The organism is Alteromonas sp. AWJ4_197 (assembly GCF_056160285.1).
The window spans coordinates 346,027-403,697 of the sequence record NZ_JBSWWW010000005.1 but is presented as its reverse complement, the minus strand read 5'-3'; the positions used below and the strand labels follow the sequence as shown (position 1 = coordinate 403,697).

Below are 57,671 nucleotides of genomic sequence, written 5' to 3'. Positions count from 1 at the left end.
GACTGCGCCGTCGGGGATGACTGTATTGTCTTTTATTACGGTGCCCGGCAGAATTGTTACGCCATTTCCGATAGTTACATTACTCCCTATCACCACAGGACGTGCCCGTTGCCATCCGGCAAGTCGTTTTTGGGGATCTTTATGATGCTCAACGGTGGCAATGACAACATTATCTCCGGCCATTATATTATCGCCGGTTTCCACAGAAGCGCCATCGAGAATGGTTAAATAACAACCAGCGGTAAACACACCCCTGCAAACAATTTGAAATCCGTAATCACAACTAAAGTGACGGCTTGTCTGTAAACCCGTGGCACCGGGAATAAGTTGACTGAGTACTTGTGACTTTTCCGTTCCTGAGAGAACGTCAGCCTGATGACACAGCTTTTTTGCCTGCGCCCTGGCTTGCCTGAGGCCGGCATCATTAGTGAGATACCATTCCCCTGCCAGCATGTTCAGAAATTCAGGATTGTGCTGTAAAAGTGAAGTGCCGTTTTCCATTCAGAAATGCCTGTAAAGATGGGGAAGAGAAAGCCTATCACAGACACAAAAATGCCCGCTACTCAGGCGGGCATTTTGTTACATTGTCAGCAGGAATTAATAATCCCAGCTAACCGTCAGACTGTAGTTTGTCGGTGATCCGTAGAATGCCTGCTCGGTTCTTACTGAGCTGAGGTATTTCTCGTCAGTAATGTTATCCAGATTCAGGCTGAAAGACAGATTATCACTGAAGCTGTAGGTCACATAACCGCCCAGCACAGCGTATGCATCCTGAGTAATACGGCCATAACCTGATGTGAAATAAGTTTCACTCTGATACCGGGCAGACAGACCCATATTAAGCTTTTCATTCCACACAGGTGCATAGTCCGCCAGCATCTTAAAAGTTCGACGGGGAATAAAGGTACGGGCTTCATCGCCGTTCTCTTCATCCATGCTCAGCACAGTTAAGCCACCCTGAACGGATAACTCATCAGTGATTGCACCGGACAGTTCAACTTCAAAACCGTTTGAGTCTACGGTTACACCACGGTACAGCGCATAATTAAAGTCATCTGAGTAATCGTCATCATCAACACCGTCACCATCGCCGTATTCGATGAATTCATACAGGTTTTCCTGTTCCGTTCTGAACAGTGCAACAGTCAGCAGGAAGTTGTTTGCGAACTCTTTCTTAACGCCCATTTCATAGCTGCGGCCTTCTGCTGACCCCAGAGGCTGAAGATCTTCATTCAGGTAATACTGTGGCTGATAAATATCGCTGTAGCTGCCGTATACATTCAGGCCTTCCAGAACTTCCCAGGTAAAGCCGATATACGGGCTGCTGCCATTTTCAGTCGTAGAGGTTGACGCGCCCCAGGACTCACCCTCGTTTTCATAGTCAACAAAGCTGACACCAAGCACCAAATCAAGCGCATCGGTAACCGCAAGCTGTACTGAGCCGTAAAAACGGTTTAATGAAATGTCGGTATAACCCGCTTGATAAGGTGCCGCCCATTCAGGGAGTGCCACTTCAGTTCCCGTCCAGCCCGGCAGAGCAGGCATGTCATCAAAGCCGCTCAGTGCACCGTAATCCATGTCACTGGTTTCTGCATCAGCCAGGCTGACACCAACATTAAATGTATGTTCCCAGCCCCACGCCTCAAACGTACCTTGCAGGTTGTTATCCCAGATTAAGGTTTTATCTTCGGCATCAAATCTACCCGGATAACCCAGCATGCCTAAGCCCGTTTCAGCGTCTAAGCCGGTGTTGGAATAGGTGTAAAATAGCGCAGAGTGATCTTCATAGCGGATGTGATTCAGCTTAGACGTGTATTGCAGATTGTCGTTAATAAACCAGTTCAGTTCGGCAAAGGCGGTTTTATTCAGGGTATCCCAGTATGTCCAGTCCATTGCTGTCGTGGTAGAGCGGTCAAAGTCGACTTGAGTACCGTCTGAATAAATCAGAGGCACTGCGCCCCAGGTTACACCGTCACTGTTGTTGTCCTGATGCGAATAGCCGAACATCACAGTCACGCTGTCACTCAGCTGTCCGTCAACGATACCGTAGAACACATTACGTTCATTTTCGTACAGGTTCAGCCAGCTCTCTTTATTTTGATGGGCCACCACCACACGGGCTGCCCAACTGCCGGAATCAGTCAGTGGCGTGGATACATCAGCCACAGTTCGCATGGATGCCCAGCGGCCCAGTGTAAAGTCAACACTGGCTTCGGTTTCGTTACCGGGGCGTTTGCGCACGTAGTTTACCGTACCGGACGGATTACCCAGGCCGGTGATCAGACCGTTTGAACCACGGATAAACTCGACCTTTTCATAAATCGCCGTATCCAGATCGCCGACAAAAATATCGCCGAAAGGAATGCCCGAGCCGTCAATGTGCATACTGGTGATGTCAAAACCACGGGCGTTGAAGTATGTCCGGTCGGTTTCAGACTGGTCGACGTTAATACCTGTCACCTGCTTAAACAGGCTGTTGATATCACTTAAGCGGTAGTCTTCAATCAGATCAGATTCCAGAATCGACAGCGACTGTGGCGTATCAAAGCTGTCCAGACCCAGGCCAGTCGCGCCTGAACTGATACGCTGAACGCGACTTTCAACAATTCGGATTACTTCGATATTGTCTTCATCCGCTTGCGCACCGTTGTTGTCTGCATCAGCATTCTGCGCCTGTACAGCCATTGCCAGCATGATAGGTGAAAGCGCAAAAATGTGCTTTTTAGTCATTGTGAAACCTGCTCTTAACCAAAGTGAAAATTCGGACGACATTATAAAGAGGACATAGCGAATTTCAAATAATAATTATTATCATTAACATTAGATAATCATTATTTATCATGACATTTGTCATCTGACACTGATGATGTTTGTGACTTACAACAGGCAACCGCTCAAGCCATACTGAACATGCTTCAACATTGAGTACATTTAACCGGCACTTAACCCGCTGCAAGCCCGGCTTGCACAATAAGGAGAACACCATGATTTATGTATTACTTGCTTGCGCCATTTTCACAGAAGTTGCTGCCACACTTTGTTTAAAAATGTCGGACGGCTGGGAAAAATGGCATTATGGCTCTGCGTCAATTGCTCTTTATGCAATCTCAGGAATGATATTTGCGGCCGTATTAAAAAATATGGGTATTGGTGTCGCCTATGCAATATGGTCGGGGATGGGCATTGCGCTTATTGTCACTGCGTCAGTTGTATTTTGGAACCAAAAATTCGACACTTACGCTGTTGCGGGAATAGTGCTCATACTTTCGGGTACACTATTAATTACCAGCAAATCTGCCGTCGTATTCCAATAAGGAAGGAATTCATCAGTTATGCATGCTTCTCAGCTACCGTTACTGTCGGAAGGATCCAAGAAAAAATGGTCTTACAGTTCATTAATTTTCTCGTTATCTTATTTTGTCCCTCTTTTTTATGCTGAATCAGTTGCTCCCCGGGAGTTAGTGATCTTTGGCTGCGGATACATCCTGTTTGTGGCTCTGTATCTGCTTGCCATTCACTGCAAGCTCTCTACCCTGCCCCTGCCTTTGTCGGCTTTGACGGCCCTGTCATTTACCATCAGCTTTTACAATCCGGGAGCGTCTGTACTATTTGGCTTTATTGCATATATTGCCGGCTACTACTACCCGGTTTCCGCCGGTATCGCATTTGTACTGTTTACCGGTTTGTCCTTAACAGGCTTACAATTATTCTGGTTTGATGATCACCTGCTATTTTTTCTCGCTTCATTAATTAACCTGCTTGTACTTTTTTGCTTTGGCGTAATGGAACGTAAGGAAACCTGGAGCCAGCTCAAAGATGCCAGACACGCAGAGTCACTGAGTGCGCTCAGTGCTATTGCAGAAAGGGAACGCATTGGCCGTGACCTCCATGACATTGCCGGCCACGCACTAAGCAGCATGTCACTGAAAGCACAGTTAGCGGGGAAACTCATCGAAAAAGGCCGCACGCAGGAAGCACACCGGGAAGTAAAAGCGCTTGCACATCTTTCTCAGTCTCTTTTAAGCGAGATCCGTCATGCAGTCAGCGACCTGAAAAAACTCAGCGTTTCGGAAGAAATTACCAAAAACACCCGCGCACTCTCTGAACTGGGCTTTGCAGTCAACGCCTCTGTTCACGACGATGCATTTAGCGGTCTCAGCGCCTTGCAAGAATCTCATCTCGCGCTGGTCGTAAAAGAAGTATTTACCAATATTTTGCGGCACAGCAAGGGGAATCTTGTGAGTCTTTCAGCCCTGCGGGAAAACGGAATGTTAGCGATAACGATTGAAGATAATGGTAAGCATGCGGTTATTGATGCGGGAAATGGACTGACTGGCATCAGAGAACGCGCCGGCTTAATAGGTGCAGAGATGTCGATAACGAGTGGCGACGCAACAAGGGTCAGACTGACCTTACACACCGGAGAATAACTATGCAGGCTATTTCGTTACTCATTGTCGAGGACCAGTCACTGGTGCGGGATGCTATCGCCAGTTTACTGGATCTGGAAGATGACATCACAGTCACCGGAAAGTGTGTGGACGGGGAAGCTGCCATCTCATGGCTTAGTAACAATCCTCATCCGGATATGATTTTGTCTGACATCGAAATGCCAAATCTGAGTGGCCTGGACATGGCCCGTAAGTTACAGGACTCAGGTTTTGCCGGCACTGTGGTATTTATGACGACATTTTCTAAACCCGGTTATATTAAACGGGCTATGCAGCTTGGTGCAAAAGGCTTTATTTTAAAAGAATCTGACAGTGATTATCTTATCTCAGCGTTAAGGAAAATCAATCGTGGAGAACGTGTCATTGATCCTGAGCTGGCTTTACTGGCATTAGATGACAATAACCCCCTGTCTGAAAAGGAGCGTAAGGCGCTGAAACTCGCCAGCGACGGATTAAAAACCAAAGAAATTGCATCTCAGTTATTTCTGTCAGAAGGCACGATTCGAAATTATCTCTCAGAGTCCATTGCCAAACTCGGGGCAACAAACCGTGTTGATGCAGCCAGAATCGCAGAACAGAAAGGCTGGCTGTAAAGGTTTTTCAGAAGGTACAAAAAAGCCCGCTTAAAGCGGGCTTTTTCATAGTTAACAGTAACGCAAGGATTAGTAATCTTAGTTAAGCTTCTCTTTGATACGTGCAGATTTACCTGAACGCTCACGCAGATAGTAAAGCTTAGCACGACGAACTGCACCACGACGTTTAACTTCAATAGAAGAAACCGCCGGGCTGTGTGTTTGGAACACACGCTCTACGCCTTCGCCGCTTGAAATTTTACGTACGGTAAAAGACGAGTGAAGACCACGGTTACGCTTAGCGATAACAACACCTTCGTACGCCTGAAGACGCTCTTTGTCACCTTCAGTAACGCGAACTTTTACTACTACTGTGTCACCTGGACCAAATGCAGGAACATCAGCTTTGAGCTGTGCTTGCTCAATTTTCTTGATGATATCTTGACTGACTTTGCTCATCATATCCTCTCGTCCTAGTTAACTGTCATCTTGCTGCAACTGCGACTTGAATACTTCAAGAAGACGCTGCTGCTCCTCAGTCAGAGCTAGGTGGTTTAATAACTCGGGGCGACGCTGCCAGGTTCTGCCCAGCGATTGCATCTGTCGCCACTGTCTGATTTTTTCGTGATCACCGCTCAACAACACAGGAGGAACCGCTTTACCGTCAAGTACTTCAGGCCGCGTGTAATGCGGACAATCCAGTAACCCGTCGGTGAAAGAATCTTCAATGGCAGAAGCCTGATGACCGAGTACACCCGGAACCATTCTGGCTACCGCATCCATGAGCACAAGCGCTGGCAGTTCGCCGCCGCTTAGCACGTAATCCCCTACTGACCATTCTTCGTCAACATGGGCCTCAATGACGCGCTCATCGATTCCTTCATAACGCCCGCAGATAAAAATCATGCGGTCGTTAGTGGCAAGGCGTTTAACCCCTGCCTGATCCAGCTTTTTACCCTGTGGTGATAAGTAAATCACCTTTGCATGTTCACCGCCGGCTTGTTTCGCCGCGGCGATGGCGTCAGTTAAAGGCTTCACCATCATCAACATACCCGGACCACCGCCATAAGGGCGATCATCGACGGTACGATGACGATCGTGTGTGTAATCACGTGGGTTAAACATCTCGACATCCAGAATGCCTGATTTCACAGCCCGTCCCACAACGCCTTGTTGCATGAAGGGTGCGAACATATCAGGAAACAAACTGATAACGCCGAACCATTTCTCCGCAGTCACTAGAACCCCGGGTCCCAGTCTACCGTAATTACACTTGCAGCCTTATCTACCGATTTAATGACGGAGTCCATCACATACGGCAATAATCTTTCTTTTTGACCAAATGCGTCATTCACTTTGGCGCGGACCTGCAAAACGTCATTTGCGCCAGTGTTAAACACATCTTTCACCACACCCAAATCGTAACCTTGCGTAGTTACGACCTGCATGCCGGTGAGCTCCCGCCAGTAAAATTCACCTTCACCAAGTTTAGGTAACTGGTTTTCGTTAATTGCGATGTCCAGATTCTTGATGCGCTCTGCGTCATCACGACTCTCTACACCGACAACTTTCGCCACCAGACTTTTACCGTGGGGTCGCCACTGATCAATCCGGTATTCTTTACCATCACTGAGTTGCCACGGTGAATAGTCAAAAATACCTTCTGGTACATCAGTAAAGCTGTTGATCTTGACCCAACCTTTCACACCATACGATGCCCCGATCTTGCCAATAATCACTTTGTCAGACGCTTGACTCATCTTTACCTACCAGATTAAGGACAGCTTACGCTGCCGCTTTTTTAGCTTCTTTTACCAAGCTGTTAACGCGCTCAGATAAGCTCGCGCCAACACCAACCCAGTATTCAACACGCTCAAGATCTAAACGCAGACGTTCTGCCTGACCTTGTGCAGTTGGGTTGAAGAAACCGACGTTTTCGATGAAACGACCGTTTCTTGCGCGGCTGCTGTCAGCCACAACTACTTGATAAAATGGACGCTTTTTCGCGCCACCACGCTGTAAACGAATAGTAACCATAGTTGCCTCAAACTCGTTGTAGCGTTACCGTTAACTTACCTCGTTGAAAGCACTGAAAAATCAGCGCCAACAAGAAGGCCGCGGCATTATACGGATCTACGCTTTAATTGCAAGTTTAGTGATGAAAAAAGCGCCTCAGGACACCTTTTCCGATACGGTGTGGATGATGGGGTAAGGTAAGTTCCACATATGCAGCATAAATAACAATGCCTGTCGGGGTGAAACTTTTGCCGGGATGGTCACACCGGCCAGCAAATCCTGTTTCAACGCCATGATCATCAGAACCAGTGCATTAAGGGGGGTAGCATGGTCTTTGCACCGGGAAAGTGCCTGTTCCAGCCTGGCGCCCACTGCAGGTTCGTCTAATAACCCCGGCAGCCGCATCATTAACTCAGCGGTGAACAACAACGCATAAAATTGACTCTCCCCCAGTGTCAGTTTCAATGATGCATCCTTGAAATCACTATAATCTCCCTGCCCGAAAAAACGTTCGCCACAAAGAGACACGGCCTTTTTCATATTATCATTGATATCAGGCCGCGCAGATGCACTGAGCTCGCACAAATTGGAATTGACGCACTGCATGAACTGTTTTAGCAAGGTAAAAGAATTAAACAAAGGTGAACTGACTGCCATCGACTGACAAGCAGCACTATCCGGAAAAGTCTGATTTACTTCCTCAACAGCACGCAAATGCTGGGTCAGCAAACCATGTGAGCAGGGTTTTGTAAACCAGCAATGAGACACCTGACTTCCCTGCAGTACTAAACTCTCATTCGCCTGGCCTGATAACACGAAACGACTGATCACCGGATTGCCTTCACTCACTTTATCCAGAAATTCAACACCGTTCATCACCGGCATCATAATGTCGGTAATAACTACATCAGGCGTATCTGACGCGATAGCCTCCAGCCCTTTTTGCGGCGAGTCAGCAATACTGATTTTCCAGCCGGTCTGATACAACGCCCGTTTAAGGCCGTTGAGCACCATTTTTTCATCATCAACAAAGAGTATTTTCATCACTGAGCTCACTTTCAACGGTCTGCGGGTGTTCCACCGGTAAAACAATTTTAAAGGTAGTACCTAGTCCAATTTCACTGTTCACTAATATCTGGCCTTTGTGCTTTTCTATAATCACTGCATAGGCCAGTGAAAGCCCCTGCCCAGTTCCTTTACCGGGCGGTTTGGTCGTAAAAAACGGTTCAAAAATGCGTTTGCATACCTCTTTACTCATGCCTGTTCCATTATCGGTAATCTCAATGATCACCGTGTCATCCTCAGGATACACACGCACCTGAATCAAACCTTTTTCCATCCGTTCGCGGCCAAACTTTTCTTCTACGGCATGGGCGGCATTAACAATAAAGTTTAGTACCACCTGATTCACTTCGTCTCTGCTGCAGGTCACCAGCGGCACGTCTTCAGAAAACTCCGCTTCGAGGTCGGCCACATAACGCCATTCCCCCCGCGCAACGGTAATAGTTGAGGAGATCGCTTCTTTCAGGTCGACCTTATGCATTTTTTCGTCACCGGAATGGGAAAAAGACTTCATCGCCCCGACGATTTTTGCAATACGCTGCAAACCTTCAACCGACTGATCAAACGCCACTGGCATCTCGTCAATAAGGAACTCAATATCTTCACCCTTCATCAGAGCTTCAAGTTCTGCTCTTATTTCAGCCTGTTCGCCTTCATCCTTACTGTTGAGAAGCGCATGAACGGTTTTCATCACAGAAATGCCAGTTTCAGATGCGCCCTTTAAGAAGAAGATATTGTCTGACACATACTGCGTCGGGGTATTTATTTCATGAGCAATACCGGCAGCAAGCTGGCCGATGGATTCCATTTTCTGTGCCTGCCGCAACTGGTCTTCCAGCATAAGTCGTTGGGTGATATCACGGATAACCACGTTGAACAGATGCATGTTCTGTATAACCACGGTCATAGGAGAAAAATTCATTTCGCAATGGAAGGTAGTGCCGTCCGACCGTTTACCGTCCAGTTGCATGACGTGTTGTTGCTTCCCTTCTTCACCGGCTCCTGTGAGCAGCCGGATGTCGAATCCGGGCAGGATTTTTGTAATATCCTCGTTGCGCAACTGGTCTGCATCTTTATATCCGAACAAACTGAGACCGACGGTATTAACGCCGGTAATCCGGCCATTTTCATTGACCACCAGCAAGCCGTCAGCCAGGTTTTCCACGATGTCTTTCTCTCTGGCAGCGCTGACTTTGGCTGTAAGCTCAGCAGCCTGTAAACGCTTGTCAAAAATTGACCCCAGCAGCGTTGTTGCAAAAATGACGAACACCAGTGTTGTAATAGCCAGTGCGAGAATGGCTGGTTCAGCGTGGCCCCCGGTCTCTGAGGGAATAAATGTTACTGGCAAATAATAATGCACCGCATACATTGCCACATAGTGCATGCCCGCGATGGCCATGCCCATCACCATGGCACAGCCCACCAGTCCTAATTGCCCGCGAATGTTTTTACGCTGTATGTAAATCACCATATAAATGGCAACCATCGCAAACAGCCAGGCGCAAACGATGGAGAGTAAGAAGAAGCCAAAATCGTAGGTCATGGCAGCTTCAGTCTCCATAGCTTCCATGCCTGTGTAATGCATTGCCCCGATCCCGATCGCCAGACTCAATGAACTCAGTTGAATATTGGTAAAGGTGAATACTTGTGTCGCTATGAGTTTCGCAGCGATATAAGCGCCAACAATGGGTGGCAATATAGACACCATGGTCAATGCCACATCAAATGACATGCCGATAGGTAACATAAAGGCGAGCATGCCGGTGAAGTGCATCGCCCATACCCCTAACCCAAATGTCACACTGCCAAACCGCTTCCATTGCCGTCTTGTTGACAATAATTCGGTTTGCCACATCCGTTTTAACACGACAATTAGCGAGTAGGCCGCCAGTGTTGAAACGAGCAGAGAAAGGAAAAGAATAAAGTGATTATAATGACCGTTTACTTCCGTATATAACGCCGGCTCCGGCGTAATAAACCTCCAGAAAGTCATACTGCAATATCCTCCGCATTTCCGGCGTCACCGTTGTCTTCCAGATACACTCCGATCATCAGTGCAGGACTTAACGCACCACTTTGTATGCATACAGTGAGGATCTGTTTGAGTGTAGTGGTTACTACCTGCCCTTCTCTGGCCAGTTGCTTTCCGGCGTTGGTCGCGATTTTTTCTGATATCACCATACCGGGTTCAATGGACGATACCGGCACAGACATCAAATCGGATTTGCGCAGCAACATTCGGGTAAAGACCGACAAAATTTTGCCGTCGTACCAGCGGGCATCTGTTTCCAGCCGGCGTAATGCATCCACCGTGGACATGCCTGTCTCCCGTGCCCTGATAAAATCATTAACCACTTTAAGCATTCTCGCTCCGAAAGGAATGTCTGCACCTTGTACATCGTCAGCGGGGACACCTTCCCCGTTAAAGCACTTGTCCTGATAGCGGATGTTCCTGGCTACCGCTTCAAAGCGGGGAATTTTTTCCAGTAAATCGCTGGCCAGACTGGCGTGTTGTTCAATCAGTTCATTTTCAGCCGCCGTCAGCTTGCTGGTTTCATACTGGTCGGCCAGTACGCCCGGCAATAGAATCGTTCCCAACTGTGATAACTCAGCAACGGGTTCCAACATCCAGCTTTGTTTTAGCTTCAGTTCCCTTGCGAGCTGAAGCATGTACATTTTCAACTGTACATTGTGTGCTGCAGCCTTCGGATTCACCAACTCCAGGACTTCAGCCAGAACACTGACAATGCCTCTTACTGTCTGATTCAACAGGCCCTTTTCTGCCATAATCAGACTATGTTGATGAAATCCGGCTTCTATAACCCGCTTCAGTTCAACAACAGAACAGGGTTTGGTGAGAAACCTGAAAACATCCCCCTCGTTTACTGCATCTATGGCTGTTTGCTGATCGCCGTTACCGGTAAGCATAATTCTCACAGTGTCCGGATAGAGACGCTTTACTTCTCTTAGCAGCGATAAGCCATTCATATCCGGCATAGTCATGTCAGTGACAAGCACGGCATAATGATTTTCTGCCATCAGTGCCAGCGCCGCTTTACCGCTGTTTGCCACATCAAAAGCAAGTTGCCCCCGAAGATTGCGCCGGAAAGAATCGAGCACATTGGCCACATCATCCACCAGTAGTGCTTTGTTTTGCATGGAGGCTCCCGGAGACGGTTCACTTGTTTAACAAACACAGAACCTGACTGACTACTAAAAATACCTTTTGCTGTTGTTTAACTATGGTCAATCTCCGGTGAAATTCAAATTATGGGTCAGAAATTTATTGTGTTTTTGGTCTTGCTGAATGACGAAGTGGTCTTATCCGGCAATCCTGATAGTTAACTGTGGCGTAAAATACAAAGTTCAGTGTTTTTTGAGATACCGGCATGACTTCAGATCAAGGAAAGAATAAGGCAACAACCTGGCAGGTTGTTAAATGGATCCGGACCCTGCTCACGGGCTACCGGATACAGGTGACAGGCGCAATCATCGCCTTGCTGGTGGCCTCCGGCGCGTGGCTGCTTCTGGGTCAGGGAATTAAGCTGGCCGTCGATCAGGGTTTTATGAACGACAACGCAGACATGCTGAACCGGGCAATTATTGGTGTTCTTGTGATTACTGCGGTGGCAAGCCTGGCAACCTATGTGCGTTTTTACCTGATGACCTGGCTGGGTGAACGCATCAGTGCCGATATACGCATCAGCGTATTTTCTCATTTGCTCACCCTGCCACCATCTTTCTTTGCAAAATTACGCACCGGAGAAGTCATTTCCCGCTTCACCAGCGACACCACCATTATTCAAACTGTGGTGGGTATGAGTCTGTCGATGGCGATCCGCTCCTTTATCACTTTCACCGGCGCGCTGGTGCTGATGACCATCACCAGCCCGGTGCTGACCTTGTGCGTATTACTGGCGGTGCCTGCGGTGTTAGTCCCCATCCGTTTGCTTGCCCCTCAGGTACGCCATTACGCCCGTCTGAGTCAGGACAGGGTGGCAGATTTGGGGGCGCATATTGATCAAAGTTTACATGAAATAATGACTGTACAGGCTTTCAACGCAGCAGATTTGGAACGTTCCCAGTTCAAGGCCGGCGTGGATGCCGTTATGGAAACCGCCGGACGCCGTATCCATTACCGTTCTATGCTGATTGGATTAATTATGCTGCTGAGTCTCAGCGCTATCGTCCTGATTGCCTGGTTCGGTGCCAGACAAGTGTTTGCCGGTGATATGACCGCAGGTGAACTGTCAGCCTTTTTATTCTATGCGGTGATGGCCGGCGGCAGCGTGGCAACCATCAGCGAGGTTATCGGCGAAGTTCAGCGTGGAGCCGGCGCCAGCGAACGGTTACTGGAACTTTTACATACGGTGCCGGACATCTCCCCGGGCATAACACAGTTCAGTAATGACACGGCCAGACCACCAGCCATCATTTTTGACAATATTACTTTTTGTTACCCCGGCAGCGGCGTCCTGTTTAATCAACTGTCTTTAACTGTCAATCCCGGCGAGAAGGTTGCCCTGGTAGGGGCCAGCGGAGCAGGAAAAACGACGCTGTTTCAATTGTTGCTTCGCTTTTATGATGTGCGCAAAGGCACCATTCTGCTGGACGAAGCCCCTATAACGTCATTATCGCTGGAATCATTAAGAAGTCAGATCGCGATTGTTACTCAGGAGCCCGTGGTTTTTGCCACCAGCGTACTTGAAAATATCCGCTACGGTTGCCCGTCAGCCAGCGATGAGCAGGTCAGGAAAGCAGCTAAATCCGCATTTGCCCACGAATTCATTGAAGAGCTGGAGAAAGGCTATCACACTCAGTTGGGAGAACGGGGAGTAAGGTTGTCCGGCGGTCAGAAGCAGCGCATTGCCATTGCCCGTGCCCTGCTGGCCAACAGGCCAGTACTGTTACTTGATGAAGCAACCAGCGCACTGGATGCCCGCAGTGAAAAAATGGTGCAGGAGGCGCTGAATAAGCTGATGCAGGGTCGTACTACCATTATCATTGCTCACAGGCTGGCCACCGTGAAACATGTTGACCGGATCATCGTCATGGATAAAGGACACGTTGTAAGTACAGGAAAACACGATGAACTGATAGAAAACGATACGCTGTACAGGGAGTACGCTGAACTGCAATTGCTTAGCTGACAAGGCTGTGGTGCTATACACAGCTTATAAAAACAAAAATTTAACAACAATCACTTTACTGACTCCGGCGCGTCTCCGTTCAGCGTGCAGGAGAGTGACAAGCGTTGATGAAACACGGAAATACAATGAAAACCCAACTACGAACCTCTGTTTTTTTTAGTCTCACTGTTTTATTTTCCATAGTGAGCAGCAGTGCCAATGCCCAGTTTTTTGGCGATAATCAGGCCAAACTCGTTGTCCTTGAAGAAATTAAATTTCAATATGCCAAACGGGATGTGGAAGCTGTGGGAACTGCAGAAGCCGTCCGCTCGGTTGTATTGTATCCCGCTGTTGCAGACGAAGTGACTGAAGTGAATTTTGTACCGGGCCAGTATGTAGAACAGGGCCGGGTACTGGTAAAACTGGACGACCGCCGTCAGCAGGTTGCCGTTCGCCGCGCTGAGCTCCAGTTACTTGACGCAGAACGTTCCTATAAACGTTTACAGGAAAGCCGGGCAAAGGGCGCCATTCCCCAGAGTGAACTCGATCTGGCGCAAACCACCCGTGACCTTGCCAAAGTTACCCTTGATGAAGCCAAAGCAGATTTAGAAGACCGCACCGTTGAAGCACCGTTCAGCGGGATTGTCGGCCTGACAGATGTTGAAGTGGGCGATCGTATTACAGCCACCACCGCCATCACGACTCTGGATGACAGAAGCAAACTCTTTGTTGATTTCCGCGCCCCTGAAGCAGCGCTTACTGTATTGCTCAACCAGCCGGAAGTCACGTTACAACCCTGGACAAACCGCGATAAAACACTGCCGGCAGAAATTGCTGAAGTTGACTCGCGTATCAGCGAAACTGACCGTACCTTACGTGCACGGGCTATCCTGGACAACAATCTAGACAACTACCGCCCGGGCATGAGCTTCCGTGTAAACCTTGAGATTAATGGCAATGAATATGCGGCTGTACCTGAAGCTTCTTTGTTATGGGGTGCAACCGGTGCCTACGTGTGGATTGCTGAAAATGGTAAAGCCCGCCGCGTTGATGTGATTGTGCATCAGCGTCTGCGAGGCACAATTCTCGTATCCGGTAACCTGTCTCCGGGTGATATGCTGATTTCTGAAGGTGTTCAGCGTCTTCGTGAAGGGCAGCAAATCACAACCGAACTGGCACGCCGGAGCGACAACAATGACTAAGCACTCTCAACAGACCGGCGATTTGCCGTCGGTTTCTATTCGCCGCCCCGTATTAATTGTTGTACTTAATCTGCTTATTGTCATTGCCGGCTTTGCTGCCGTTAACGGTCTGGAAGTACGGGAACTGCCTGACGTTGATACACCACAAATCACTGTAACGGCGGAGTACCCCGGCGGTTCTCCGGAAACCGTGGACGCTGAAGTGACCAGCCGGCTGGAAGGCGCAGTGGCCCGGGTCAGCGGTGTGAAAAATATCTACGCTCAGAGCGAAGAAGGCTCCGCCCGCGTGCGGGTTGAGTTCAGACCCGGCATTGATTTGGAAGATGCTGCCAATGAAACCCGCGAATCAGTAAGCCGTGTACAGCGCCAGTTACCCGAGGATGTGGAACAGGTATCCATTATCCGTGCAGACAGTGACGCTCAGGCGGTAGTCAGTCTGGCAGTATCCAGTGACACTCTGGATATGGAAACGCTGACCGAGCGTGTTGATAGCGATCTGGCGCCGCTATTTTTGAGTATTCCCGGAGTTGCTGACGTACAGTTAAGTGGCGACCGCGAGCGCGTACTTCGCGTGTCTGTCGATCCTCTGCGGCTGACCAGTTTCAACCTGTCGATGACAGATGTGGCAAATGCACTCGAATTAGCGCCCTTTGATGTTCCTGCAGGGAGCATCCAGTCTCAGGACCAGTCTCTCATCGTCCGCGCAGATGCGACGTCTGTTTCAGCACAGGATGTTTCAGATATCGTGATCAGCGGAGATATCCGGGTTGGCGATGTCGCCAGCGTATTTTTTGGCCCCGCAGACAGCAGCAGTATGGTGCGCCTTGACGGTCGTCCGGTGATTGGTTTAGGCGTGATCAGACAAGCCAGCTCTAATACCATCGAAATTTCAGATGAAGTTATGGCCATGGTGGAAGATCTGAACAAACGCTTTGTTGATATGGACATTGTCGTAACCAGTGATGACGCTGAATTCATCCGTGATTCTGTGGGCGAAGTGATTGGCTCTTTAAGCATCACCATTATTCTGGTTGTGTTTACATTATTAGTCTTCATTGGTTCATGGCGTGCAACCATCGTCCCCGCCCTGTCCATTCCGGTATCCCTGGCTGGGGCGCTTGGCATTATCTGGATGCTTGGCTTCTCAATCAATATTCTTACCCTGCTCGCACTGGTGCTGGCAACCGGGATGATTGTTGATGATGCTATTGTGGTGTCAGAAAATATTCAGCGTCGCCGGGGCATGGGCCTCGGAGCCAGAGCCGCGGCAGTTATCGGTACCCGTGAAGTGTTTTTTGCGGTTGTAGCAACCACGGCGGTACTCGCTTCGGTGTTCATCCCCATCGCATTTTTACCGTCTACGGCGGGACGTCTGTTCAGAGAATTCGGCGGTGTACTGGCCGGTGCGGTAATCATTTCATCCTTCGTCGCACTTTCTCTGGTACCTGCTCTGACCGCACGTTTGCCGGTGAAGAAAGCCAAAGAGAAAGGCATATTTTCAGCCACGCTGGGACGTTTCGGAAATGCATGCCTGCGTGGTTATCAGCGCTCACTTTTATGGTCGCTTAAATACGCCTGGCTTATTGTCCTGTTAAGTATTCTGGCTGCTGTTGGCGCCTGGTTTACAGCTCAGAATATCAACAATGAGCTGCTACCCAGCGAAGACCGTGGCACAATCCGTATTTTCGCCCGTGGCCCTGACGGCGCAGGCATGAATTTTATGGATCGTCAGGCTCATAAGATGGAAGAGGTGCTGCTGCCTTACGTCGAAAACGGTACTGTGGATTCTATCTATACGGTAGTCGGCTCCTGGGATCCAAACATTGTATTTATCACAGTACCTCTTAAACACTGGGATGACCGCGATAAATCATTACAGGATATCGTGTCGGAAATCCGTCCTCAGTTGCAGGCAATTCCGGGAGCGCCGGGAAATGCATTCGGGGGCAACAGCCTGAATTTACGTGGACAGGGTGGCGGACTTGAACTCGCCCTGACCGGTAGCAGCTACGAACGTATTTATGAAGCCGCGATGGACTTTGCAGCCGCTATTGAAACCAACATTCCGGAATTGGGTTCACCCCGTGTGAGTTATGAACCCACCCAGCCTCAAATGCGTGTGAATATCGACCGTCGCCGGGCAGAAGAGCTGGGCGTACCGCTTAGTGACATTGCTGCGACACTCAGGGCTGCCGTGAATGGCGACGATATTGCTGATTTGAATGTGGGTGACCAGGCGATTCCAATCATGCTGGAATCCAGCAGACGAAATACCAGCAACCCGTCGGATTTAACTAATCTCTATGTGAAGTCTGATAATGGCTCACTCATCCCGCTGAGCAGCGTAGCGTACATCACGGAAGAAGGTGTTGCCGCGGAGCTGGAGCGTCAGTCCCAGCGCAGAGCTATTAAACTGGAAATGGAATTACCTGACGGCTTCCCCATCAATGAAGCTGTAGAGAAAATCCGCGCCCTCGGCAACGACACACTTCCTGATGGCATTGGCACTGTGTTCCTGGGCGAGGCACAAACATTTGAAGAAACCTCTCAGCAAGTTGCACTGACTTATGTTCTGGCTTTCATCATCGTGCTGCTGGTTCTGGCAGCGCAGTTTGAGAGTGTTAACAGTGCCATTGTGGTTATGCTCACTGTACCCTTTGGTATCGCCGCAGCGATTTATGCGCTGTACCTGACCAATACCACAATTAATGTGTATTCGCAGATTGGTCTGGTGATGCTGATAGGCCTGCTGGCGAAGAACGCCATCCTGCTCATCGAATTCGCTGACCAGCTCCGCGACCACGGCCATTCAGTTTACGACGCCATAGTAGAGGCCGGTAAGGTACGTCTGCGTCCGATTATGATGACACTGGTATCCACCATCCTGGGTGGTCTGCCGCTTATCCTGTCCTCCGGTGCCGGCGCGGAATCCCGTAACGCTATCGGTTGGGTGGTGTTTGGTGGATTAGGTATCGCGGTAGTGTTTACTCTTTACCTCACACCGGTGCTGTATCTCGCCCTCGCCCGTTTCACCAAGCCACGGGCTGATGAAACCCAGCGGCTGGAGAAAGAACTCACCGATGCTGATGAACAGCAAATAGCGTAAACAACACAGCAAAAACAAAGGCCGCTTCAAATTGAAGCGGCCTTTTTCATGTCGTCAGTACTTATTTTATCTGTTCAGAATTCAGATACCGGTCATCTCTGCAAGACGCCGTATTTTATCGTTCTAGTTCAATTCCGAGGGTGATACCGGTTTTGCACGGTTTACCAGCGCTTTCGCAAGCACCTTGTGCGTCAGCAGTGACAGAAGCTCTGTTTCTTCATCACTACGTTCGCCGTCAATGCCGGTGATGGCCATGGCCACTTCCAGCGCCTTATCAGCATCAAAGAGTAAGTCAGTTTGCAACGTACGCAGATAACGTTGCTCTTCGCCTGCATCCAGTACCTGCCGTGTCTGGTAGATAGCGTCGGTAAAAAATGCCTCGCGGCAAATGGGGCTTTGCCAGTCTAAATGGTTTATAACATCTTCCAGATAATCCTGTTCTGAAAGTGTGACCTTACCGTCAACCTGGTATAACAAAACCGATAAACGGATCAGAGCTTGATTAAAAGCCTGCTCATGGGACAACTGCATGATAATCTCCATTCGTGTGCCATATGCCTTAACAGTCTGATAACAACGACGGTTAGCCGGTATTATCAAATTCGCGCGCCACTTTAGTTCCTCTATGTGACACGCCTATTACGCATAGCTGCTACAGAAAGTTCATTATGTTACACAAATGTTAATTATATGGAAATTTAAAAAATTTTCACCCTTTGTTCAGACTAAATTGTTCTAAACCGGGGTGAATGACACAGAGTTGACGATTTACGCCGGGACTATCTGAGCCCCAGCGTAACGTCGTTTATGTAGAAATTGCCGGTGTAAACAGCGTCCGGCTGGCCGGAAGCATCCAGCGCGAAGAATTGTTTATCGTTTTCATCCAGCGACTGATAACCGCCGATAACCTGATAAATCCATACCTCTTTATCGAACTCAAGTTCCCGTTCTTCAAAGTACTCAAGGGCAGATTTAGGCTGACCGGAGTCAATAACATCACAGAAGTAATCATCCACAGCAACATGGATAGGATCCTTCTCCAGTGACACACTGGACTGCGCCGTGACTTCAATTTCCTGTGCGGCCTTGTGGGCATTTTCATCCGGCTTACGGCGATGAATGTCAGTCAGGGTGCTGACAATCATCTGATAGTCACCTTCGTGAGCTACCTGGTTCACGTCGGCTGCCGCCGCTTCAAGTACACTCTCTGCCTGATTGAACAACACGGGCACCTGACTTAATGCCGGATAATTCCCCGGCGTAAAATCCGGTTGTTGCTCCATGTGCAGTAAAAAGCCCTTAAGCAGACGGGTACGTCCCTGAAACTCACGGAAGCGCCCCAGCAGGTCGAGTAAGCGGGCCTGCACCACAGACAGTTCCTGCGCAGCTTTAGAGAAACTCTGCTGTAACGCAACAACAAGCAAATGCCGCAACTCACGGTTACTGCCGGCGAGCTCACTGAGTTCATCGAAATGGAAACTCTCCAGTTGCTGCAGTAAATCACTCACCTGTCCCTGCGCCAGTTCGTTCTCACGAATTTTTGCTTCTACCGAAGAGACATAGCCAAACTCATTGTTAATGCGACTGAACAGCACCCTTACGCTGTTGGTCAGTGACTCTGTTAACTGATACACATGCTCAGTTAAATCGGTCATATGAGCATGGGCTTCGTTAAAACGGTTGTAGTGCAGCGACTCTTTGTAGTGCTCAGCTAACGTGCGCAAGCTTGCCAGCGACGCAGTGATGTTAGTGTTGATGGTACGGTTTCTTTCATCCTGCAAACTGCCTTCCAGCAATGCACGAACCGCGTTTTTCAAGCGCAGCGGACTTTGAGGATCGGGACGCCACAACACACCTAGCTGAACCAGTTGTTCCAGCACTTTGCGGCTAAAATCCGCCTCTTTTACCGACCCGTTGACGTAAGCATGCATGATGAGGTCGCTGTGGCGGCCCAGCGCATTGAGCAACCGCGTGCCGGCCTGAACCAACACCTGACTCATATCAGGCTCCCCTGCTGCACGGCAGCCTCAGCTTGCTCAGACAACGACAGACTTTCGGTTTCGTCGATAAATTTAATCATCTCAAAAAGATGCTCAACTTTACCGGTGACCAGATAAATCTGCTTTTCGGTATTCGGTTTAATCAGGTATCCCATATCGGTCAGACGCTTAAACACCTGCTTAAGCTGACCGTCCAGATTCATACTGGTAGAGTTAAACACCCGGTAACGTGAGATTTTTTCAAGCTGTTCTGCATAAGCCGGCGTATCTTCTATGACGCTTTGCAGTTCATTTAAACGCAGTGCGTTACCCATCGTGACGGGCATATCTGACTCACTGGCTTGCTGTACCAGTAACAACCATTCTACCAGCGGCACCAGACTGGATGCAGTTTCCTGAAACTGCTGGGTCAGCACTTTGCGCTCATCGTCACCCAGCGTTAAATAAGCAGCAAAAAACACGTCGCCTTCACCGGTTGACGCCAGAGTGCGGTTGAGCACATTCAGATGAGGCTCAAGCTTCTGTGCATTGTCGCGGCTTTTCAGGTAGCGCCAGCCTTCTTCATCACTCACCTGACAAATAAACTGCCCTTTCAGCAATAAACTTAAAATACGACCCTGTTCTGACATCATGCTGACTCCTCCTGTTCGCGGCGGGCTTTAATGCGTTCTGCAATAGCGCTGACTTTTGGCTCAACCACCTGTAACTGTCTGCTGACTTTATCGATAAGGTAGCGATTCTCAAACAGCGTTAATACATCAGACTCAGGATTCGGGAAGGCCCCTACCACGCTAATATTATTGTTCTGACAGGCATCGAAGATCTTCTTCACGTTGCTCTGGTGAAGTGTGCCTAATTCATCGATAGGCCAGTGAATAGTGGTATCGGCTTCACCACGAAGCAGACGGGTAAAGGCAAGCAGGAACTTACACAAAATAAGGTAAGCCATACCGTGACTGGAAGACTCGTTCAGCTGTCTGTCGGTACGGATCACAAGATCGCTGTTGCCTTCACGTAAATGCAGTTCGATATCCAGCAGTTTACTGATGCCGCCGGTCAGCGCGGCACGGCCGAGAATATCCAGCACACGGCGCATACTCTGCCCGTATTCTTCATCCGGCAATTCATTTGCGCCCAGCCCCATCCACTCGTCGTAGAGAGCCCGGAACTGTTCCAGTTCAGGCCAGAATTCCAGTTCACTGATCCGTGAGCGGATTTTTACCGCGGAGTCAGACACGCCATCAAGGAACAATTCACCGTCAACCTCTTTGGTAATGCGGCGGCTCTGACTGACGATGCGTTTATCGATATCTGCCAGTACGTAATAGTACTGACTCAGATCCGCACCAAAGATACGTCCCTGCTCTTTCAGGCCCTGTAATTTCTGCGGCACAATAACATTCAGCAGCTGCGCCAGATGGCCGACCATGCGGCGGTGGTCAACGCTCTTCACGCCCTGGGCGTTCATCACGGCACATTCTTCACGGGCCCGTTCCCAGGTATCTGACAAACCGGTTCCCGCCTGCGCGGCGATAAGCTGATCAAAGCGTTCAACATAAGCTTTCACATCAGACATTAAGCCTTCACGCTCCTGCAGGGCACTCTGCACCTGAGATAAGCGTTGATTAACGGATAACTCATCATGGCGTACAGCCTCTTCGGCCTGTACCGCCGGCAGAGCAATTTTTGCCAGCGATTTAGCAAAGTTAACCACCTGCTCATATTGGTCGGATGAGGTTTTCAGTGCCGTTTCTAACTGACCATGCTGATCTTTAAGCTGCTCCCGCGTTTCCCGGTACACGGTTTGTTTTGCAGCCAGCTCGCGCTCAGATTCGGCCAGTGACTTACGGGCTTTCGCCAGGCTGTTTTGCCAGGCAACTTTGTGGCCGGTGAACACCGTCTGATACCAGCGTTCGTAGTCAGCAACTTTATGACGATGGGTTTCTGTGCGGTAGATATCTTCTTTAAGCACTTTAATGCGCTTTTTCATCTCACCGATTTCATCCACGTCCACGCCGCGGTTATTCAGCTCATTTTCCAGCCACTGCTCAGTGTCACGACGGTCTTTTGCCGCATTATCTCTGGCTTTACGCATATCTGAATCAAGCTGACTGATACGGGCATCAGTGTCAGCAATAAGCTGCTGCCAGTGGAAGCTGTGCTCCGTTTCGGCTTCCCGTTGCTGATCTTTAATCTCATCGCGGTCAAGTTCAAACTGTGCCACCAGCTGTTTTCTGGCCTGAACGTTATCATCCAGTTTGCTGCGTGCTTTTTGTTTGCGGGCCGACAACGCCTGCTGATATTCACTCAGTACTGCATCACGGTCCTGCTGGGCACGCTTACGGGTGGCTTCTGCACTGCGTACAGCGTTATCTTTCTGGGTCATCGCCAGCTCAGCGTTACGCACGTCTTCGTTGGCTTTCGACAATACCGCTTCACACTCGTTTTGAGCCGCTAACGCCAGCGCCAGAGATTCTTCTGCAGCACTTAAACGGGCTTTAAGCTCCTGTTCAGTATGGGCATATTCCGGCGTATCCAGTGCTTCCAGTGCCAGCTTGATACCAAACAGGCTTTCACCTTCAGCCAGTTGAGGAACGAGATCTTTGCGCTCCAGCAATTCGGGACGCAAGACCTTACCCAGCGTATGTTCCCAGTTATCCAGGTTGCCACGCAGAAACTCCAGCAGGGAGCCTTCTCCGGGGTACAGGAGCTGATTGATACCGTCGACATGCTTTTCCTGTGCCCGATGCTGGTTGCGGGCTTTATCCAGTGCCGATGAGGCTGACTGACGATGCAGTACCGCCTGACTGTGGGCCTGCTGTGCCTGACGATACTCGCTGCGCGCAGCATCTTCATTGATGCTGGCTTCTTTGATTGCGGCATCCAGTAAATCAAGCTGAGACTGCTCAAACTCGTTATAACCGGCGTTATTCAGTCCGGCTTTCAGTTCGGCTTCTCCAACTTTCAGGTCGCTGAGGGCGTTTTGATGTGCGTGATTTAACGATTGAATTTGCTGTGCATAATCGTCGCGGATGTTTTGCAATGCATCACGCTCTTTCTGCTGCAGGTCACTGCGCTTATCAGCCGCTTCCTGACGGCTGGCTGAAAGCTGCTCCAGGTTCATACTGAGCTTTTCACCCAGTTCAGCGATACGGCGGTTAAACGTGGACTCAATATCCTGATGTTTTTCGGTCAATAAGGTATACCGGCCGGATACCAGTTCCAGCTCGTTCTGCCACTGACCAAGATTCGCCACATCTTCTTTTAACTGTTCAATATCCTGTTCCTGCCAGCTCTGGAATTCTTCTTCCACAGCATCCAGTTCCGAGGTGTATTTTTCTACATCCGCACGGGCAGATGACACCGTCTGATTGAGCGTGTCACGGGTCTCAGACCACTGGTTATCATTCTGCTTGCGCTGGAACTGATTCTCTTCCAGTTGATTCTTAGCCGTTTCGACAGCCGCCGATAAATGACTCTTATCCGCCTCAAACACCTGCTTTAAACCGCCAAGCTGCTTCTCTGTCGTTCCCAGTGCCATATCGGCCTGTTCAAGTTTGCCGAACTCGGGCCGGATACGATCAAACTGCTTAATGAGCTGACATTCGCGCAGCCAGTCATCCACACGGTTACGGCTTAAATTTGAGGTGGGCGGCTGCACACCGTCTTCTTCGAGAATAGCGGCAATCATGGCCTTGATGGTTTCCATCTTGCCTTCTTTAGAATGCACGGCTTTGGCCAGCTTCTCGATGTGACGTACATGCAAATTAGGCTGACACAAACTGAAAATACGGGCGTAACCCAACAATTCCCGTGAATTGCTGCTCTGGTTCAGTACACCGTGATCGTTTTGCAAAATGGCACGGAAGTCTTTTGTGGTCAGTAAACTGGTCACCAGCACGTTGTTGCGTTTCATCGCTCTGGCAAGCTCGGCGCTGCTGATACTCACCCGTTTACCGTTTTTTTGCGGCAACAGGTAATCGTCGATATCAAAAGGCTTACCGATAAAGCGGTAATTAACCCCCGTTCCGTTAGAACTCAATACCGCCTGACATAAATCCCCTTCAGCGCGGGTGAACTCATAAATAATAAAGCTGGAGGTGCGGGGTAAATACCAGCGCTCAAAACTATCACGGGTGGCCGGTACAACGCGGCTGGGATACTCGCCGTAAAAAACGGGTATCAGCCGCTGCAGCGTGGTTTTACCGGAAGCGTTGGTACCGCAGATATTGGTATGTCCATCCAGTTTGAGTTCAACGACACCCGGCAGGTGGGTATCAATAAGAATGATGCGTTTTAAACCGGCCATAATAATCCTGTCTTCGTACCGGCATGTCTTTTTTGTTATCGTCGTGACTGCCGGTATACGTCTTGCTGAAATTGTTATACCGCTGTCGGGAGGGGAAATATGTCAGGCGTTGCAAACCAGCATTCCGGCCTGCAAGAGTCTGGCCCGAGTCTTTTCTTCAAGTCATCCCTGTCGCCAGCGATATCCATCGTTTAAGCGGGGTAGCAGTGTATTATGAATTGGCAAAATTGCCCAGTGTGGATGTGATTTTGTCGGTATTCCGGTGCACTGTTTGAGTGAATATCAAACAGTGCACCACAAACGATCGTCAGGCCTTAAAGATCTTCACCTGACAGCGTTTCCTGCAGGAAGGTGATACGCTGGATAGCCACATAGCAAAGTGTTTTCACAATAAGTGCATAGAACACTGTCAGCATGGACACGGCGAACGCCGGACCGAAGACACTAAGATCTTCCATAAATGCGCCCATGGAAATCCACCCCAGCACAGTCATCAGTATACCCAGCCACATGATACTGTTACCTAGCAAGGTAAATACTCGTAGGCTAGAAATGGCCTGCGTATTGGTTTCCATGTCTCCCAACATCACCGTTTTAATGGCCAGTTTGCAAGTTTTCCATGATGTTGCGCCTATTGTAAACAGTGCCGCGGGTAGCAATGTGAGTAGCATTGACGGTACATCAATGAACATGCTGATTTCTCCCCCCAACGCCATAGCGAAAAGGGTTAACGCTAAAAATAAACCGACGCTGATAATAAACATAATTACTACCTTTTGTGTGTCATTAATAAAGTGAATGGAGGTTAATAAACTTTGTCGCCAATACCAGAATGCGTTTGCCAGTACATTATGCTGTGCTTGCCTGGCATAAAACGTTTCATCCAGATCGCCCAGCATCGGCTCCTGCAGGTGTTGGGGTACTATTCTTGCTAACAGACTTTGGGCCAGTCGTGGTGGCTTCTGCAATATACTCAGCATTGTGCGGCCTTATCGCTTAGTGCGATGTTTTGCCACATAGTCTGCAACGCCTGACGAGAGCGTTTCACTGCCGCCTGCCCTTCAGCGGTCACCTGAAAGTATTTTTTTGCCCGTCCGCCCCGTTCTGCTGTCGCTTCTCCCATTGCACTGGTGAGCAGCCCTTTATCTTCCATTCTGGTCAACGTGGTATACAGTGCGCCGATGCTCACATCCCGCTGAATGCTGTCGTGTAGCAATTGACGAATGGTGGTGCCATAGGCTTGATCACCAAGTTTCAAAATTGCCAGCAACACATACTGCTCAAATTCGCCGAGGTATTTTTCCTTACTCATAGCGCCTCCTGTGTTTGGTTTGATCTACAATGTATAACAAATAGTTTTCACGTCAATATCCTATACATTGTAGAAGTTATATCAGGCTATACAACACAATAGTCTGGCATACCCGACACGCCCTCAACGCCATTACATTCTGACGACCCAAATTACAATTAATAACATAATTGGCTGTGACGCTGATGAATACTTAACGTATTTCTTGTGCGAGGATAAAGACATAGATAACAAACTATTGGCTCTGCTGATTGGAGCAAGTGTGGCCCTCACGGGATGTAATGGCGAATCAGACTCTGACATTAGACAATGTCGGTGTGGGCGCAGATTTGTGTCATGTTATAACACGGGAAATGACCATCGGCCCAATAAAAAAAGAGACGGCATGCCGTCTCTTTTTCGTTTTATCTCTGTGGCTTACCGTGGCGGGAACATTCCGCCGCCACCGCCCATGCCACCCATTCCGCCGGGAGGCATCATGCCCTTCATCTGGCGCATCATTTTCTTCATGCCGCCGCCGGACATTTTCTTCATCATCTTCTGCATTTGGGTGAATTGCTTCAGCAGACGGTTAACATCCTGAATTTGCGTACCGGAACCGGCAGCAATACGACGTTTGCGGGAGCCTTTGATCATGTCAGGACGCTCGCGTTCAGCCGGCGTCATGGAATTGATAATGGCTTCCATCTGATTGAACTGCTTTTCATTGGCCTGATCTTTAATTTTGTCAGCCATGCCGCCCATACCCGGCAACTTGTCCATCAGCCCCATCATGCCGCCCATATTGCGCATCTGTTCAAGCTGCTCTTTAAAGTCCTGAAGGTCAAAACCTTTGCCTTTCTGAACTTTCTTCGCTAGTTTCTGCGCTTTGTCTTTATCAACTTTACGCTCAACTTCTTCAATCAGGCTGAGTACATCACCCATCCCCAGAATGCGCGAGGCAATACGCTCAGGATGGAACGGCTCAAGGGCATCAACCTTTTCACCCATACCAATGAACTTGATGGGTTTGCCGGTGATTTTACGCACCGACAACGCGGCACCACCACGGGCATCACCGTCGGCTTTAGTCAGGATCACACCGGTAAGTGGTAATGCATCATTGAAGGCTTTCGCTGTATTTGCCGCATCCTGACCGGTCATGGCATCTACCACGAACAAGGTTTCAACAGGTTTAACCGCAGCGTGAAGCGCTTTGATTTCATCCATCATGTCTGCATCAACGTGCAAACGACCGGCTGTATCCACTAAAAGTACATCGTAAAATTGTTTTTTCGCCGCATCGATGGCGCCGTTAACAATATCAATGGGCTTTTGTTCAATAGAGGAAGGATGGAAACCCACACCCACATCTGTAGCCAGTGTTTCCAGCTGCTTGATTGCCGCAGGACGATAAATATCCGCACTGACCACCAGCACTTTTTTCTTTTCGCGCTCAGTCAGATACTTAGCCAGTTTACCCACACTGGTGGTTTTACCGGCACCCTGCAAACCTGCCATCAAAACGACCGCCGGTGGCTGAGCAGAGAGGTTCAGCTTTTCATTGGCCTCCCCCATGACAGACTCAAGTTCAGACTGTACAATTTTTATGAAGACCTGACCGGGCTTCAGGGCTTTGGTCACCTCAGTGCCTACAGCACGGGCCTTGACCTGGGCGACAAACTCTTTGACTACCGGTAAGGCAACGTCCGCCTCAAGCAGTGCCATCCGCACTTCCCTGAGCGTGTCTTTAATGTTGTCTTCGGTCAGTCTGCCACGGCCACTAACGTTGCGTAACGTCTGACCAAGGCGTTCAGATAAATTCTCAAACATAAGGCAGCTTCTTCAAATCGGTTAACTCATTATTCCCGCCATTATAGCGAAAAAGGCGTTCACAACGAACCTTGATATGTGTTTCTCTGTTTATATTGTCTTAATCTGTGTAAAAACAATGGTTCTGGTTGAATTTCCTTTGCACTTGCAGTATCAATACAGCCAGTAAAACGGGTGCAGGAAAAAGTCACACAGCACCCCTTCGTACAGGAATTGGGATGACCACCGTATTTGCCGTAGCCGGCATAATTTTTTATCTTGCTGCCGCTTTTCTTTTGATGGGCAAGATTGTCAATCAGCAAACACCAAACAAGAAACTGGCAATGATCCTGTCTCTGGCAGGTGCGGCTGCCCATATATGCTACCTGTCACAGGCCATTGTTATTGCCCCTGGCCAGAACATGAGTATTACCAATGTATTGTCACTGGTATCCTGGCTCATCACTGTATCTATGCTTATTAGCGCATCGGTCATGCCTAATATCATTCTGCTGCCCGTGGTGTTTGGATTTTCTGCGATGACAATTGCGGCCGCTCAGGTACTGCCGGTCAGTCATATCATGCACATAGAAATGCAGCCTGGTCTGGTTATCCACATTACCCTTTCGTTATTTGCCTACGGCACGCTGGTGATCGCTTTTCTTTACGCGCTACAAATGTCGTTTATTACGTTTAAGCTGAAACAGAAAGGCGCATCTCTGCTGAATTCGCCGCTACCTCCGTTAATGCTGGTAGAGGGCATGTTGTTTAAGCTACTGCTTGTCGGCACATTCCTGCTGATTTTATCGCTGGTAAGCGGGTTCGTCTTCCTCGACAATATGTTCAGTACCATGTATGCCCATAAAACTGTCCTGTCGATAATTGCCCTGGCAGTTTATATTGTCCTGCTTACCGGTCAGCATATTTGGGGCTGGCGCGGCAAACAGGTTATCGTACTCACCGTTATTGGTTTGATGCTGCTCACACTCGCTTATTTTGGAAGCCGCTTTGTCAGAGAAATACTGCTTTAAAGGCTTCTTAATGTCTTAAAATGCAGATAAAATGCCCGAAAAGGCCAGTTATAATAAAGATTCATTAACTTACACTTGAAACCCGCTGTCTGAATAACTAAATTGGATAGTCCACACAGGTAAAGGAACCCGGATTTTTGGACGACATATCAACGAGTACGCTATTTATTGCACTTGGCGTGCTGATTTTTTTATCTGCCTATTTCTCCAGCTCTGAAACAGGCATGATGTCGATAAACCGTTATCGGCTCAAACACTTGCAAAACGAAGGTAACCGTGCAGCTTTACGGGTGCAAAAGTTACTTGAACGTCCTGACCGTCTCATCGGCCTGATCCTGATTGGTAACAACCTGGTTAATATTGCGGCGTCTTCTATCGCAACAATTATCTGCACCCGCCTGTTTGGCGATTACTGGGGATTTTTTGCAACCACATTTGGCCTTACTCTGGTCCTGCTGATATTTGCTGAGGTCACCCCGAAAACACTGGCGGCGTTGTACCCTGAAAAAGTCGCGTTCCCGAGCTCAGTCATACTGCTGCCTCTGCTATTTGTACTTTATCCGTTTGTTGCACTCATCAATTCCATCACTAACAGTATTTTGTTCCTGCTGCGTATTAACCCGACAAATGGTAACGATGACTCCCTAAGCAGGGAGGAATTACGGACGGTGGTATACGAGGCCGGCACGATGATACCGAAAAAGCACCAGGATATGCTGGTGGGTATTCTTGATTTAGAGAATGTCACCGCCGAAGATATCATGGTTCCCAGAGCAGACATTGTCGCTATCGATATCAACGATGACTGGAAGAAAATCCAGAAGCAACTTACCCATGCCCAGCACACCCGTGTACTTCTGTATCGTGACAGCATTGATGATGCCGTGGGCTTCGTGCATTGTCGTGACGCCCTTCGTCTGTTATCAAAAGATCAATTCACTAAGTCGAGTTTGCTACGCGCAGTGCGTGAAATTTACTTCACACCGGAGTCCACTCCACTACATACTCTGATGTACAAATTCCAGGCAGAAAAAGAACGTATTGCTCTGGTGGTCGATGAATACGGCGATATTATGGGCCTGGTCACGCTGGAAGATATTCTTGAAGAGATCATCGGTGACTTCACCACGTCCATGGTGCCGGATCACAGTAAAGAAGCGAACATTCAACAGGATGGCAGTGTGCTGGTAGATGGCAGTGCTAACGTGCGTGATTTAAACAAGGAAATGGACTGGAAGTTGCCTGTTGACGGCCCGAAAACCCTTAACGGTCTTATTCTGGAGTACCTGGAAGAAATTCCGGAAAATCAGGTCAGTGTGCGTCTCGCCGGTTATCCTATGGAGATCGTGGATATAAAAGACAATATGGTGAAAACCGTGCGTATCCTACCCGAATACTTCACTGAGCCGCGGGATAACGCTTCAGATATTTAATTTACTCTGATTTCTCTTTGGCCTGCGCTCTGCGGGCCAGTACCTGCGCTTTCGCCGCAGCAACTTTACCCGACAACACATTCAGTTTGCCTAGGATATCTTTTAGCTCCTCATCATCTCTGAGATCGGCTTCCGCCATATGACTCTCCAGAGATCGACGGAGCAAATCCGGAATAGATTTGGTCGTCATTAGGAATACTGCCCTGCGCAGCTGGTTACACTCTCACTAACCTGTTTATCGGTTAATAAACCAACTTCTGAAGCATTTTTTTGATTTTATTGAGAAAGCCTTAAGAATCTTTGGCTTAGGGTTATCCCTGGAAATGTGCTAGCAGTTCGCCATGCTGTTTCTGCACATTATAGCGGACGACAGCAACTGAAGCGGTGGCAAACAGGCTGTTACTGGGTATGACACACACCTCATCAAGAAAATAGCTGACAAAGGGCATGTGGCTGACCAGCAGCATACGTTCAACAGGCTGACTTTTACTCTGTGTAGCGGTGAACAGGGTGTCTACATAGTCGTGTGCGAGCTTTGGATTGCCTTCCGGAATAATGTCTTCACACAACTCCGTTTTATTAGCACTGATATCCAGACTGACCATGTCAAATGTTTGACGAGCACGACGGTAAGGACTGATCAGAGCCAGATCTATTTGCCGGTCCTGGCAGTAGTTATCAATAAGCCAGTTAGCACTGACTGATGCCTGAGCCCTTCCATAATCGGTAAGTTGCCGGCTTTTGTCATCAACCCGTAATGATTCCGCCTCACCGTGGCGCATGATAAACAATAAAATGTCGGCGTTGGAATTTTGACGTGGCATAGTTTAATGAATATGATGAAAGACTACACTGTAACCATAGCAGACCGGAAAAGACTAGCCTAGTATAAATATGTAAGACTTTAGGTGATACGGACGTGTAATCAATTCAGGAAGCGCAAGCGCCGGAAAGTTACCTTTTAAGAAATGCAGTAAAAAACATAAATAAAGAGAGCATTTTGACAACACCACTGAATCTGGAAAAAGCCACTTTCCATACGCTTCCAAATGGCCTGCGGGTCATGATTTACCAGCATGAACTGACACCCTCCACCTATGTTTCCATGTCTGTCCGTGCCGGCCATTTTTATGATCCCGAACAGTGTGAAGGTTTATCTCACCTCCTCGAGCACATGATGTTTCTTGGCAGTCGCCACTTGCCTAAGCCCAACAGCATTAATGATATGGTGGACAGTGCAGGCGGCAGTATTAACGCCTGGACCGGCACTGAGTTTGCTAATTACCATTTTCATTGCAGAAGCGCGGAACTCAAACGCATTCTTCCCGCTTTTGCAGATATGCTCAGACTCCCTTTGTTAGATAAAGACACTCTGGATAAAGAAATCAACGCTATCGAGGCGGAATTTCAATTTAAACGTAAAGATGATTTGCGCCGTCTTTATCAAATCCATAAAGAAACTGCGAATCCGGCCCATCCCTTCAGTAAATTTTCTGTAGGCAATGCCAATATTTTCCGCTCTTTACCGGAAGATGAACTGCATAAAGCGTTACATGATTATCATTGTCAGTACTACACTGCCAGCAATATGTGCCTGGCCATTTTTACCAGTGAAGATCCGGAAGATGTGCTGGAACTGACACAGCAGAGCTTCAGTGCATTCCGTCAGGGTGAAGAAGCGCCAAAAGAATGGCCGCCACTTTATAACGAAGAACAACTTGCGGTAGATATTAATATCATTCCGTTGCAAACCGCGCGGCGGATGATTGTCACCTTTGCTCTGCCCGGACTCCACCTGGATTACCGCACCAAACCGCTTAACTATTTAAGTCACCTCATCGGCGATGAAGGTGAAGGCAGCTTACTGGCCTGTCTGAAGGCTAAAAACTGGGTCACCAATCTGATAGCAGGCAGCGGGATTGAAGGCGATGACTTTAAAGATTTCAATGTCAGCTTTCAGTTAACCGAAGAAGGTCTGAACAACAGAGACAGCATACTGGAAGCCTTATTCGCATTCGTCAGGCTCATTAAAAACAGCATTGATGAGAAGTGGCGGTATCAGGAAAAAGCGCATCTTGGCGCACTGGCTTATCAGTATGAAGAGAATCCCAAGCTGCAAAGTATTGTTTGTGAATATTCCCAGCATCTGTTCACCTTTGACAGCGAAGAAATTAAGCTCTTCAGAATCATTATCGACAGTTTTGACAAGCAGAAGCTGGAACACGCACTGTCCTTTTTTACCCCCCGTACAATGCGGGTAAAAATGATTGCGCCGGACCTTCCCACAGATTCGGTGTGCCGGCACTATAACGCCCGCTATCAGATGCGCCCTTTGCCTGAGGACTTATTGCACAAGCTGGCAGAGCCGGAAGCTTACGACGGTTTACAGTTACCTCCGCCCAATCCTTATCTGGGTGATGATTATCACCTTACTATTCCGGGCGATGATTATTTACTGCCAGGAGCACTGGTCAGAGAAGAACATTTCGCATTCTGGTTTGCGCAGGACAACCAGTTCCACAGCCCGAAAGGCGATATTTATATTTCTTTCGATGCACCTGCATTTACTGACAACCTGATTGCAGTAGCGGCAAAACGTATCTGGCTCGCAGCGCTGAATGACCATTTGCAGGCGAAATATTACCGCGCAGAAATTGCCGGCCTGCATTACCGGATTTACGGGCATCAGGCTGGTTTTACCCTCCATACTCGCGGATTTTCAAATCATCAGGTCAAGCTGGCTGGTCAGCTGCTGGAAACTATCCATCAATTTATGCCTGAAGCATCCCAATTTGAGCGTCTGAAAGCCATGCAGATTCAGACCCTTGAAAATGCCCTGATGAATAAGCCTACCAACCGGTTGTTTTCACGGCTCAGCGTGATTGTTCAGCGCAACACCCAGGCGCCGGTGGAACTGCTTAAGGCAGTCCGTGAATGTTCTTTCGAAAATATGACAGACATTTGCCGGCAGGCGCTGAATAAATATTTCGTCGAGAGCTTTATGCATGGCAACTGGCCGGCAGAAGAAGCCTCAACCTTTGCAGAGCATTTAAAAGGTGCCTGTCCCGGCGCCGGTTGTCAGCCATTGTCCCGCGCTGTGACCCAATTACCTGTTGGCGAAGCCCTCTATCACGAAGTCATATGTGAACACGATGACGCGGCAGTAGTGCTTTATTTACAGGCGCCGGGAAACAGCCTGAAAGACACTGCCATGTGTATGGTGCTGGAACAAATGCTCGCCGCCCCGTTTTTCAATGTACTCAGAACAGAAAAGCAACTCGGGTACGTGGTCGGCACCGGCTATGTGCCACATAATCAGCATCCGGGTATGGCTTTCTACATTCAAAGTCCGTCTCACGAACCGGAAGTTCTGCTTAAAGAAATGACCTCCTTTCTGTTTGAGCAACTTAATGAAATTGATTTTTACCGGTTCTACTGGTCAACGATTCAAAAGAATCTGCTAAAACAGATGGAAGAGCGTGATTTATCACTGTCGATGAAATCACAGAGGCTGTGGGTAAGCCTGGGCATTCAGGATCATGGTTTTGACAGGAACAGCAAGCTTGCCGACCTGATCTGCAGACTGTCTTTTACCGATATACAGGACTACGCCAACGCGCTGGCCAAACGAAGATTGTTCGGCGAACTGGTATTGTTTGCACCCGGTAAATTCAAAGGTATCGATGTACCTCAGGACAGATTGCTCAGCGACCTGTCATCGTTCAAAAAGCAAACACCTTATTTTGACTGATTTTTCACGATAAATAGGGTGTAAACTTTAAAGTGGACAAGAATTAACCTCCTCTGTCCCCTATCCGGAAAAAAACTTGTAGATATTGGCTGATTTCGGCATATTGAACCTTCGGTTTGAATGGATGCTGCCGATAATAAACGTAATTAAAACGATAAAATAATACGGCCAAAGGTGTATTGGTGCGCTCAACCTTAATCTGGATTTTTGTCAGCTGCATTCTGCTGCCGGGGTATCTACTCTGTGCGGAGAGTAAGGCTGTATCAATCACAGACATTTACTTCCAGAATATCTCGCAAAAAGATGGTATTTCAGACCATAGCATTCTGGATATTGTTGAAGACAAGAACGGAAGCTTGTGGATTGCCACACTCACCGGCCTGCACCGTTATACCGGTTATTCAGAAGGTGCTAAACAGTATCACCCTCTAACTTCAAATCCCCGCTCTCTGCCTTCGACATGGATAAACGATCTGTTTATCGATGATAAGGGCACCCTTTGGGTAGGCACAGACCAGGGCCTGGCGAAATACAATGCCCAGACTGACGACTTTACCGTCATCGCTTTTGAAGCCAATACGTCAAAATCTAAATACATCAGAAAAATAATAGCAGACGAAAACGGTCGCTTGCTTGTCAGTACCTATGACGAAATTTATCGCCTGCAACCCGATGGGAAGGTACTGATCCCGGCTTTTCGTGGCACAAAGTTACCCGACGATATGCTGGTTATTTATAATGAAGCACACCGTTTATGGATAGGAACAAAGAACCACGGTGCTTTCATTCTGAATAAAAACAGTGATCAGATATTCCCGCTTTCAAAAGTGAATCCCTATGGTTATTCAGTTGCTCAAAACCGTGTGCATGACATCCAGGTAATCGACGGGGAATACTGGCTGGCAACAGGAGACGGAATTACAAGGATTGCCAATAACGGCGAAATCTCTTATTTGGGCAGTTCAGAAGACAACCAGCCAATTAAATTATCTACCACGTCTGCACTGACACAGGTCGGAGATATCGTCTGGATAGGCACTTTCAAAGGTCTGGCTATCTACGACCTGAGAAAAAGACAATTTATCGCAGCAGGCCAGAAAAGCGCAGAACTTACCGGCTTAACACAGAAAATAATTTTTTCTATTCAGGCAGACAGTAATGGCAGCGTGTGGGTTGGCACCTATTCAGGCTTATTCAGATACCAGCCAAAACTTAGTGCTGTCCGCACGTTTGAAAACAGAAAAGAATTTCAGAAAGCTTCCATCTCGTCAACCATTTGGGCCATCGATGAAGATGCGAATGGTGATCTATGGTTTGTCACGCAAAATGAAGGATTAGGTAAGTTTGACCGGGATCTTGGAACAATCGACTACTTTATCGAAAATTCCAAGAGTAACCTTTGGGATTTGATTATTGATGACAATGGCTACTTTTGGATTGCAAGTACTAGCGGCCTGCTAATATATGAATATCAGAACGGAAAATTCAATTTACTTACAACACTTTTCAAGAACAAGGTGTTGGAAAGCCTGTATTTTGATGGCAAATATGTTTGGTTAAGTTTGAATAATGGTGAGTTGACTTCTATACCCAGTTCAATGCTAGGTGAGGCAGAAAGTATCAGCGAACTGGAAACCCTTTCTACAGATTACCAAATTGTACAAAGTGATACTGTTGTTTTTCCTATATTCACGGACAGTGAACAGAGGCTTTGGGTATCAACACCTGATAAAATACTGGTCTTCGACCCCGTTGCCGGTGAGGTTGTCAGAGTCATTGAAGACCCGACAAATAACAGCTTCAGGGCCATGAATGTTCACTATTGGCGAAATTTCTATTGGGTCACCACTTTTTATAACGGTGTTATTAAAATTAATGCCCATAGTCTCGAGATTGAAGACCGCCAACAAGTTTTGCAGGATGCAGGAGTGACCTTCTCTGCTCAGGGTCGTGACAGTTCAGTGTGGTACACCAACAGGTTGGGTATAACGCGTGTAGATCTTTTTACTCTTGAATCCAAAGATTATATTTCAAAGGAAGCATTGGGATATAATGAGTTCAGTGAGAGTGCTGCCCTACTTACCTCTGATGAAGCACTGGTTTTTGCCGGTTCGAAAGGATTCAATATACTAACTAAAACTTTTATTGAAAGAGATTTAGTTCAGACTTCTCAAACACGTCCACCACATCTTTTTGATCTTAAAATATTTGGCTCATCTTCAATTAGCGATTTTGATGATGAAACAAAATTGACTAATACCAGCATTTTAGAAAAGTCCGGGTATTCTCTGGATTACGAACAATCCCGTTTCAGTATTACTTTTGGTCTCATTAATCCGGTAACCGCTGAAGATGTGGTTTACCGTTATCGCATGCCAGGGAATGTAGATGACTGGTTCCCGGCTGATACCAGCAGACTGGCACAATTTAATAACGTGCATTTCGGCAATTATGTCTTTGAAGTGCAGGCCAAGGAAGGGGATAAAACCTGGTCAGACAGCACCAGCTTTAAAATATCTGTTGGCCGGCCTTTCTGGTTACATAGTGCAGCACTGGTGTTTTACGCCTTTATAGCACTCTCCGTACTCTTTTACATTCTGCGCCAGTACCAGTTACGTAAGCAGGGTCAGCGGGCTATACAAGAGTCGGAAGAACGGTTGAAACTTACCCTGTGGAGTTCCGGCGACGAACTCTGGGACTGGGACGTTTACCGTGGTCAGGTTTATCGTGCTAACACATGGGGCACGCTGGATTTCCCTCAGGACAACATCCGCACGTCCAGTGCTTATGATGCCAATATTCATCCCAATGACGTCATGCGTGTTCAGGAAGCCTTAAAGGCTCACCTGGAAGGTAAATCTGAATTTTATGAGCTGGCCTACCGGGCAAAAACGTTTTCTAACTCGTGGATTTGGGTACTCGACCGCGGCAAGGTTGTGCAGCGGGACCATAATCAGCAACCCATGCGGATGACGGGTACACTGAAAAACATTCATCATCTGAAAGAAGCTGAGGAACAGTTAAACCTGTTCAAACGATCTATTGAAAATATCTCCGAAGGGGTATTCATTACCGATACCAATTTCCGCTACATCTCGGTCAATAACGCCTATTGCGGTTATACCGGAGAAAGCCGTGATCAGGCACTGGCTTCGTACATGTACTTTAACCAGTATCCGGATGCCTTTACCGAAGAAATTAAGAAAACATTGCGCACTAAAGGTAACTGGTTTGGCGAAGTCGAATCAGCCCGGGTGAACGGTGAGCGCTACGAGATGGAACTGAATATCGATGCCGTACATGATGACGATGGCCGTATCAGTCATTTTGTGGGTGTATTCTCTGACATCACATCCCGTAAGAGCACAGAAAAAGAATTGCTGAAGCTGGCGAATACCGACCCGCTGACAGAACTCCCTAACCGCTCTTTCTTCCAGGCCAGCCATCAAAACCTGGTCCGTAAAGCAGCGTCTCATACCCTGCTCTGTCTGGACATGGACAACTTTAAGAAGATTAATGATTCCCTTGGCCACCAGACCGGCGACGTGCTGATTAAGCAAATCGCCAAGCGCTTACAGCGTATTACCGGCACTACGGCAACCTGTTACCGTCTTGGCGGTGATGAATTCAGTGTTCTGATGGAAGATCAGGCAGACATCCACACTATTACCCATTATGCACAGGACATTCTGGATAACCTGTCACGGCCTTTCATTATTAATAAGCAGGAATTTGTACTTGGTGCCAGTATCGGTATCGCCTTTTATCCTGATGACGGTAAAACACCTCAGGAAATGCTGAAAAACGCAGATACCGCTATGTACTTTGCGAAAAACAATGGTGGTAATACGTATAAGTTCTTCAGTGGTGAAATGAACCAGAACGCCGTGCGCCAGTTGCAGATAGAAAACCTGATCCGTCAGGGCATAAAAGACGATCTGTTCACGGTTTATTACCAGCCTAAAGTTGATATTGCCTCGGGTAAGCTGGTGAGTATGGAAGCCCTGGTGCGCTTTGAACACCCGCAAAAGGGTATTGTCAGTCCGGGTCAGTTCATTCCGCTGGCAGAACAAACAGGGCAAATTGTTGAAATTGGTGAACAGGTACTGCGTAAGGCCTGTGCAGATACCAAACGCTGGGTCAACACCGGCTTGTTCTCCGGCCGTGTAGCGGTGAATATTTCTGCCAAGCAGTTTGAGTTGCCAAACCTGGACGACCGGATTGAGCAAATCCTGAAGGAAGTAGGGTTATCCCCGCTCCATCTGGAGTGTGAAATTACCGAAGGCACGCTGATGGAGAATCCGGATCAGGGTCTGGAAATGATGAAGCGTCTGCGGGACCGGGGTATTCACCTGGCACTGGATGACTTCGGAACAGGCTACTCTTCTTTGGCGTATCTTAAGCGCTTCCCGCTGAATACGCTGAAAATCGATAAAGCGTTCATTGACGACATTGCAGAAAGCAGCACAGACCGGCATATGGCTGCCGCTATCATCAATATTGCCCATAATCTGGGGCTAAAAGTGGTCGCTGAAGGTGTGGAACAGGAAAAACAACTGACGATTTTACGTCGCTACGAATGTGAAATGTTACAGGGTTATTTGTATTCAAAACCACTGAATGCTGAACGATTTGAGAAATTACTTCAGGAAAATCAAAAGCTTTATAACCTCATCGGTCAGAATTCTTACTGAACTCCCCTGCGTCAAAAATAAGGCGTAGTACACATCTTAATTTATTGCAAATCTTTTTTTCTGGCACCATCAAAATTCAGTTTAAAAACAACACGTTTAAATTACTGAAAAATAAGAGTTTTAAAACTTTCATACTACTAAAGGTTTAGGTTGGCACGCATATAGCAATATCTCTGGTGCACCGGCGAGAACGGTGTTGTTTGTTCAAATAAAAAATCAGAGGATATTTATAATGTTAAAAGCAGCCGCTGTAGCACTAGCACTTTCCACAACTGCACCTGTCACTGTAGAAGAAGGCGCCAAGCCTGTTGAGAAACAACAGGAAGCCACGACTCAGTTCCAGAAGATGAAGCCTTGCACACACCTGAATGCTTGTGATTTAGACTAATTTTGGTCTTAACACAAAAAAGTCAGAACAGTCTGACTTTTTTTATGCCTGAAATTCGCCACGGAAGGCGATACATAGCCATTTAAGGCTAAGCGGCAAACACGGGTCCACGATACCCTGCAATTTCACGCCACAGTAAGTACCGCTTCATATTAAACAGCGGGAAAAGTGCCGGCCCCAGTAATAAACCACCTACTGCCCAGCGTTTCGCATTCATTCCGGCTTTCATTGCTGCAACGTAATATCCCGCAGCACAACACCCAAACACCATTAAAGCCAGAAAAACCATCATAGGAAAAATAACCTCTTGATTAACTACGCCAAAAAATTGACTACAAAATAACCAAACCGGTTGCAGTGTACTTATTTTGACCACGAAAGCCAGTTAAAACAGCGCTTAAAACAAAAAAGTCGGGCAAAGCCCGACTTTTTAACACTATTAAAACATTAGTAAAACGTTTTGTTTTCTTTTACCATTTCCTGTAAACATTCAGCCGGCGTGAATTTCGGATCAACACTGCCCGCAAGTTGCGTCAGCTTATTGACTACGGTATCCAGTCCCAATGTGTCCATGTAGCGGAAAGGCCCTCCGAGGAATGGCGGAAAGCCGATACCGAAGATTGCCCCGATATCGCCGTCGCGGGCACTGCGTATCACCCCTTCGTCCAGACAACGTGCAGCTTCATTCAGCATCATCAGTACACAGCGTTCCGCGATGGCCCTTTCGCTGAGTTTCTTCGACGGGCTCACACCAAGCACGGCGTAAATGGAATCATCCACTTCCTTACCGGGTTTCTTACCTTCGTACAAATAAAAGCCTTTACCATTCTTTTTCCCTTTACGGTCATCAGCCAGCACTTTGTCAAATGCCGCAGGCGCCTCGAAGCGGCTGCCAAACTGTTCAACCAAAAATGGGATAATCTTGGTCCCGACATCAATGCCGACTTCATCCAGTAACTTAACCGGCCCCACAGGAAAGCCAAATTTCACCAGTGACTTGTCGATATACTCCACCGGCTCACCAGCCAGCAGTAAACAGGCCGCTTCATTCATATAAGGAGCAAGAATACGGTTCACATAGAACCCTGCCCCGTCCTTCACCACTACCGGGGTTTTCCCCTGCTTGCGGGCAAACTCTACTGTGGTTGAAATAGTCTCGTCTGACGTTTTGTCATGAGCGATAACTTCCGCCAGCGGCATTTTGTCTACCGGAGAGAAGTAATGCAGGCCAATAACATTCTCCGGCCGTTGTGCCTTCGCAGCAATGTCAGTGATCGGAATGGAGGATGTATTTGAAGCGAAAATCGTTTCAGCTTTGCAGTTGGCTTCAACATCAGCCACCATCTGTTGCTTCAGAGCAAGATCTTCAAATACCGCTTCAATCACAATATCAGCGTCCTGAAAACCACGGTAGTCAAGACTTCCGGTGAGTAAGGAAAGCTGTTTTTGCATCTCACTTTTCAGCATGAAGCGCTTTTTCACTTTCTTGTTAAGAATGTCGTAGCTGTACTTCATCGCATTGGCGATACCTTCCTCACGAACATCTTTGATCCGTGCAGGGACACCGGCTTTGGTTGCCGTTACATAAGCAATACCACCGCCCATCAGGCCACCGCCGAGTACACCGGTTTTATGCACTTTGGCAGGCTTTACGCCTTCCACACCATGTTCTTTCTTCATCTCTGTGGTGGCAAAGAAAATTTGACGTAACTGGAATGACTCCGGTGTCATCACCAGCTTACCGAAGGCATCAGCTTCTGCATTAAGTCCGGCTTTCATACCGTCATTCAGACCGGTTTCAATGACATCAATGATCATCGCCGGTGCCGGATAGTTGCCTTTTGTTTTCGCAAAAGTTTGCTCTCTGGCTTTCTTAAACAAAAGATTACGGCCGAAACGATTTTGCTCCAGCGCTTTATTCACCAGGCCTTTTTGCGGGGCATCACGGTGTGGCTTTGCTTTAAGCGCAAATTGTTCAGCCACATCAAGCAGCACACTTTGCGGTACCATGTCATCAACAATCCCATACTTCTTCGCCTGCTTAGCACGGGCCGGCGCGCCGGTGAGCATCATTTTCATTGCCTGCTGTACACCAATCAGGCGCAGTAACCGCTGGGTTCCGCCACTGCCGGGCAGCAAGCCTAACTGAACTTCTGGCAAGCCCAACTGTGTCTTTGGTGAATCGGTACAAATACGATAATGGCAAGCCAGTGCCAGTTCTAGTCCACCACCCAGCGCAGGGCCATGAATAGCGGCAACAAAAGTAGCTTTCATATTCTCAATGCGATCAAACACAGCCTGACCACCGGCCGCCAGCGCTCTGGCATCAGCCTCGGTTTCACAGGCTGCAAGCATAGTGATGTCAGCCCCTGCAACGAAGGAAGAAGGCTTTCCGCTTGTCAGCACAACACCTTTAATACTGCTGTCGCTCTCGATTTCATCCAGTACCGCAGAAATTTCGTCTCCGAAAGCCGCTTTCAGCGTATTCATTGACTCGCCCGGGACATCCATCGTCAGAATGGCAACACCATTGTCCTGTCTTGTGAGGGTAAATGCTTTGGCAGATGAATCACTCATAACCACGTCCTGATTTTCCTGTTCGCTCATTATTCTGTCTCCACAATCATGGCTGCGCCTAAACCACCGGCAGCACATGCGGTCAACAATCCGCTTCCGCCGCCACGGCGCTGTAATTCATTCAGCATCTGGGTGATCATCCGGGTGCCGGTAGCAGCAAAGGGGTGACCATAGGCGATAGAGCTGCCCATCACGTTAAATTTGTCCATGTCGATTTCACCGGTAGCTTTATCACGACCCAGTTTTTCTTTTGCAAATTTGTCGCTGGCAAACATTTTCACATTGGCCAGTGTCTGGGCTGCAAATGCCTCGTGCATTTCAATCAAAGTGAGGTCGTTCAGCGTCATACCGGCTCTGTCCAGCGCCATTGGCGTGGCATAAGATGGTCCCATCAGCATGTCTTCCCACACATCAATAGCTGCGAAGGCATAGCTGCGGATGTAGCCTAACGGGGTATAACCCAGTGCTTTAGCTTTGCTTTCCGTCATCATCAATACTGCAGATGCACCATCAGTCAGCGGCGTTGCGTTAGCGGCCGTCACAGAGCCGTATTTCTTATCAAATACAGGGCGCAGTTTGGCGTAGCCTTCCACCTTTGAGTCAAAACGAACATTGTTATCTTTACCCAGCGCGCCTTTGAACGGCTCTGCATAGGCCGTCATTACCTCATTATCCAGCTTACCTTCATTCCAGCTTGCTGCCGCCAGAGAATGAGAGCGGTGTGCCAGTTCATCCTGAGACTGTCGTGAGATACCGTGAGTCTTGGCCATCTGCTCTGCTGTCTGCCCCATGGACAAGCCTGTGGAATATTCTGCAACTGCAGGCGGCACAGGCATTAAATCTTTTAATCCCAGCTTTCTAACAATCGCCCACTTCTGACCGACTGTCTTTGCCTTTTGCAGATCCACCAGTGCACGGGCAAGTTTTTTCGACACGCCAATTGGTGATACAGATGTTGAATCGGCACCACCGGCAATACCAACTTCTACGGTACCGGCCATCATGCTCTCGGCAATGTTAACCGTGCTTTGAAAGCTGGTAGCGCAGGCACGGGACACACTGTAAGCGTCGGTGTGCACATTCATGCCAGTACCCAGAACGATCTCGCGGGCAATGTTTGGCGCTTCCGGCATTTGCACAACTTGTCCGTACACCACCTGGTCCACCAGCTCTGGTGATACGCCATTACGGATGAGCAGTTCATTGACCACCATCTTGCCCAGATCAACGGCGGGCACACCGTGGAAATACGTTGCCATTTTCGCGAATGGCGTACGTAATCCTGCGACTATCGCGATTCTGTCACCGTTACGGGTTGTGACTGATTGTTTAGCTGTCATGTTGCACCTGAATTAAATGACCCTAAGTGGTCAGACCTGTAAAGAGTTAGATTTTTACAAACAATGAACAAAATAGCAAATTTCCCCTGCAGGCAGTTCATCCTGAAAAATTGCCAGCTTATCCAAGAGCCTGAAACTAATGTAGTTTAAGAACATCACAAAGCCCATTAACGGCTATACAATAAATTTACGCCGGTGGCTTGAAGCGCAGGATTCGGGCCTTATTATGTATAAGTACTCATCCGGCTATGTAAAAGATTGCATTGCGTTGTCTGCCCTGACGGTTCATTTGCAAGGTTGCACAGAACACAGGTACAACTGAGTGATCAGGTAGCCGGTCAACGTAATTGTGCGCTGGTTTCAAAAAATAAAAGTGGATTAAATCACTATGTCTGCAGAGCAGTTTCAACAACTTCATACTTATTTAGACTCCCAGATTATTGGTCAGAGTGAACTGACGAAAAGCCTGTTGATTGCGCTTTTAGCCGATGGACATATGCTGGTTGAAGGCCCGCCGGGGCTGGCAAAAACCCGGGCGATTAATGCACTCGCTCATGGTATTGACGGCGATTTTCACCGTGTTCAGTTTACCCCTGATCTGTTACCGGCAGATTTAACCGGAACAGACATTTATCGCCCTGAGACCGGTGAGTTTGTATTTCAGCAGGGCCCCCTTTTCCATAACCTGGTACTGGCTGACGAAATTAACCGGGCGCCTGCCAAAGTGCAGTCTGCGCTGTTAGAAGCCATGGCTGAACGTCAAATTACAGTGGGAAATAAAACTTATGCGTTACCGCCGCTGTTCCTTGTCATGGCCACGCAAAATCCCCTTGAACAGGAAGGGACGTACCCGTTGCCGGAAGCTCAACTTGACCGCTTCCTGATGCACGTGAGTATTGATTACCCGGGCGCTGACACTGAGCTGTCGATTCTGCGCCTTACCCGCGATGAAGAGCTGAAAAAAGCCACCGTTGCACCACCTTCTCTGAGCCAGCAGGATATATTCACTGCCAGAAATGCTGCCTTGTCTTTGCATATGGCACCGGAACTGGAGCAATACCTGGTTCAGATCGTTATGGCGACCCGGACGCCTGAAGCGTTTGATGCAAAAATGGCGAACTGGATAGAATTTGGTGTAAGCCCGCGGGCCACCATTGCCCTTGACCGCTGTGCCCGTGCCCACGCGTGGCTGGCCGGACGTGATTTCGTCGGGCCGGATGACATTCAGGCTGTGGCACATAATGTGTTACGTCACCGGATTATTTTGTCCTACGAAGCCGAAGCGGAAGGCATTACTGTGGATCAGGTACTGGACAACATTTTAAACCTGGTGGCAGTACCTTAAGCTGATGAACGCCGTACATGATACGCTGGCGGCACTGAAAAGCGACGGAGTAAACCTGTCGCTGAGTGAGTTGATCCGTTACCAGCAACTAACCAAACTGCTAAATCTGAAACCGGCTACACCGCCCAGGGCGCTGATGTCCGGTGGTTACCTGAGCCGGCACAAAGGCAGAGGCATGGAGTTTGATGAAGCCAGGCATTACCAGCCGGGCGACGATATCCGTGCAATCGACTGGCGGGTCACCGCCCGCACAGGCAAAACCCACACGAAAATATATCGTGAAGAGCGGGAACGGCCGGTGTTTATTTTATGCGATTTAACCGCCGGCATGCAGTTTGGTAGTCAATTGCTGCTGAAATCTGTTCAGGCTGCCCATATCGCCGCCCTGCTGAGCTGGTCTGCCGCCGCAAGGGGCGATAAAGTCGGTGCATTTATTTTTAACGACACCATGCACCGGGAATGTAAGCCGCTTTCCCGTCAGCGTGCTGTGTTATCTCTGTGTCACGAGTTGATCCGCGTGCAACAGGGGGCCGCTCAAAAAGACGCACAAACGTCACAGGCATTTTCAGATGCCTGCCTCAGGCTACGCCGTTTAGCCAGACCGGGCAGCCTGGTTTATTTAATTTCCGATTTTGAAAACCTGCAGCAAGGCGCAGAACAGCCCCTCAGTCATCTCGCCAGACATTGCGACGTACATGCTATCCGCGTAGGCGATCCCATGGATACCCATCTGCCCGACGTAGCGGTATCTCAGCAAGTCAGCGTGACCAATGGCGCAGATGAACAAAGCTGGCTGCTGGGCGATAAGTCTCTGGGTAAAAAATACAGTCAGTGGCGGGGAGAAGTAAGAATGAGTATTGAAAGCTTCTTCCAGTCGAAGATGATCAAATTCAGCCAGGTTTCCGCCGGTTTACCCCTGGAGCAACAGCTTGAAATGCTGGGGAGGCAGCCACGATGACACCTCCTGCCGGACAAAATCCGTTAGATCAGTTAAAAGCTATTCACACACCGGCAGAAGTCAGCGCGTGGCCGCTTGCCTGGGGTTGGTGGGCGCTGATTGCTGTTGTACTTATTATTCTTATCAGTGCCGTCATCATGTGGCGGAAACACCGCAGGTTTACCGGTGCGAAACGGGAAGCCCTCACCCTCCTTGCCAGCACAGATACGCAAGTAAGCACTGCCCCGGCAAATATCAATGCCATCCTGAAGCGGGTCAGCCGTCATTATGATGAAAAGGCAATGGCTTCATCCGGGTCAGGAGAAGAATGGCAGCACTACTTAACGTCAGCCCTGCCCGAAAAAGAACGCGGCTCATTTACCGCAGGATTTTCACCGGCGAACAGTAACATGTTCCGTCCGCAAGGCGTCACACCGGAACAGGCAGAAGCGATGAAATCCGCTGCCCTGTTATGGGTGCGAAAAGCGCGTATTTATACCTTTTCTTTACGCAGTTCTGTAAAGGAGTCAGCCCGCAATGTTTGAATTTGCATGGTGGTGGGCATGGTTCGCCCTTCCGTTACCTTTATTATTTATGTTGCTTCCGGCACAGCCACGCTCTCAGGGCGCGGCACTTAAAGTGCCCGCATTAATTCCGGGTAGCGAAAGCGCTGTGAATAAACACGGCCGCTCCCGTTGGCTGACGGTTATTGCCATCATAAGCTGGACTTTACTGGTCTGCGCCGCTGCCCGCCCCCAATGGTTGGGCGAACCAGTGAGTATCCCGAATGAAGGCAGGGAATTAATGCTCGCGGTGGACTTGTCCGGCAGTATGAAAATTGATGATATGGAAGTTAACGGCCGTCAGGTGAACCGCCTGGTCATGATAAAATCTGTCCTCCACGATTTTATTGAACGCCGTGTCGGCGACCGTCTCGGTTTAATTCTGTTTGCAGACACCGCTTACCTTCAGGCACCGCTTACCTACGACCGTCAGACCGTTGCTACCCTGCTGGATGAATCTGTCATTGGTCTGGTCGGGGAGCAAACGGCTATCGGCGATGCTATTGGCCTTGCTGTAAAACGTTTTAAACAACGTGAAGACTCTAACAAAGTGGTTATTCTGCTGACCGATGGTCAGAATACGGCAGGAAATATCACACCGGAGCAGGCTAAAGAACTGGCAATTGAAAGTGGCGCGACAGTGTATACCATTGGCGTAGGGGCAGATAAAATGCTCATCCGCAGCTTTTTTGGTAGCCGTCAGGTCAACCCTTCTCAGGAACTGGATGAAGATATGCTCACCGATCTTGCGGAATCTACCGGTGGTCAGTATTTCCGTGCCCGCAATGTACAGGAACTGAACAGTATTTATGAGACGCTGGACAAACTTGAGCCCGTCGAAGGGGAAGCAAGAAAACTCCGTCCACGTACTGCCCTGTTCTTTTATCCCTTATCGCTGGCCTTACTGTTAACAGTATTACCGGCACTGCTATATTGCTTTAAAAATATCTGGTACCGGGTAAACGGCCGTACACGCGCAGGAGGACAAGCATGAATTTTCCTGTTCACGATTTTCATTTTCTCCGCCCGGAATGGTTTGCCGCCCTGCTCCCCCTGTGTCTGCTGATAATGCTTATCAGGCAATATCGTCGCAGTCAGTCAGGCTGGCAAAGTGTTATTCCATCTCACCTGTATAAGCATCTGATTGCCGGCAAAGCCGTTGCAGGAAAGCAGGCTCCGCTCAGTCTTCTTGCTTTGTGCTGGTTTATCTGTGTGGTTGCCCTTGCAGGACCGGTTTGGGAGCGTTTGCCCCAGCCTGTTTTTCAGGTGCAGGAAGGCCATGTGGTGGTCATTGATATGTCGCTGTCGATGCGCGCAACCGATGTGTCGCCGGACAGATTAACCCGTGCCAAATATAAAGCGATTGATCTGATAAACAGCATTGATGAAGGCGAAACGGGACTGGTCGCCTACGCCGGTGATGCATTCACTATCAGTCCGCTGACTGCGGATGCCGGCAACCTGGTTGCCCTGTTACCCGGTTTAAGCCCTGAGATTATGCCTGTCGCCGGCAGTGATCCTTACCGGGGCATTCAGGAAGCGGCAGATTTGCTGCAAAACGCCGGCTATCAGCAAGGGAATATTTACTGGCTGACCGACGGTATTACCCTGCCACAGGCTCAGGATCTGCGCTCTCTTATCAGTGAACTGCCTTATACGGTCAATATTTTAGGCGTAGGCACGGAAGAAGGTGCGCCAATCCGTCAGCTTGACGGGCAGTTATTAAAAGATCAGCGCGGTCAGATTGTTATCCCCAAACTACGGGGTCAGCAACTGCAAAATCTCGCCAGTGCATCAGGCGGTGCGTACAGCAAGCTGTCTGCAGGCGACGGTGATATTAAACGTCTTACAGGCCGGAATTTACTGCACAACAACGCAGAAGAAACCGGAGAACAAACGTCTCAGGATGGCGATCAGTGGGCAGAGCTGGGCCCCTGGCTGTTGTTGATGATTTTACCCGTTGCCGCTTACGCTTTCCGTCGCGGAGTTGTACTCACCCTATTACTGGTTCCATTGCTTGCAGCCACGCCGCAACCGGTCTTTGCACAGGCCAGCGGGCCGGCCACAGACGGGGAACCGGAAGCAGAAACTCCTGTAATCACCTGGTATGAAACGCCGTTTCTGAATGCCGACCAGCAGGGAGAAAAGGAATACGACGCTGGCAATTTTAGTACCGCTGCTGATACCTTCAAATCTGCGGAATGGCAAGGTGCAGCAGCTTATGAGTCCGGTAATTATGAGCAGGCACTGGATGCATTTTCCCGCTCAGACAGTACAGATGCCGTGTACAACCAGGGCAATGCGCTGGCGCAACTGGGGAAGCTGGATGACGCCATTGCCCGTTACGATGAAGTATTAAAGCGGGATCCGGAGCATGCTGATGCGAAAGCCAATAAAGCCCTGCTTGAGCAAATGAAACAGGAGCAGGAAAAGCAACAGCAGGAGCAGCAAAACCAGCAACAAAATCAGGACCAGCAGGATCAGAACGGGGATAACCAGCAGCCTCAGGACGGCCAGCAGGGTCAGAATGATGAGAATAACGGCAGCGACGAACAGCAACAGAACGATCAGTCACAATCTTCCGGTGACCAGCAACAGCAAGGCGGTGAAGGAGAAGATCAACAGAGCGAAAATCGCGATGAAGAGTCTCAGTCGCCCGGCCAGGAACAGCAGAATGAACAAGCTGACGGTCAGGAAGAGGAAAGCAAAGAAAGTGAGTCACAGTCTCCTGCACAGGCAGAAGAAGGTGAACAGCAGCAAAATCAGTCAGCGCAGGCTCAGACCGGCGAACTGACAGACGAAGAAAAAGAAAAAATGCAACGTTTGGATAATTTGATGAAGAAAATCCCTGATGATCCTGCATTTCTGCTTAAACGCAAAATGCAACTTGAAGCACAACAACGACGTCGTCAGGGACCGCCATCAAACCGGAGCGAGTGGTAATGAAACAATCTCTCTTTTCAATCTTTCTCTTTCTGTGCCTGGCACATCCGGCCCTGGCTGACGTCACCCGGGTTGAAGCAACCATTGATAAAAACCCGGTGATGGTGGACGAAGCGATACAATTAACTGTCACCGCTCAGGGCGATCCTGCCAGAGAAGCATTCGACAGCTCCCCCTTACTGAAAGACTTTGTGGTTGGCCGCACATCGGTGAGTACACAAACACGTATTATCAATTTTGATAAAGAAGAAACCGTTACCTGGACGACTACTCTGTTTCCCCGTGGTGAAGGTAACTTTACGATTCCTGCGCTGACTGTAGAAGGAAAACAAACAAAACCTTTGACGGTAAACGTGATTCCGGTACAAGCCGGTCAGGATGAACCCGCCAGAGATTATTATCTGACGACGGATGTGGACACCAGTGAGGTCTATCTTCACCAGCAGTTACTTTACACTGCCAAATTATATCTGGCGTCCAATATTGAACGTGGCAGCCTGCAGGCACCGGAACTTAAAGATGCGCAAATTCAGCAATTAGGTGACGACAAGCAATATTCTGATATTGTGAACGGTAAGCGGTATCAGGTTATTGAGCGTACGTTTGCAATTGTGCCGCAAAGCTCAGGCGAATTTACTATTAAGGGACCGGTATTCGCCGGTGAAGTTCTGGCTCAGGATCCGAATACCCGCTTTGGTTTCTTCAACCGCACAAAGCAAATCAACCGCCTCGGTCCGGATATTACTATTCACGTTAAGCCCGTGCCTGCTGATATTGATTACCACTGGTTACCCAGCGAATATGTGTCACTGAACGAAGAGTGGCCGCAACAATCGTCTTTTACTGTAGGTGAACCGGTTACCCGCACTATCACCCTGACAGCAATGGGTGTAGTGGAAGAGCAGTTACCTGAACTACCTCAGATGTATCCGCCCGGATTCAAGCTCTACCCTGACCAGGCCAGTACGGCTACCGTAAACAAAAACAATACGCTCATCGCCCAGCGGGTCGAGACACTGGCGATGATCCCCACTCAGGCCGGCGACTTCATTCTACCTGAGGTAACTGTGCCCTGGTTTAATGTGCTGACCGGTAAAACGGAAACTGCCCGGTTACCGGCGAAGAAAATTACCGTAGCGCCGGCTTCAGCAACGGCAACGCCAGTTCAGTCTGCACCGCTTACTCAGGCGCAATCTGATAATACAGCCCTGCCCGCCCCCGCTACACAGCCGGATATACCGCAAGGTGCTCAAGGAACGGTGCCGCAATCTGCACCGGCAGAAAGTAACGATACCCTGCTGTGGATTGTCTGTGCATTATGGATAGTGACGCTTGCCGGCTGGATTTTTACTGTTATTTACTTCAGACGTCGTCCGGTGATGCAAGGTGAAAAGCCATCAGATGGGCGCGGCTCTGCAGGCAATGACGAAAAGCAGGCGTTTAATACGCTGCAAAAAGTCATTCAGTCCGGTGCACCGGGAGAGGTACAAAAAGCGCTCAGACAGTGGGCATTTCTGGCTGGCAAACAACATAGTCCCGCCGTGCCGGCAGACATTTATCTCAGAAAATCCGGCCTTCAACCGCAAATTGATGCCATGTTATCGAGTCAATATAGCGATAAACCACAACAATGGGATAGAAAGGCACTGTTACAGAGTATTCAGGCCATCAGGCAACAGAACACGAAGCAGAGCAATTCAGCGCTGCCACCTCTGTATCCGGAAGGCCAGTCATCCTGATCTCTGCGTCTTCCGTACAAGCACAATATTTACCGGGAGACTCAGTTTGAAAACACTTTCATCATTTAAATTTACGCCGCTGGCGCTGATTGTTGCAGCGTTGACGGCCTGTTCACCGGCACCGGAAACTGCTGCACCAGCACAACCGGAGCCACCAGCCGGCACCCTGGCCAATCAAAGCGAATCTGAGCGTTTAAACGCGTTTTTTGAACGGACGTTTGAAGAAGATTTGAAGCGCTCACCGGAATTTCAAAGCCGGCTCGGGAAAAAATGGAATTACGGCGAATGGAATGATCTAAGCGAAGAGCATAAAGAGCAGACCATCGCCATTAAGAAAAATCGTCTTGAAGAACTGGACAGCTTTAACCCTGAAACACTCACTGAGCAGGAAAAGCTCAGTTTACGTCTTTACCGTACGGGCATAGAGCGTGAACTCGCTAACGATGAATTCAGACACCATACTTATGTTGTTCATCAGTTCCGTGCGGCGCACACCAGCGTACCAAGTTTTTTGATCAATATTCATCGCGTCAGTGATGTGTCTGACGCTAAAGCCTACATTTCCCGTCTGGATAAGGTAGATGAATATTTCGATCAGGTTATAGAGCAAATGGCACTGCGGGAAAAAGCCGGCGTGTATCCACCGAAATGGGCCTACGACCAGATGATTGCCGCCGCGCAAAATGTCATTACCGGCGCGCCTTTCGATACTTCAGAGACACCTTCGACCATTTGGGAAGATTTTCAGAACAAGGTAAACGCGCTGCCCATTGATGATGTTGAAAAACAGACCCTGCTGGGCGAAGCCAAAGCTGCTCTGGTTACCTCTGTTAAACCGGCTTATGAAGCGATTATGGCCGCTTTCGCTCACCAGAAAACCCTTTCACCGGAAGGTGACGGCGTGTGGCGCCTGCCCGACGGTGACAAATGGTATGCAAACCGCCTCGCCTGGTTCACGACGACAGATCTTAACGCTGAAGAAATACATCAGATCGGGCTGGATAATGTAGAACGAATCCACAAAGCTATGGAAGCCATCAAAGACAAGGTCGGTTTCGACGGGTCGTTACAGGAATTTTTCGAATTCATGCGCACCGATCCTCAGTTTTATTACCCGGACACGGATGATGGCCGTGAAGAATACTTGCAGGCAGCAACGCAGGCAGTTGATGAAATGCGAAAAGCGCTGCCGGATTATTTCGGCTTAATTCCGAAAGCAGACATGATAGTAAAACGTGTTGAACCCTTCCGCGAGCAATCTGCCGGCAAGGCGTTCTATCAAAGTCCTTCTCAGGATGGCAGCCGTCCCGGTACCTATTACGCCAACCTTTACACCATGGACGCCATGCCCACCTATCAGCTTGAAGCACTGGCCTACCATGAAGGGATCCCGGGTCACCACATGCAGCGGGCTATTGCTCAGGAGCTTGATGGTATTCCTGAATTTCAAAAGTATCTGAGTGCCACAGCCTATACCGAGGGCTGGGGCCTTTATACGGAAGAGCTGGCGAAAGATATGGGCTTTTATGAAGATCCCTATTCAGATTTCGGCCGCCTTGCTATGGAGCTCTGGCGCGCATGCCGTCTGGTGGTAGACACGGGCATGCATGCTAAACAGTGGTCACGGGAAGAAGCGATTCAGTACTTACTGGAAAACACCCCCAACCCTGAACCTGATGTAGTCAAAGCAATTGAGAGATACATCGCCATGCCGGGCCAGGCCACAGCGTATATGATTGGCAAACTGAAAATCATGGAACTGCGTAGCAAGGCGCAAGAGGCGCTGGGTGATAAATTCACTTATGCGGGCTTCCACGATGAAGTGTTAAAAGACGGTCCGGTGCCCTTGTCAGTACTGGAAGAAAAGATTAACCGCTGGATTGAACAGCAACAATCTTTGTAAAAAAGCCAACACGTTAAACAGGCAACCATTTAAGGTTGCCTGCTTCTCTCAATCCTGCCAGGCTAAAAATATTCTCTCACACTGAAAGTTTTCTGACATGCGACAGGTCTTAACTGTCATGAAAGAAAAACAACAACGTTACGAAGCACTGGTTCACGCATTTCATGGCGATATTTATCGCTATGCGTACTGGCTCACCCGCGACCCGGCGGTGGCTGAAGATATTGTTCAGGAAACTTTTCTGCGGGCATGGCGTTCACTGGACGGGTTGAAGGATGAGAAATCAGCTAAATCCTGGCTTATCACCATCGTCAGGCGGGAGAATGCCAGACGATTTGAACGCAAACAGCTCGAGACGGTGGATATTGATGATGTGCCGGTGGCTGACGAAGCATTTCATGCCGGAAACGGGGATGACACAGAAGAACTCCGGATACTCATTGCCAGATTACCGGCAGATTACCGGGAGCCATTGATCCTGCAGCTCATTTTCGGCTATTCCGGTGAGGAAATCGCAGAGCAACTGTCGCTGAATAAGAATACCGTGATGACGCGGTTATTCCGCGCCCGTAATCAACTCAGAGACATGCTGGATAGTGATTCAGCACACCAGAGAGGTCGCCATAATGGATGATTTAGAATTCCGCCGTCGTATTTATGCCGATCCCAATACGACAGACAAAGACATGCTGGATGCCATTAAAGGCGACAGCGACAAAGCCGCTTTGAAATCGTCACTTCAGCAACTTGACGGTAAATTGCTGCAGGCAGCCAAAGTACCTGTACCCGACGATCTGGCGCATAAGCTCATATGGCAACAGGCTACCGGCGAATTCAACCGTCATAAGCGCCGCAGCCGGTGGTTTATTGCCATGGCCGCTTCCGTGGCATTTATGGCCGGTGTTACCGGCACCATGGTACTTAATCAGGCGCCTGCAGATATCGGCTCAGAAGCACTGGCACACATGCGCTACGCAGAAATTGAAACACCTCATTCCGGCATTGAGGTTGGCATGCAGCAGGTCAATGCGAAACTGGCCGGTTTCGGCGGTACATTTTTACAGTCTATCGGTGATGTGGCTGTGGCCAACTACTGCCATCTTAACCGTCAGCAAACCTTGCACCTGATTTTAAACACAGACCAGGGGAAAATGTCGGTGTTTGTTATGCCCCATAATGACAGCAATCCGGTGCCGTCTGCTTTCGCCGATGAAAAGTATCACGGCGAAAGCTGGTCCCTGCAAAACGCCAGCATTATGGTGGTAGGCGATAAAGGTGCTGATCTGAACCCGCTGGTGAAAAAAGTAAAAAGCAGTATCAGCTTTTCTGCATAATCTGCCGGCTTGTGTGAATTTCATGCAAACCGGTCAGGTGCAAAGTTAAATGCCCGATTGAAAAGACAGATAAATCAGACTGCCATAGAGACTGTATCTACTTCCTGTTAGCATAAGAGAAAAAACAGGAAGGAATAATATGGAAACAGGTACGCTGATTTCTCTGGGCATTTATTTTGCGGCCATGCTCGGCATCGGACTTTTCTCTTACCGCCAGACTAATAGTGACGTGGAAGGTTACATGCTGGGCGGAAGACAATTGGGCCCGGCGGTAACCGCACTGTCTGCCGGTGCATCTGATATGAGCGGATGGATGCTGATGGGCCTGCCGGGCGCTATGTATGTTTCCGGGATCTCCGCAGGCTGGATTGCACTTGGTCTCATCATTGGTGCTTTCGCAAACTATATACTTGTTGCCCCGCGCCTGCGCTTATACACAGAAATTGCTAACAACGCAGTTACCCTCCCCGACTATTTCGAAAACCGTTTCGCAGACAACTCCCGGTTGCTGCGTGTTATTGCCTCGGTGGTGATTGTCATATTCTTTACCCTTTATACGTCATCCGGCGTGGTTGCAGGGGGTAAACTGTTCGAATCATCCTTTGGTTTGAGCTATGAAACCGGACTGTATGTCACTACCGGTGTAGTTGTGGCTTATACCCTGTTCGGCGGCTTTATGGCAGTGAGCATCACTGACTTCGTCCAGGGCTGTATTATGTTTGTGTCTCTGGTGATGGTACCGGTAGTCGTCGTGATGCAGTTAGGCGGTCCGGGCGAAGCGGTAGATGCAGTTAAATCCATCGACCCGGCGTTATTTGACGCCTTTACCGACGCCAAAAGTGGTGACGCACTTTCACTGATAGGTATTCTGTCACTGATGGCATGGGGTGTTGGTTACTTCGGACAGCCTCACATCATTGTGCGTTTCATGGCTATCCGTTCAGTCAAAGATGTGCCCACTGCCCGTAACATTGGTATGAGCTGGATGATCGTTTCCATCATCGGTGCGTTAATGACAGGCCTGTTCGGACTGGCTTACGTGACGCAAAACGGTAATAGCATCGATCCGGAAACCATATTCATCTATTTATCTCAGTTACTGTTCCATCCACTTGTGGGTGGTTTCCTGCTGGCAGCTATTCTTGCCGCCATCATGAGTACCATCTCATCACAGTTACTGGTTACATCCAGTTCCCTCACCAGCGATTTTTACAAAGCGTTCCTGAGACGTGATGCGTCAGATAAAGAGCTGGTACTTGCCGGGCGGATTTCCGTTGTTATTGTCGCATTAGTGGCTATTTACCTGGCCTACGACCGTGACAGCACGATTCTCTCGCTGGTCAGTAATGCCTGGGCAGGTTTCGGTGCGGCATTCGGCCCGCTGGTGCTGTTCAGCCTGTTTAAGCGTGACATGACCCGCCGTGCAGCACTTGGCGGAATGATTGTGGGCGCCGTCACTGTATTGCTCTGGATTTACCTGCCTTTCACCATTGACGGACAAAGTTTAAGCAGTTGGATGTATGAAATCGTACCAGGCTTTATTTTATCCAGCTTAACTATCATTGTGCTCAGTAAAAGCGGTTCCCCCCGGGAAGGTGTTACTGAGGTTTTCGACAGCTTTAATGAAAAGCTTCAGGCCTCAAAGCACGTCTAGCTTAAGCACGAATTACACCGTTAATACGCAACCGGAAAGCCGCTTTTTATAAGCGGCTTTTTGTTATGACAAATTCGTTTCAAGGTAATAAAACGGCTATTTCGTATAGCAAATCGGAATTACTACTTTGTGATCTAAATATGTTAGGGTTCTATATATATAATCGTTTAGCATATAACCTTAACTATCGGACTCGAAAATGACACTTGATATACCGTCTATTACCCATTTGAAACAACTCGAAGCCGAGAGCATCCACATTTTCCGCGAAGTTGCTGCGGAATTTGATAATCCGGTCATGTTATATTCTGTCGGAAAGGATTCCTCAGTGCTGTTACACCTTGCCCGCAAAGCCTTTGCGCCAGGCAAAATCCCCTTCCCTTTGCTACACGTTGATACCACGTGGAAATTCCACGAAATGATAGAGTTCCGTGACCAGCAAGCAGAAAAACATGGCTTTGATCTGTTAGTGCATATCAACCAGGAAGGTGTTGATGCCGGTGTTGGTCCGTTCAGCCACGGTAGTGCAAAGCACACAGACATCATGAAAACCGCTTCTTTGAAGCAGGCACTGAACAAGTATAAATTCGATGCTGCATTCGGTGGTGCCCGCCGTGACGAAGAAAAATCACGTGCGAAAGAGCGTGTTTACTCATTCCGTGACAGCAACCACCGCTGGGATCCGAAAAACCAGCGTCCTGAGCTGTGGAACATCTACAACTCATCCGTAAACAAAGGCGAAAGCATCCGTGTATTCCCTATGTCTAACTGGACTGAGCTGGATATCTGGCAGTACATCTACCTGGAAAACATCGATATTCCTTCTCTGTATCTGGCGAAACCTCGCCCGGTTGTAGAGCGTGATGGTGTATTGATTATGGTTGATGACGACCGTATGCCGCTGGAAGAAGGTGAAACGCCAGAAATGCGTTCAGTACGTTTCCGTACCTTAGGCTGTTATCCGCTGACCGGTGCTGTTGAGTCTACTGCAGCGACCCTGCCTGAAGTTATCCAGGAAATGCTGCTGACCAAGACTTCCGAGCGTCAGGGCCGTGTTATCGACCACGACAGCTCTGGTTCTATGGAGAAGAAGAAAATGGAAGGATACTTCTGATGTCGACGGATATCGTATGGCACAAGTACGAGGTCAATAAAAAGACCCGTGCGGAAAGCCTTGGTCAGACGCCACGTGTACTGTGGCTGACAGGCTTCAGCGGTTCCGGTAAATCCACCATTTCGAACCTGCTGGAACAAAAATTCCAGGAACAGGGCAAACACACTTATCTGCTCGACGGCGATAACGTTCGTCACGGTTTATGTGGCGACCTGGGCTTCAGCGATGAAGACCGCGTTGAAAATATTCGTCGCGTAAGTGAAGTGGCCAAATTGTTTGTCGATTCCGGTGTGATTGTACTGACTGCATTTATCTCTCCGTTTCAGGCTGACCGCGACTACTGTCGCAATCTGCTTGAAGAAGGTGAGTTTGTGGAAGTGTTCATTGATACCCCGCTGGACGTGTGTGAGTCACGGGATCCAAAAGGGCTATACAAGAAAGCCCGTGCAGGTGAAATCAAACATTTCACCGGTATCTCTTCCACTTATGAAGCACCGGTGAACCCGGAGATCCACCTGACGTATAAAGACGAACCGGCAGAACAAACTGCGGAACGTTTGTACGCCATGCTTGAAGAAAAAGGACTTGTGTAATGGCATTACCTGATCCATTAGCAGAAAAAATTCTCGCCATCAGCAAACAAGCTGGTGACAAAATCATGGAAATCTACGAGAAAGATTTCGCTATTTATGAAAAAGAAGATACCAGCCCGCTGACAGAAGCGGACCTGGCTGCACATAAAGTGATTGTTGCCGGCCTGGAAGCAGTATCTCACCTGCCAATCCTTTCAGAGGAATCTGCGGATATTCCCTGGGATGAGCGTCGTGGCTGGGATAAATACTGGCTGGTTGACCCTCTGGATGGCACTAAAGAATTCATCAAGAAAAATGGTGAGTTTACAGTGAACATCGCGCTTATCGATAACGGTAAACCTGTGATGGGTGTGGTTTACGCGCCTGCCCTTAAACGTTCTTACGTGGGTATTGATGGTCAGGGTGCGTGGATGGAGTCCAATGGCGAATTCACTTCAATTTCCGCGAAGAAACACGCAGACGGTGAAGTCTGGAAAGTGGTAGGCAGTCGTTCTCATCAGAGTCCTGAAATCCAGAAACTGCTGGAAGATCTCGGCGGTGAAGCGGAACTGGTTGCCATGGGCAGTTCATTGAAACTGTGCCTGGTCGCTTCTGGCGAAGCCCACCTCTATCCCCGTTTAGGTCCGACATCTGAATGGGATACCGGCGCAGCCCACGCGGTTGCCACTGCAGCGGGAGCAAAAGTCACCGTGCTGGATGGCGCAAACCCGCTGGCTGAAGATGCCCCGGACCTGACGTATAACCAGAAAGAATCTGTGTTGAACCCCTATTTCTTAGTGAGCGCATAAGCAATGAATGTAGATAACGAATTATTGAAAGAAGACGTTCTGGGTTACCTGGAACAGCACGAAAAGAAAGACCTGCTGCGCTTTCTGACCTGCGGTAGCGTAGACGATGGTAAAAGTACGCTGATTGGCCGTTTGCTTCATGACTCAAAAATGATTTATGAAGATCAGCTTGCTGCTATTACTAAAGACAGCAAAAAGAGCGGCACCACCGGTGACAAAGTTGACCTGGCGCTGCTGGTTGACGGTCTGCAGTCTGAGCGTGAGCAAGGTATCACCATCGACGTAGCGTACCGCTATTTCTCTACCGATAAGCGTAAGTTCATCATTGCGGATACTCCGGGACACGAACAGTACACCCGTAACATGGTTACCGGTGCGTCTACCTGTGACCTGGCCATCCTGATGGTTGATGCACGCGCCGGAGTGAAAACTCAAACCCGCCGTCACTCGTTCCTCGCCAGCCTGCTGGGCATTAAGCACGTTATTGTTGCTGTGAACAAAATGGACCTGATGGGCTTCAGTGAAAAAGTATTTGAAGACATCAAAGCTGACTTCCTGAAGTTCTCGGAAAATCTGAATATCCCTGATATTCAG

Annotated in this window: 46 protein-coding genes (2 of these 46 only partly in view); 25 read left to right on the top strand and 21 right to left on the bottom strand. The window is 48.7% G+C overall.

Annotation, left to right across the window (positions count from 1 at the left end):
- Both ACXAGC_RS13455 and ACXAGC_RS13450 read right to left on the bottom strand, forming a co-directional pair.
- A protein-coding gene (locus tag ACXAGC_RS13455) for a maltose acetyltransferase domain-containing protein (RefSeq protein WP_474844789.1) crosses the window boundary here: on the bottom strand, positions 1 to 501 show its 5' portion. It extends 15 nt beyond the left edge of the window; only the first 501 of its 516 coding nucleotides appear in the window; its start codon is at positions 499 to 501; the stop codon falls past the left edge of the window.
- Positions 502 to 597: 96 nt separating this feature from the next.
- Positions 598 to 2,730 carry a TonB-dependent siderophore receptor gene (locus tag ACXAGC_RS13450; protein WP_474844788.1) on the bottom strand — a complete coding sequence of 711 codons (2,133 nt, stop codon included), beginning with the start codon at positions 2,728 to 2,730 and terminating at the stop codon, positions 598 to 600.
- Between the two features lie 254 nt (positions 2,731 to 2,984).
- Here ACXAGC_RS13450 and ACXAGC_RS13445 point away from each other — a divergent pair, with 254 nt between their 5' ends.
- From ACXAGC_RS13445 to ACXAGC_RS13435, 3 genes are read left to right on the top strand one after another with little or no spacing between them, the layout of a single operon-like run.
- Entirely contained in the window at positions 2,985 to 3,314 is a 330-nt protein-coding gene (locus tag ACXAGC_RS13445; protein WP_119500791.1) for a DMT family transporter, read from the top strand.
- Positions 3,315 to 3,332: 18 nt separating this feature from the next.
- Complete coding sequence (locus tag ACXAGC_RS13440) at positions 3,333 to 4,430, top strand: sensor histidine kinase (RefSeq protein ID WP_474844787.1); 1,098 nt, start codon at positions 3,333 to 3,335, stop codon at positions 4,428 to 4,430.
- 2 nt (positions 4,431 to 4,432) lie between these two features.
- Complete coding sequence (locus tag ACXAGC_RS13435) at positions 4,433 to 5,044, top strand: response regulator transcription factor (protein WP_119500789.1); 612 nt, start codon at positions 4,433 to 4,435, stop codon at positions 5,042 to 5,044.
- Positions 5,045 to 5,122: 78 nt separating this feature from the next.
- Here ACXAGC_RS13435 and rplS read toward each other — a convergent pair whose 3' ends face one another.
- From rplS to ACXAGC_RS13400, 7 genes are all read right to left on the bottom strand, one after another.
- On the bottom strand, positions 5,123 to 5,482 hold the full coding sequence (gene rplS, locus ACXAGC_RS13430) for a 50S ribosomal protein L19 (protein WP_119500788.1): 360 nt from the start codon (positions 5,480 to 5,482) through the stop codon (positions 5,123 to 5,125).
- 18 nt (positions 5,483 to 5,500) lie between these two features.
- Positions 5,501 to 6,262, bottom strand: coding sequence for a tRNA (guanosine(37)-N1)-methyltransferase TrmD (gene trmD / locus ACXAGC_RS13425; RefSeq protein ID WP_474844786.1), 762 nt, complete (start codon positions 6,260 to 6,262; stop codon positions 5,501 to 5,503).
- A complete protein-coding gene (gene rimM, locus ACXAGC_RS13420; RefSeq protein ID WP_474844785.1) occupies positions 6,262 to 6,783 on the bottom strand; it encodes a ribosome maturation factor RimM in 522 nt (173 codons plus the stop codon). The genes trmD and rimM overlap by 1 nt, the downstream gene beginning before the upstream one ends.
- 25 nt (positions 6,784 to 6,808) lie before the next feature.
- Positions 6,809 to 7,060, bottom strand: a complete 252-nt coding sequence (gene rpsP, locus ACXAGC_RS13415) for a 30S ribosomal protein S16 (RefSeq protein ID WP_070174859.1) — start codon at positions 7,058 to 7,060, stop codon at positions 6,809 to 6,811.
- Positions 7,061 to 7,195: 135 nt separating this feature from the next.
- Complete coding sequence (locus tag ACXAGC_RS13410; RefSeq protein WP_474844784.1) at positions 7,196 to 8,083, bottom strand: response regulator; 888 nt, start codon at positions 8,081 to 8,083, stop codon at positions 7,196 to 7,198.
- On the bottom strand, positions 8,064 to 10,094 hold the full coding sequence (locus ACXAGC_RS13405) for an MHYT domain-containing protein (RefSeq protein WP_474844783.1): 2,031 nt from the start codon (positions 10,092 to 10,094) through the stop codon (positions 8,064 to 8,066). Before ACXAGC_RS13405 ends, ACXAGC_RS13410 begins: the two co-directional genes overlap by 20 nt.
- Positions 10,091 to 11,260, bottom strand: coding sequence for an HD domain-containing phosphohydrolase (locus tag ACXAGC_RS13400; protein ID WP_474844782.1), 1,170 nt, complete (start codon positions 11,258 to 11,260; stop codon positions 10,091 to 10,093). The genes ACXAGC_RS13405 and ACXAGC_RS13400 overlap by 4 nt, the downstream gene beginning before the upstream one ends.
- Before the next feature lie 230 nt (positions 11,261 to 11,490).
- On the opposite strand from ACXAGC_RS13400, the gene ACXAGC_RS13395 reads away from it, so the two are divergent.
- The 3 genes from ACXAGC_RS13395 (at position 11,491) to ACXAGC_RS13385 (ending at position 17,538) form a co-directional block, all read left to right on the top strand.
- Positions 11,491 to 13,251 carry an ABC transporter transmembrane domain-containing protein gene (locus tag ACXAGC_RS13395; protein WP_474844781.1) on the top strand — a complete coding sequence of 587 codons (1,761 nt, stop codon included), beginning with the start codon at positions 11,491 to 11,493 and terminating at the stop codon, positions 13,249 to 13,251.
- 125 nt (positions 13,252 to 13,376) lie between these two features.
- The gene (locus tag ACXAGC_RS13390) at positions 13,377 to 14,432 is read left to right on the top strand and encodes an efflux RND transporter periplasmic adaptor subunit (protein WP_119500781.1); all 1,056 of its coding nucleotides are present in this window, start codon (positions 13,377 to 13,379) and stop codon (positions 14,430 to 14,432) included.
- Positions 14,425 to 17,538 carry an efflux RND transporter permease subunit gene (locus tag ACXAGC_RS13385; RefSeq protein ID WP_474844780.1) on the top strand — a complete coding sequence of 1,038 codons (3,114 nt, stop codon included), beginning with the start codon at positions 14,425 to 14,427 and terminating at the stop codon, positions 17,536 to 17,538. The genes ACXAGC_RS13390 and ACXAGC_RS13385 overlap by 8 nt, the downstream gene beginning before the upstream one ends.
- Before the next feature lie 123 nt (positions 17,539 to 17,661).
- On the opposite strand, the gene ACXAGC_RS13380 is transcribed toward ACXAGC_RS13385, so the two are convergent.
- The 7 genes from ACXAGC_RS13380 to ffh form a co-directional block, all read right to left on the bottom strand.
- Positions 17,662 to 18,069 (bottom strand): tellurite resistance TerB family protein, encoded by a 408-nt coding sequence (locus ACXAGC_RS13380; protein WP_119503352.1) that lies wholly within the window; start codon positions 18,067 to 18,069, stop codon positions 17,662 to 17,664.
- A gap of 248 nt (positions 18,070 to 18,317) precedes the next feature.
- Entirely contained in the window at positions 18,318 to 19,538 is a 1,221-nt protein-coding gene (locus tag ACXAGC_RS13375) for a phosphoenolpyruvate carboxylase (RefSeq protein ID WP_119500779.1), read from the bottom strand.
- Complete coding sequence (locus tag ACXAGC_RS13370) at positions 19,535 to 20,170, bottom strand: condensin complex protein MksE (protein ID WP_119500778.1); 636 nt, start codon at positions 20,168 to 20,170, stop codon at positions 19,535 to 19,537. The genes ACXAGC_RS13375 and ACXAGC_RS13370 overlap by 4 nt, the downstream gene beginning before the upstream one ends.
- Positions 20,167 to 23,847 (bottom strand): ATP-binding protein, encoded by a 3,681-nt coding sequence (locus tag ACXAGC_RS13365; RefSeq protein WP_474844779.1) that lies wholly within the window; start codon positions 23,845 to 23,847, stop codon positions 20,167 to 20,169. Before ACXAGC_RS13365 ends, ACXAGC_RS13370 begins: the two co-directional genes overlap by 4 nt.
- Positions 23,848 to 24,161: 314 nt before the next feature.
- Complete coding sequence (locus ACXAGC_RS13360; protein ID WP_474844778.1) at positions 24,162 to 24,827, bottom strand: permease prefix domain 2-containing transporter; 666 nt, start codon at positions 24,825 to 24,827, stop codon at positions 24,162 to 24,164.
- Positions 24,821 to 25,159 carry a PadR family transcriptional regulator gene (locus ACXAGC_RS13355; RefSeq protein WP_474844777.1) on the bottom strand — a complete coding sequence of 113 codons (339 nt, stop codon included), beginning with the start codon at positions 25,157 to 25,159 and terminating at the stop codon, positions 24,821 to 24,823. The genes ACXAGC_RS13360 and ACXAGC_RS13355 overlap by 7 nt, the downstream gene beginning before the upstream one ends.
- A 417-nt stretch (positions 25,160 to 25,576) precedes the next feature.
- Positions 25,577 to 26,971, bottom strand: coding sequence for a signal recognition particle protein (gene ffh, locus ACXAGC_RS13350; RefSeq protein WP_474844776.1), 1,395 nt, complete (start codon positions 26,969 to 26,971; stop codon positions 25,577 to 25,579).
- 218 nt (positions 26,972 to 27,189) lie between these two features.
- Here ffh and ACXAGC_RS13345 point away from each other — a divergent pair, with 218 nt between their 5' ends.
- The gene (locus tag ACXAGC_RS13345; RefSeq protein WP_474844775.1) at positions 27,190 to 27,981 is read left to right on the top strand and encodes a cytochrome C assembly family protein; all 792 of its coding nucleotides are present in this window, start codon (positions 27,190 to 27,192) and stop codon (positions 27,979 to 27,981) included.
- Positions 27,982 to 28,118: 137 nt separating this feature from the next.
- Positions 28,119 to 29,414 (top strand): HlyC/CorC family transporter, encoded by a 1,296-nt coding sequence (locus ACXAGC_RS13340; RefSeq protein WP_474844774.1) that lies wholly within the window; start codon positions 28,119 to 28,121, stop codon positions 29,412 to 29,414.
- A 1-nt stretch (position 29,415) separates the two neighbouring features.
- Here the strand turns inward: ACXAGC_RS13340 and ACXAGC_RS13335 are convergent, their stop codons facing one another.
- Positions 29,416 to 29,604, bottom strand: coding sequence for a hypothetical protein (locus ACXAGC_RS13335; RefSeq protein WP_119500773.1), 189 nt, complete (start codon positions 29,602 to 29,604; stop codon positions 29,416 to 29,418).
- A gap of 121 nt (positions 29,605 to 29,725) precedes the next feature.
- Positions 29,726 to 30,238, bottom strand: a complete 513-nt coding sequence (gene sixA, locus ACXAGC_RS13330; RefSeq protein ID WP_474844773.1) for a phosphohistidine phosphatase SixA — start codon at positions 30,236 to 30,238, stop codon at positions 29,726 to 29,728.
- Positions 30,239 to 30,414: 176 nt separating this feature from the next.
- Between sixA and ACXAGC_RS13325 the strand changes: the two genes are divergently transcribed.
- The 3 genes from ACXAGC_RS13325 to ACXAGC_RS13315 all read left to right on the top strand — a co-directional run bounded on the left by ACXAGC_RS13325 (position 30,415) and on the right by ACXAGC_RS13315 (position 38,247).
- Positions 30,415 to 33,165 (top strand): insulinase family protein, encoded by a 2,751-nt coding sequence (locus tag ACXAGC_RS13325; protein ID WP_474844772.1) that lies wholly within the window; start codon positions 30,415 to 30,417, stop codon positions 33,163 to 33,165.
- Positions 33,166 to 33,347: 182 nt separating this feature from the next.
- On the top strand, positions 33,348 to 37,859 hold the full coding sequence (locus ACXAGC_RS13320) for an EAL domain-containing protein (RefSeq protein WP_474844771.1): 4,512 nt from the start codon (positions 33,348 to 33,350) through the stop codon (positions 37,857 to 37,859).
- A gap of 232 nt (positions 37,860 to 38,091) precedes the next feature.
- Entirely contained in the window at positions 38,092 to 38,247 is a 156-nt protein-coding gene (locus ACXAGC_RS13315; RefSeq protein WP_474844770.1) for a hypothetical protein, read from the top strand.
- 88 nt (positions 38,248 to 38,335) lie between these two features.
- On the opposite strand, the gene ACXAGC_RS13310 is transcribed toward ACXAGC_RS13315, so the two are convergent.
- From ACXAGC_RS13310 to fadI, 3 genes are all read right to left on the bottom strand, one after another.
- Positions 38,336 to 38,539: a hypothetical protein gene (locus ACXAGC_RS13310; RefSeq protein WP_303575013.1), complete on the bottom strand. Its 204-nt coding sequence runs from the start codon at positions 38,537 to 38,539 to the stop codon at positions 38,336 to 38,338.
- 155 nt (positions 38,540 to 38,694) lie between these two features.
- Positions 38,695 to 40,854, bottom strand: coding sequence for a fatty acid oxidation complex subunit alpha FadJ (gene fadJ / locus ACXAGC_RS13305; protein WP_474844769.1), 2,160 nt, complete (start codon positions 40,852 to 40,854; stop codon positions 38,695 to 38,697).
- The gene (fadI, locus tag ACXAGC_RS13300; protein ID WP_474844768.1) at positions 40,854 to 42,164 is read right to left on the bottom strand and encodes an acetyl-CoA C-acyltransferase FadI; all 1,311 of its coding nucleotides are present in this window, start codon (positions 42,162 to 42,164) and stop codon (positions 40,854 to 40,856) included. Before fadI ends, fadJ begins: the two co-directional genes overlap by 1 nt.
- 388 nt (positions 42,165 to 42,552) lie before the next feature.
- Between fadI and ACXAGC_RS13295 the strand changes: the two genes are divergently transcribed.
- The 14 genes from ACXAGC_RS13295 to cysN form a co-directional block, all read left to right on the top strand.
- Positions 42,553 to 43,509 (top strand): AAA family ATPase, encoded by a 957-nt coding sequence (locus ACXAGC_RS13295; protein WP_303575015.1) that lies wholly within the window; start codon positions 42,553 to 42,555, stop codon positions 43,507 to 43,509.
- A gap of 4 nt (positions 43,510 to 43,513) precedes the next feature.
- A complete protein-coding gene (locus ACXAGC_RS13290) occupies positions 43,514 to 44,467 on the top strand; it encodes a DUF58 domain-containing protein (protein WP_474844767.1) in 954 nt (317 codons plus the stop codon).
- Entirely contained in the window at positions 44,464 to 44,991 is a 528-nt protein-coding gene (locus ACXAGC_RS13285) for a DUF4381 domain-containing protein (RefSeq protein ID WP_474844766.1), read from the top strand. Before ACXAGC_RS13290 ends, ACXAGC_RS13285 begins: the two co-directional genes overlap by 4 nt.
- Positions 44,984 to 46,003 (top strand): vWA domain-containing protein, encoded by a 1,020-nt coding sequence (locus tag ACXAGC_RS13280; protein WP_474844765.1) that lies wholly within the window; start codon positions 44,984 to 44,986, stop codon positions 46,001 to 46,003. Before ACXAGC_RS13285 ends, ACXAGC_RS13280 begins: the two co-directional genes overlap by 8 nt.
- Complete coding sequence (locus tag ACXAGC_RS13275) at positions 46,000 to 47,952, top strand: vWA domain-containing protein (RefSeq protein WP_474844764.1); 1,953 nt, start codon at positions 46,000 to 46,002, stop codon at positions 47,950 to 47,952. Before ACXAGC_RS13280 ends, ACXAGC_RS13275 begins: the two co-directional genes overlap by 4 nt.
- Entirely contained in the window at positions 47,952 to 49,691 is a 1,740-nt protein-coding gene (locus ACXAGC_RS13270) for a BatD family protein (protein ID WP_474844763.1), read from the top strand. The genes ACXAGC_RS13275 and ACXAGC_RS13270 overlap by 1 nt, the downstream gene beginning before the upstream one ends.
- Positions 49,692 to 49,737: 46 nt before the next feature.
- Positions 49,738 to 51,594, top strand: coding sequence for a DUF885 domain-containing protein (locus ACXAGC_RS13265; RefSeq protein WP_474844762.1), 1,857 nt, complete (start codon positions 49,738 to 49,740; stop codon positions 51,592 to 51,594).
- 118 nt (positions 51,595 to 51,712) lie between these two features.
- Entirely contained in the window at positions 51,713 to 52,228 is a 516-nt protein-coding gene (locus ACXAGC_RS13260; protein ID WP_474844761.1) for a sigma-70 family RNA polymerase sigma factor, read from the top strand.
- Entirely contained in the window at positions 52,221 to 52,928 is a 708-nt protein-coding gene (locus ACXAGC_RS13255; protein ID WP_474844760.1) for a DUF3379 family protein, read from the top strand. The genes ACXAGC_RS13260 and ACXAGC_RS13255 overlap by 8 nt, the downstream gene beginning before the upstream one ends.
- Before the next feature lie 139 nt (positions 52,929 to 53,067).
- Positions 53,068 to 54,582 (top strand): sodium/proline symporter PutP, encoded by a 1,515-nt coding sequence (gene putP, locus ACXAGC_RS13250; RefSeq protein WP_474844759.1) that lies wholly within the window; start codon positions 53,068 to 53,070, stop codon positions 54,580 to 54,582.
- A 199-nt stretch (positions 54,583 to 54,781) separates the two neighbouring features.
- Positions 54,782 to 55,696 (top strand): sulfate adenylyltransferase subunit CysD, encoded by a 915-nt coding sequence (gene cysD, locus ACXAGC_RS13245; RefSeq protein ID WP_119500758.1) that lies wholly within the window; start codon positions 54,782 to 54,784, stop codon positions 55,694 to 55,696.
- A complete protein-coding gene (gene cysC / locus ACXAGC_RS13240) occupies positions 55,696 to 56,289 on the top strand; it encodes an adenylyl-sulfate kinase (RefSeq protein WP_119500757.1) in 594 nt (197 codons plus the stop codon). Before cysD ends, cysC begins: the two co-directional genes overlap by 1 nt.
- Positions 56,289 to 57,077, top strand: coding sequence for a 3'(2'),5'-bisphosphate nucleotidase CysQ (cysQ, locus tag ACXAGC_RS13235; RefSeq protein ID WP_474844758.1), 789 nt, complete (start codon positions 56,289 to 56,291; stop codon positions 57,075 to 57,077). Before cysC ends, cysQ begins: the two co-directional genes overlap by 1 nt.
- 3 nt (positions 57,078 to 57,080) lie before the next feature.
- Positions 57,081 to 57,671, top strand: the beginning of a protein-coding gene (gene cysN / locus ACXAGC_RS13230; RefSeq protein ID WP_474844757.1) for a sulfate adenylyltransferase subunit CysN. It continues 825 nt past the right edge of the window; the window shows 591 of its 1,416 coding nt (coding positions 1-591); the start codon lies at positions 57,081 to 57,083; the stop codon falls past the right edge of the window.

Bases quoted from the DNA above. Each gene is read 5' to 3' on its own strand.
- ACXAGC_RS13450 (WP_474844788.1), bottom strand. From the start codon at position 2,730: ATGACTAAAAAGCACATTTTTGCGCTTTCACCTATCATGCTGGCAATG.
- ACXAGC_RS13445 (WP_119500791.1), top strand. From the start codon at position 2,985: ATGATTTATGTATTACTTGCTTGCGCCATTTTCACAGAAGTTGCTGCC.
- ACXAGC_RS13440 (WP_474844787.1), top strand. From the start codon at position 3,333: ATGCATGCTTCTCAGCTACCGTTACTGTCGGAAGGATCCAAGAAAAAA.
- ACXAGC_RS13435 (WP_119500789.1), top strand. From the start codon at position 4,433: ATGCAGGCTATTTCGTTACTCATTGTCGAGGACCAGTCACTGGTGCGG.
- rplS (WP_119500788.1), bottom strand. From the start codon at position 5,482: ATGAGCAAAGTCAGTCAAGATATCATCAAGAAAATTGAGCAAGCACAG.
- rimM (WP_474844785.1), bottom strand. From the start codon at position 6,783: ATGAGTCAAGCGTCTGACAAAGTGATTATTGGCAAGATCGGGGCATCG.
- rpsP (WP_070174859.1), bottom strand. From the start codon at position 7,060: ATGGTTACTATTCGTTTACAGCGTGGTGGCGCGAAAAAGCGTCCATTT.
- ACXAGC_RS13410 (WP_474844784.1), bottom strand. From the start codon at position 8,083: ATGAAAATACTCTTTGTTGATGATGAAAAAATGGTGCTCAACGGCCTT.
- ACXAGC_RS13405 (WP_474844783.1), bottom strand. From the start codon at position 10,094: ATGACTTTCTGGAGGTTTATTACGCCGGAGCCGGCGTTATATACGGAA.
- ACXAGC_RS13400 (WP_474844782.1), bottom strand. From the start codon at position 11,260: ATGCAAAACAAAGCACTACTGGTGGATGATGTGGCCAATGTGCTCGAT.
- ACXAGC_RS13395 (WP_474844781.1), top strand. From the start codon at position 11,491: ATGACTTCAGATCAAGGAAAGAATAAGGCAACAACCTGGCAGGTTGTT.
- ACXAGC_RS13390 (WP_119500781.1), top strand. From the start codon at position 13,377: ATGAAAACCCAACTACGAACCTCTGTTTTTTTTAGTCTCACTGTTTTA.
- ACXAGC_RS13385 (WP_474844780.1), top strand. From the start codon at position 14,425: ATGACTAAGCACTCTCAACAGACCGGCGATTTGCCGTCGGTTTCTATT.
- ACXAGC_RS13380 (WP_119503352.1), bottom strand. From the start codon at position 18,069: ATGCAGTTGTCCCATGAGCAGGCTTTTAATCAAGCTCTGATCCGTTTA.
- ACXAGC_RS13375 (WP_119500779.1), bottom strand. From the start codon at position 19,538: ATGAGTCAGGTGTTGGTTCAGGCCGGCACGCGGTTGCTCAATGCGCTG.
- ACXAGC_RS13370 (WP_119500778.1), bottom strand. From the start codon at position 20,170: ATGATGTCAGAACAGGGTCGTATTTTAAGTTTATTGCTGAAAGGGCAG.
- ACXAGC_RS13365 (WP_474844779.1), bottom strand. From the start codon at position 23,847: ATGGCCGGTTTAAAACGCATCATTCTTATTGATACCCACCTGCCGGGT.
- ACXAGC_RS13360 (WP_474844778.1), bottom strand. From the start codon at position 24,827: ATGCTGAGTATATTGCAGAAGCCACCACGACTGGCCCAAAGTCTGTTA.
- ACXAGC_RS13355 (WP_474844777.1), bottom strand. From the start codon at position 25,159: ATGAGTAAGGAAAAATACCTCGGCGAATTTGAGCAGTATGTGTTGCTG.
- ffh (WP_474844776.1), bottom strand. From the start codon at position 26,971: ATGTTTGAGAATTTATCTGAACGCCTTGGTCAGACGTTACGCAACGTT.
- ACXAGC_RS13345 (WP_474844775.1), top strand. From the start codon at position 27,190: ATGACCACCGTATTTGCCGTAGCCGGCATAATTTTTTATCTTGCTGCC.
- ACXAGC_RS13335 (WP_119500773.1), bottom strand. From the start codon at position 29,604: ATGACGACCAAATCTATTCCGGATTTGCTCCGTCGATCTCTGGAGAGT.
- sixA (WP_474844773.1), bottom strand. From the start codon at position 30,238: ATGCCACGTCAAAATTCCAACGCCGACATTTTATTGTTTATCATGCGC.
- ACXAGC_RS13315 (WP_474844770.1), top strand. From the start codon at position 38,092: ATGTTAAAAGCAGCCGCTGTAGCACTAGCACTTTCCACAACTGCACCT.
- ACXAGC_RS13310 (WP_303575013.1), bottom strand. From the start codon at position 38,539: ATGATGGTTTTTCTGGCTTTAATGGTGTTTGGGTGTTGTGCTGCGGGA.
- fadJ (WP_474844769.1), bottom strand. From the start codon at position 40,854: ATGAGCGAACAGGAAAATCAGGACGTGGTTATGAGTGATTCATCTGCC.
- fadI (WP_474844768.1), bottom strand. From the start codon at position 42,164: ATGACAGCTAAACAATCAGTCACAACCCGTAACGGTGACAGAATCGCG.
- ACXAGC_RS13295 (WP_303575015.1), top strand. From the start codon at position 42,553: ATGTCTGCAGAGCAGTTTCAACAACTTCATACTTATTTAGACTCCCAG.
- ACXAGC_RS13290 (WP_474844767.1), top strand. From the start codon at position 43,514: ATGAACGCCGTACATGATACGCTGGCGGCACTGAAAAGCGACGGAGTA.
- ACXAGC_RS13285 (WP_474844766.1), top strand. From the start codon at position 44,464: ATGACACCTCCTGCCGGACAAAATCCGTTAGATCAGTTAAAAGCTATT.
- ACXAGC_RS13280 (WP_474844765.1), top strand. From the start codon at position 44,984: ATGTTTGAATTTGCATGGTGGTGGGCATGGTTCGCCCTTCCGTTACCT.
- ACXAGC_RS13275 (WP_474844764.1), top strand. From the start codon at position 46,000: ATGAATTTTCCTGTTCACGATTTTCATTTTCTCCGCCCGGAATGGTTT.
- ACXAGC_RS13270 (WP_474844763.1), top strand. From the start codon at position 47,952: ATGAAACAATCTCTCTTTTCAATCTTTCTCTTTCTGTGCCTGGCACAT.
- ACXAGC_RS13260 (WP_474844761.1), top strand. From the start codon at position 51,713: ATGAAAGAAAAACAACAACGTTACGAAGCACTGGTTCACGCATTTCAT.
- ACXAGC_RS13255 (WP_474844760.1), top strand. From the start codon at position 52,221: ATGGATGATTTAGAATTCCGCCGTCGTATTTATGCCGATCCCAATACG.
- putP (WP_474844759.1), top strand. From the start codon at position 53,068: ATGGAAACAGGTACGCTGATTTCTCTGGGCATTTATTTTGCGGCCATG.
- cysD (WP_119500758.1), top strand. From the start codon at position 54,782: ATGACACTTGATATACCGTCTATTACCCATTTGAAACAACTCGAAGCC.
- cysC (WP_119500757.1), top strand. From the start codon at position 55,696: ATGTCGACGGATATCGTATGGCACAAGTACGAGGTCAATAAAAAGACC.
- cysQ (WP_474844758.1), top strand. From the start codon at position 56,289: ATGGCATTACCTGATCCATTAGCAGAAAAAATTCTCGCCATCAGCAAA.